Genomic DNA, 52,263 nt, shown 5'->3' with positions numbered 1-52,263 from the left:
GCTCGATCATGGGCGGCCGGAAAAAGTAAGCGGAAATTATCGATAGCGGCAGTATTGCAGGGGCGTTGTATACTGCGCCCGTGTAAATCGGGGCGAGATATTTGCCCCCTACGATGATGTCCGTTGGAAACACTATGCTGCTGTTGATCGATAACTACGACTCTTTTACCTATAACCTTTACCAGTACTTCTGCGAATTAGGCGCCGAGGTGCTGGTAAAGCGCAACGACGAGCTGCAACTGGCCGATATCGAACGGCTGGCGCCGCAGCATTTGGTGATCTCCCCTGGCCCCTGTACCCCGAACGAAGCCGGCATCTCGCTGGCCGCGATCCGTCATTTTGCCGGTAAATTGCCGATCCTCGGCGTTTGCCTGGGGCATCAGGCGCTGGGCCAGGCGTTTGGTGCAAAGGTGGTGCGCGCCCGTGAGGTGATGCACGGTAAAACCTCAGCGATCCGTCATCTCGACAGCGGCGTATTTCGCGGGCTGAACAACCCGTTGACCGTTACCCGCTACCACTCGTTGGTGCTGGAAGCCGCCACGCTGCCGGCCTGCTTTGAAGTCACCGCCTGGAGCGAGCGCGACGGCGTTCGTGATGAAATCATGGGTATCCGCCACCGTCAGTTGGCGCTGGAAGGGGTGCAGTTCCATCCGGAGAGCATCCTCAGCGAGCAGGGTCACCAACTGCTGGATAATTTCCTTAAAAGTTAATCAGTTAGTTTTTTTTTGCCGACGAAGACGATTTGCGTTTGCCCTTTATTGGTTTTTTATGCATATTTTGTGATTATATTTTCACTTGATGGCAGTGAAAATACCGAATCACTTTTAGGGCGGACCCCATAATGACCGAAAAATACCCAGTAAGCCGCAGCACTTTTGATCAGGTTATCTTGCCTGTTTATGCACCTGCCCAGTTTGTCCCGGTGAAGGGCAAAGGCAGCCGCGTATGGGACCAGCAGGGGAAAGAGTACATCGATTTCTCCGGCGGCATTGCGGTCACGGCGTTAGGGCACTGCCATCCAGCCTTGGTTGAAGCGCTGAAGCAGCAGGGTGAAACCTTGTGGCATACCAGCAACGTCTTCACCAACGAACCGGCGCTGCGGCTGGCCGGCAAACTGATTGATGCCACCTTCGCCGATCGGGTGTTTTTCGCCAACTCAGGCGCGGAAGCCAATGAAGCGGCCTTCAAGCTGGCGCGTCACTACGCCATTAGCCGCCACAGTCCGTATAAAACCAAAATCATCGCGTTTTATAACGCCTTTCACGGCCGTACGCTGTTCACCGTTTCGGTGGGCGGGCAGGCCAAATATTCTGATGGTTTTGGCCCAAAACCGGCGGATATCGTGCACGTGCCGTTCAACGATCTGGCAGCGGTAAAAGCGGTGATGGACGATCACACCTGTGCGGTGGTGATGGAGCCTATCCAGGGCGAAGGTGGGATCACCCCGGTGGACGCCGAATTCCTCAAAGGCGTGCGTGAATTGTGCGATAAGCACCAAGCACTGCTGGTGTTCGATGAAGTGCAAAGCGGTATGGGCCGCAGCGGCAAGCTGTTCGCCTATATGCATTATGGCGTGACGCCGGATATTCTCACCACCGCCAAAGCGCTGGGCGGCGGTTTCCCGGTCAGCGCCATGTTGACCACCGAAGAGATTGCCTCGGTGATGCAGGTGGGTACGCATGGCACCACTTACGGCGGTAATCCGCTGGCCTGTGCGGTGGCGGAAGCGGCGCTGGACGTGATCAATACCCCGGAAGTGCTGAATGGCATCGAACAACGTCATCATCTGTACGTGCAGGCTTTGCGGAATATCGGCGAGAAATACGGTATTTTCAGCGACATTCGCGGTATGGGCCTGCTGATTGGCGCAGAACTGACTCCACAGTATCAGGGTAAGGCGCGCGATTTCCTCACCGCCGCCGCCGCGCGTGGGCTGATGATCCTCAACGCCGGCCCTAATGTGATCCGCTTTGCGCCTTCTCTGGTTGTGGAGCTGAAAGACATCGACGATGGCATGGCGTTGTTTGAGCTGGCGGTGCAGGACGTGATTAACGCTTAATCTTATCTCGGGATGACAAGGGGCGCCGCAGGGCGCCCTTATTGATCGCGCAGTTTACGTTTCAGCCAGATGCCGTGATGCGGGCGCTGGCGCCAGGCCAGCGACGAAATGGTGTGCATGACGCTCAGGTGGGACAGAATGCGGCGCAGGTGGCGCTCCATTTCGGTAACCGGCATTTCCGGGTGCAAATCCGGTGGCTGCATGATGCTGTTGCCGCTGCTTGGCCCGTCATACTCCAGCCGCTGCTGGCAGCTTTGCAGCGCTATCTCGCAGGTTTGCAGATACTCCTGCGCCAGCTTGGGCGTCAGCATATAGTGTTCGCGCGCCAGAATGGTCATCGCATTCAGGTGTTCGACAATAAACTGACTGTGCGTTACCCACAGGCGCATATCCGCCAGATAGCTGGATTCAAACCCCGGCTCCTGCATTGCCTGATTCAATGAGGTGAACAGCGCGTTGTGCGCCTGGTTCACCTGCATGCGCGCATAGGCCAACGCGCTGGGATCGGGTTCCTGCTCTTCCAGCAGCAGGCGCAGTGCCTGTTGATCTTTCTCCAGCGCCTGATGGGCGTTCTTGCGCAGCAGGCCGCTTTGCCACTGTGGCCACAGCCATATGGTGCCGCCGAACACCAATACGCAGCCGATCAGGGTGTCTATAAGGCGAGGGATCAGGAAATGTGTGCCGTTCAGCGCCAACAGTTGCAGGGTATAGACCGCCGTCACCGTAAAGCCAATCACCGCCAGCCCGTAGTTTTTACGCGAAACCAGATAGGCCGCCAGCGTAATGACCAGCATCACGCTCAGGGTCGCGCCCTCGGGCATTTGCAACTGCAGCAACCCGGCGGCGATCACCAGCCCGGCCAACGTGCCGAGCGCACGGTGCTGGATGCGAACTCGGGTGGCATTGTAGCCGTTCTGGCTCACCAGCATGACGGTCAGCAGGATCCAATAAGGTTTTGGCAGATTGAAAACCATCCCCAGGCTGCTGCCTGCCGCCAACATCACTCCTAACCGTGCCGCATTGCGCAGGGCGTTGGATTTGAACGACAGGTAGCTGAACAGCGCCGGCCAGAACGGCAGGCGGCTTTGATTGGCCATCAGGTCGCGACGGTATAACGGATGCTGGGTGCGCAGCAGGCGAGCGATACGGCTGAAGTGGTAGTAACAGAACTGGCCCACCGGATTGTCGGGGTGCTGTGCGGCCACTTTTTCCAGTGCCGCCAGCTCGTTGACCATACTGAAGCGCTGAGAGTATTGATGATAGAGAATATCGTGCGCCACCGTGCGCAGCCGGCCGGCAATCACCTGCGCATTGCGGCGGATAATCGCCTCGGCCTGGCTCTGCTCCACCAGTTTTTGCACTTCTTCCGGCAGGTGCAGGCTGACGGTAATGTGTTCTTGTAAATCCAGCGCGACCTGAAAGGTTCGCTGCAGGCGTTTTTGCTCGAGATTATTGGCGTGCGGCAAAAAGTTGAGCTGTTGATACAGCAGGCTGATCAGGTCCATCACTTTTTGCTGGCGCACCAGCAGTGGCGGTAACGCGGTTTGCGGATCGGTATGTTGGGTTAACAGGGAATACTTGGCTTCGAAGTAGTCCGCCAGTTCCAGATAAAGCTGGCTCAACGATTCGCGCATCGGCTGTTCTTTCCACAGCTTGAACCAGAACCAGGTGAACAGGCCGTACCAGGCGGTACCCACCACATACAGTAAGGGGGCGTACCACAGCGGCACCGTGCCGGCCATGCTGAGAGAAAAGATGGCGGCGATCAACGCGGCGGGGAGCAGGCGGGCATGTAACGGGCTGATCTCGCCGCTGACGCCGAGCAGCAGAGCCAGGCCGAGCATCAACGCCGGCAGCGGCAATTGCCACAGCAACGCCTGCTGCAGCAACAGGCTGCTGAGTGCAAACAGTGAGCCGCCGACGATCAGGCGTTTGAAAAAACGTTTGTGGGGCGTGTCCAGCCCGGCGATGTTACAGCAGGCGGGAACCAGGGAGAACAGCAGGCCGAGTTGCAGGTGGCCGATCAGCAGGCCAAAGAGTACCGGCAGACACAGCACCAGCGTTTGCCGCAGTGCGTAATTGACTTCCGGGTGGTAAATCAGTCGACGCCACATGATCGGTCGGAGCATAAAAAAACGGCGCGAATCATCGCGCCGTTTTTTCAGTGATTAACGTGTGCCGTAAACGACAATGGTTTTGCCGTGGGCGGAGATCAGGTTTTGATCCTCCAGCATTTTCAGAATGCGGCCGACGGTTTCACGTGAACAACCGACGATCTGACCAATTTCCTGGCGGGTGATTTTGATCTGCATGCCGTCTGGGTGGGTCATGGCATCGGGCTGTTTCGCCAGGTTCAGCAGCGTTTGCGCGATACGACCGGTAACGTCCAGGAAGGCGAGGTTACCCACTTTCTCTGAGGTCACTTGCAGGCGGCTTGCCATCTGCGCTGACAGGCGCATCAGGATGTCCGGGTTGACCTGAATCAGTTGGCGGAATTTCTTGTAAGAAATCTCAGCCACTTCACAGGCGGTTTTCGCCCTGACCCAGGCGCTACGCTCCTGGCCTTCTTCAAACAATCCAAGCTCGCCGATGAAATCCCCCTGGTTAAGGTAGGACAGGATCATCTCTTTACCCTCTTCATCTTTAATCAGCACCGCGACGGAGCCTTTTACGATGTAGTAAAGCGTTTCGGCTTTTTCACCTTGGTGAATCAGCGTACTTTTGGATGGATATTTGTGGATATGGCAATGAGACAGGAACCATTCGAGTGTAGGGTCTGTTTGCGGTTTGCCGAGAACCATTCGCTGTTATCCTCTGTTGTTATCGCTGCCTTGTGTCACAGGGGTCAGAGTTCCCTGTAAAACGTGCTGTCGCCGTTGTTTTAAGGGTGGCTGGCAGCAGGTTTTGAGGCGTGTCATAAATATACGCTGTCGCTCTAGCATATTAACTTGCCGGGAGAGCTGCAAGCTACATTCTATTAACATACCGGTAAAGGAGCCTTTCTCTGGGAGTTTCCCTGAAATCAGTGTCCCGGAAAGATTTATTGCGGCTCTGTTTGTAGCACAGAGTGAGGCAGGTGTCTCGTGTTGTCTTGCTCGCACATGACTAGCATCAGGTTCCGTTGCCAGTTTCTATGCGAAAGCGTACTCTGATTTTAAGGAATTAATCGGAGTGACCAATATGCAGGCAAGAGTTAAGTGGGTGGAAGGGTTGACGTTTCTGGGGGAATCCGCGTCTGGCCATCAGGTGTTGATGGACGGCAACGCCGGCGATAAAGCCCCCAGCCCGATGGAAATGGTGCTGATGTCGGTGGGGGGATGCAGCGCTATCGACGTGGTGTCGATCCTGAAAAAAGGGCGTAATGACGTGCGTGATTGCGAGGTGAAATTGACCTCCGAACGGCGTGAAGAAGTGCCGCGCGTCTTTACCCATATCAACCTGCATTTTATCGTGACCGGCAAAGATCTGACCGACAATATCGTTGAACGTGCGGTGAACCTCTCCGCCGAGAAATACTGCTCGGTGTCGTTGATGCTGAACAAGGCTGCCAGCGTGACTCACAGCTTTGAAATCCGCGACGTAGCGTAACGCGTAAGAATAAAGGGGCGCGGCCAATTGCCGCGCTCCGAGCCATTACCCGATTTTTTTGCCTTCCAGCAGTTGCTGCACCAGCGGCGCCATGATCAGCTCCATCGCCAGCCCCATTTTGCCGCCCGGCACCACCAGCGTATTGATGTGCGAGATAAAAGAGCCTTGCAGCATCGCCAGCAGATAAGGGAAATCGATCTGATCCAGCCCGCGGAAGTGAATCACCACGAAGCTTTCATCCAGTGAAGGGATGGCTTTGGCGGCGAACGGGTTGGAGGTATCCACCGTCGGCACGCGCTGGAAGTTGATGTGGGTGCGCGAGAACTGCGGCGTGATGTAGTTGATATAGTCCTCCATCGAACGCACCACCGAATCCATCACCGCTTCACGTGAATGCCCGCGCTCGCCGGTATCGCGGATCAGTTTTTGGATCCACTCCAGGTTAACGATCGGTACCACGCCGACCAGCAGATCGACATGTTTGGCCACGTCGGTATGTTCGGTAACCACGCCGCCATGCAACCCTTCATAGAACAGCACGTCGGTCGGCGCCGGCAGCGCTTCCCAAGGCGTAAAGGTGCCGGGGACCTGGTTATAGGGCACCGCTTCGTCGTAGGTATGAAGGTACTTGCGTGACCGTCCGGTGCCGTTCTTGCCGTACTCGATAAAGCTCTGTTGCAGCAGACCGAAGTCGTTGGCCTCAGGCCCGAAATAGCTGATATGACGACCCAGATCGCGCGCTTTGCGGATCGCCGCGTCCATTTCCGGCCGGGTATAGCGGTGGAAGCTGTCGCCTTCCAGCTCCGCCGCGCGGATGTTCAACTGCTGGAATATCTTGCGGAACGCCACGCTGGTGGTGGTGGTGCCGGCGCCGCTGGAGCCGGTCACTGCGATAACGGGATGTTTGGCGGACATGGTGGTTGTCACTCCGTGTTAAATGCGCCGGCGTCAGAGTAGGGTTATTGGTCTGTTTGACGCCCTTTTCGCCAAGGGCAAAATTCCGCGCGCGGGTTTGCAATGGTTCATTGTTACCTGATTTTTTCCGTCAGTCATAGAACCGGCAGCCACTAATTTTCTTCCTGCCCGGCACGGAACTGCCCGCGCGGCATGATGTTGACGGTTTCATGCAGTTCTGACCATACCAGCAGGACCTCGCCGTTTTTCAATTGGCGGCGAACGTCTTCCACTTTCTGCTCCAGCGAACGTTCGTGTTCGCCGTAGTCGGTGCCTTCGCGCAGCACAAAGGATTCGATCAGGCTGTTCAGGGTCTCGGTTTCCAGTTCTTTCCAGGGGATAATCACGGTGCGGGTTCCAGATAAGGGGAAAGCCAGGATGGAATGCGGTATTCCAGCCACATGTGGGGTTTGTTCAAACTGCCGCCGACAAAGCCGACGTGGCCGCCAAACTCGGTCAGCTGATATTCAATGTTGCGCGGCAGGCCGGCGATGTCGGGGATCACTTCGTCGGTCATGAAGGGATCGTCTTTGGCATGGATGATCAGCAGCGGCGTCTGAATTGCGGGTAACAGCGGCAGCGCGCTGCAACGGCGGTAGTAATCGGTGGCGTCGCTAAAGCCGTGGACGCGTGAGGTTATGACATCGTCAAAGTCGCGGATACGGCGCAGCGCCAGGAGTTGCGGCAGCTTGAGCGGCAGGGTGTCGGGGTAGTGCAGCAGCTTGCGGGTGGCGTTTTGTTTCAACTGCCCGAGCAGATAGTGCTGATAAACGCGCGAGAACCCTTGATCCATTCGCAACGAACAAGGCTCCAGCATCAGCGGTGCGGACACGATCACCGCCGCCTGCAACAGGCTGTCTGCCCCTTGCTGCGCCAGGTAGCAGGCCAGCATGTTGCCGCCGAGCGAGACGCCAACCGCCGCCGTCGGCACTTCGCCGTGAGTGGCGCGAAGCCACCGCAGAAAAAAGCGTGCATCCTCCGTTTCGCCGGAGTGATAGATGCGCTGTTTGCGGTTCGGTACGCCGCTGCAACCGCGAAAATGCATAACCACCCCGAGCCAGCCTTTTTCACGCCAGGCGTTGAGCAGGCCATGGGCATAGGGGCTGTAGAAGTTGCCTTCCAGCCCATGGAACAGCACCACGCGCGGCTTGCCGGCGGCCTGCGCCGGATCTTCGCTCCAGGCGAGATCGACAAAATCGCCGTCGGGCAATTCCAGCCGCTGCCAGTGCGGTTTCAACCGCACGCGGCGGCGCACCAGCCGTGGCAGCAGCGTTTGCAAATGTGGGTTACTGGCGCCTGTCAAAGGGCGAAAGGATTCATGCATAACCTGAGTAAAAATCTTATTGGCGGCTATTGTCTGATCAATAGCCCACTGTTAGCTTCAATACCATGAGTTAACAATAATACTGCAAAAAACGCCCCGGGTGAGGAGCACCCGCTTCATGGAACCGAGTTTATTTCTTTCGCTGTTAGGCTTCCTGTGGGTTGCTGCGATCACGCCTGGTCCCAACAATATGTTACTGACCACCTCTGGCGCCAATTTTGGCTTTATGCGCTCACTGCTGCTGATGATGGGCATTATGCTCGGCATGCAAAGCATTTTGCTGCTGGTGGCATTCGGCGTCGGTAGCCTGATTTTGGTTTACCCTGCGCTGCACCTGATCCTGAAAGTCCTCGGTAGCCTGTACCTGTTATGGTTGGCGTGGAAAGTCGCTACCGCCGCCTATGAAAAGCTGGAAACCGACGTGGCGCCGCCGCAGCCTATACGGTTGTATCAGGGCTGGCTGTTGCAGTTCCTCAACCCCAAGGCCTGGCTGATGGCATTGGGTGCGGTGGCGAGCTTCAGTCTGGCGGGCGATAAATATAACGCTTCTATTATGGCTATTTCGCTGGGTATTTTCGTGGTGAATGTCGTAGCCGGGGTGATTTGGCTGGGGTTTGGTACGGTGATTGGCCGCTTGCTGCGCAGCAAAAAGGCCTGGATCCTCTTTAACCTTTCCATGGGGCTGTTAACCGCGGCCTGTGTGTTACTTATCTGGCATTAAGGAATTGCGGATGACGGAAAATTACTTCCACGTAGTGGCGTTTACCGGCGAAGGCTTACGCGGCAATCCGGCGGGCGTATGCCTGCTGAAGCAACCCTTGTCGACTGCCGAGATGCAGGCCATTGCCAATGAGTTGTGCCTGCCGGAAACCAGCTTTGTCTGGGACGATGGCGACATGTCGGCTATTCGCTGGTTCACCCCGCAGCGTGAGGTGGATCTCTGCGGCCACGGCACGCTGGCGGCGGCGCATGTGATGTTCAGCGCGGTGAATCCGGCGCTGCAGGATATCCGGTTTCGCTCGGCCGGCGGTGAGCTGTACGTTAAGCGTGATGCCGCCGACGGTGAACGGTTGATCCTGGATTTCCCTTCACGATTACCGCAAAAGGTGGCAGAGCCGGCCGGGCTGGCAGCGCTGCTCGGCGTGAAACCGCAGGATGTGTGGCAGGCCACCGCGTTGTTGGTGCTGCTGGAAAATGAAGCCCAGGTGCGGGCGTTGCAGCCGGACATTCCGGCGTTAATCGCACTGGCCGGCCGCGCGGTCATCGTCAGTGCCCCGGGTGAAAAGGTAGATTTTGTCTCGCGTTATTTTACCCTCGACGGCGGCGAAGACCCGGTGACCGGCTCCGCGCACTGCACGCTGGCCCCTTATTGGGCTGCACGCCTGGGGCGCCATAAGCTGCATGCCCGGCAGATTTCCGCCCGCGGCGGTGAGCTGTTTTGCGAATGGAAAGGCGATCGCACGCTGCTCGGCGGCTATGCACGGACGTTTTTACGGGGTGAGTTATCGTTTTGAATGTCATGGCATATTCCTCAAGGTAATAACGAGGTTTTTTTTATTCTTTTATCGCTTGTCGCCGCTCGGATAAAACTGTCAGCAACTGAACAGACTTTTATCAACGGAGCGGATCATGGCGAGCAAACTCTTTTCATTACGCGGCGTAACGTTGCTGGTGTTATCGCTCGGCGCGGCCAGTGCGCAGGCGGTCGACGTTACCGTGGCGTATCAAACCTCGGCGGAACCGGCCAAAGTGGCGCAGGCGGAAAACAGCTTTGCCAAACAGTCCGGTGCCACCGTTGACTGGCGCAAATTCGACAGCGGCTCCAGCGTGTTGCGCGCACTGGCTTCCGGCGACGTGCAGATCGGCAATATCGGCTCCAGCCCTCTGGCGGTAGCCGCCAGCCAGAAACTCCCTATCGAAGTGTTCCTGATCGCCTCGCAGCTCGGCAGTTCCGAAGCGCTGGTGGTGAAAAAGGACATTAAGGGCCCGCAGGATCTGATCGGTAAACGCATTGCGGTGCCGTTTATCTCTACCACCCACTACAGCCTGCTGGCTTCTCTCAAGCATTGGGGCATCAAGCCTGAACAGGTCAAGATCCTCAATCTGCAGCCGCCGGCCATTGCCGCCGCCTGGCAGCGCGGTGACATCGACGGCGCCTACGTCTGGGCGCCGGTGGTCAACGAGCTGGCCAAACAGGGCAAGGTACTGACCGATTCCGCACAGGTTGGGGAGTGGGGGGCGCCGACGCTCGACGTCTGGGTGGTGCGCAAGGACTTCGCCGAAAAACACCCGGAGGTGGTGACCGCCTTTGCCGCCAGCGCGTTGAATGCCCAGAAAGCCTATCTGGCACAGCCGGAGCAGTGGCTGAAGGACAAAAGCAATCTCGGTACGCTGTCCCGTCTGAGTGGCGTGCCCGAGGATCAGGTGCCGGTGCTGGTGAAGGGCAACACCTATCTGCCGGTGGCTGAGCAGATTACCCAACTTGGTCAGCCGGTGGACAAGGCGATTCGCGATACCGCCGAGTTCCTCAAACAGCAGGGCAAAATCCCGCAGGTCGACAGCGATTACAGCGCCTATGTGACCGACCGCTTTGTGAAACAGGTGCAGGCTGCGCCGCAGTCGTAGGGGAGCCGCATGCTAAACGTTAACCATCTTTCAGCAGACTACCAGGGGCGCGCTGCGCTGCGCGACGTCTCGTTCCAGATTGCCGCCGGGCAACTGGTGGTGGTGCTCGGCCCGTCGGGCTGCGGCAAAACCACGCTGCTGAATTTGATCGCCGGGTTTATCGAGCCTTCAGCTGGCAGCATCACGCTGGATGGAACGTCCGTTAACGGCCCAGGAGCCGAGCGGGGCGTGGTGTTCCAGCATGAGGGTTTACTTCCGTGGCGCAACGTGGTGGATAACGTCGAGTTTGGCCTGCAGTTGGCGGGTATCGGCAAACAGCAGCGCCGCGAGGTGGCGCAGCAGATGTTGCAACGCGTGGGGTTGGCGGGTTACGAACAGCACTTTATCTGGCAACTTTCCGGCGGCATGCGCCAGCGGGTGGGCATTGCCCGCGCGCTGGCCGCGGATCCGCGCTTGCTGCTGCTGGACGAGCCGTTTGGTGCGCTGGATGCTTTCACCCGCGAGCAGATGCAGGAACTGCTGCTGACCATTTGGCGTGATACCGGCAAGCAGGTATTGCTGATCACCCACGATATTGAAGAGGCGGTTTTCCTCGCCAGCGAACTGTTGCTGCTGTCGCCGGGGCCGGGGCAGGTGGTGGAGCGTCTTTCGCTGAACTTCGGCCAGCGCTACGCCAACGGCGAGGCATGTCGGTCGATCAAATCCGATCCTGAATTTATCGCGCAGCGCGAATATGTGCTGGGCAAAGTGTTCCAACAGCGCGAGGCATTGCTATGAGCCTGCATTCCGCCCTCAAAGGCGTTGCCCAATCGCAGGTTGCGGCGCCGCGTCGTTTTCGCATACCGCGCAACCTCTTGTTGAGCGGTACAACCTTGCTGGTGGCATTGGCTGTCTGGTGGGGCGTGACCGCACTGAACCTGATCAGCCCGCTATTTCTACCGGCGCCGCAGCAGGTGTTGCACCAGTTGCTGGTCATCGCCAGCCCACAGGGCTTTATGGACGCTACGCTGTGGCAACACCTGGCGGCCAGCCTGGGACGCATTCTGGTGGCGCTGCTGGCGGCGGTGATTATCGGCGTTCCGGTGGGTATCGCCATGGGGCTAAACGACACGGTGCGCGGCATTCTCGACCCGCTGATTGAGATTTACCGCCCGGTGCCGCCGCTGGCCTATCTGCCGCTGATGGTGATTTGGTTCGGCATCGGCGAAACCTCGAAAATTCTGCTTATTTACCTGGCGATCTTCGCCCCGGTTGCGCTGTCTGCCGTCGCCGGCGTACGCAGCGTGGCACAGGTACGGGTGCGCGCCGCTCGTGCTTTAGGCGCCAACCGCTGGCAGGTGCTGCGTTTTGTGGTGTTGCCGAGCGCGCTGCCGGAGATTTTGACCGGCATCCGCATTGGGCTGGGCGTCGGTTGGTCGACGCTGGTGGCTGCCGAACTGATCGCCGCTACGCGTGGTCTGGGATTTATGGTGCAATCCGCCGGTGAGTTTCTGGCCACCGACGTGGTGTTGGCCGGGATCGGCGTGATTGCGATTATTGCATTTGGGCTGGAGCTGGGGCTGCGCGCCTTGCAGCGCCGATTGACCCCGTGGCATGGAGTACAGCAATGAACGAACGTCTGAAGATTACCCCGCTGGGGCCCTACATCGGCGCGTTGGTGGAAAACGTCGTACTGGCGCGGCCGTTGGGCGACGGCCAGTTTGAGCAGCTTTACCATGCATTGCTCAAGCACCAGGTGCTGTTCTTCCGCAATCAGCCGATCACACCGCTGCAGCAGCGTGATTTGGCCGGTCGCTTCGGCGATCTGCACATCCATCCGGTTTACCCGCACGCCACCGACGTGGAAGAGATCATCGTGCTGGATACTCATGACGATAACCCGCCGGACAACGACAACTGGCATACCGACGTCACCTTTATCGAAAACCCGCCGCAGGGGGCGATACTGGCGGCGAAGACGTTGCCGTCTTTCGGTGGCGATACCTTGTGGGCCAGCGGCATCGCGGCCTATGAAGCGTTGTCTGAACCCTTCCGGCAACTGCTGGCCGGGTTGAAAGCGGAGCATGACTTCACCAAGTCATTCCCGGAGCATAAGCATTTGTCGAGCGAAGAGGAGCACCAGCGCTGGCAGGTGGCGAAGCAGAAAAACCCGCCGCTGCTGCATCCGGTGGTGCGCACCCATCCGGTAAGCGGGCGGCAGGCGCTGTTCGTCAACGAAGGTTTCACTACGCGGATTGTGGATCTGGCGCCGAAGGAGAGCGAGGCATTGCTGAACTTCCTGTTCGCCCACATCACCAAGCCGGAATTCCAGGTGCGCTGGCGCTGGCAGGAGGATGACATCGCGATCTGGGATAACCGCGTGACGCAGCATTACGCCAACGCGGATTACCTGCCGCAGCGGCGCATCATGCACCGTGCGACCATTTTAGGGGATAAACCTTTTTACAAGGCGTGAAGCCGTGGGCGCAGCGCGCTGCGCTCCTACAATTCAAACTCGTTTGTCAGCCGTTCCAACTGCTCCTGCGCATCCAGCCAGGTCATTTCCGTCTCTTCCAGAGCGGATTTGGTCTGGCTTTGTTTTTGCAGGCACTCGGTCAGATCGGCCTTGCGGCTGATGTCATACAGCGCAGAGTCCGCCAGTTTCTCTTCTACCGCCGCCAGTTCGGTGCCCAGTTTTTCCATCTGCTGCTCCAGCTTGGCGATTTGCTTGCGCAGCGGCTGAGTCTGGGTGCGGAATTCGGCTTCGCGACGTTTCTGATCTTTACGCGCCTGTGCGCTGTTGCCGTTGTTTTCTTTCTCCGGCGCATCCTGCTGGTTTTCCTGCCGTTGCAGGTCGCTCAGCCATTGCTGGTAGTCGTCCAGATCGCCTTCGAAAACTTCGACCTGGCCATCGTGCACCAGATAGAGGTCGTCGGTGGTGGAGCGCAGCAGATGGCGGTCGTGCGAGACCACCACCAGTGCGCCTTCGAAATCGATCAGCGCTTCGGTCAACGCCTGGCGCATGTCCAGATCCAGGTGGTTGGTCGGTTCGTCGAGCAGCAGCAGGTTAGGCCGCTGCCAGACGATCAGCGCCAGCACCAGCCGCGCCTTTTCGCCGCCGGAGAAACGCTCGGTGGCCTCGGTGACCTTGTCGCCCTGGAAGCCGAAACCGCCCAGGTAGTCGCGCAGTTGCTGTTCCAGCACCCGGGGAGCGATGCGGCTCAGGTGTTGCAACGGCGATTCGTCGGCGCGCAAGAACTCCAACTGATGCTGGGCGAAGTAGCCCAGTTTGATGCCCTTCGCCAGGCCAATCTCACCGCTCAGCGGTTCCAGCGAGCCGGCCAGCATTTTGATCAAGGTAGATTTACCGGCGCCATTACGGCCCAGCAGGCCAATGCGCGAACCGGGCACCAGGTTGAGCTTGATCGATTTCAGGATCACTTTTTCGCCGTAGCCGGCGCTGACCTTCTCCATGCGCAGCAACGGGTTCGGCAAGCTTTCCGGCTGGCGGAAGCTGAAGCTGAACGGGTTATCGACGTGGGCCGGGGCGATAAGCTCCATGCGTTCGAGCATTTTAATGCGGCTCTGCGCCTGTTTGGCTTTGGTGGCCTGCGCACGGAAGCGATCGATATAGCTTTGCAGGTGCGCTACTTTCTCCTGCTGGTGCTGATACAGAGACTGTTGCTGCGCCAGTTTGGTCGAGCGTTGACGCTCGAACGAGGAGTAGTTGCCGGTATATTCGTTGATGGTCTCTTGTTCGATATGCAGGATTTTATCGACGATCGGATCCAGGAAGTCGCGGTCATGGGAAATCAGCACCAGCGTGCCCGGATAGCCCTTCAGCCAGCGTTCCAGCCAAATCACCGCGTCCAGATCCAGGTGGTTGGTCGGTTCGTCGAGCAGCAGCAGATCGGAACGGCAGACCAGCGCCTGCGCCAGGTTCAAACGCATGCGCCAGCCGCCCGAGAAAGCGCGCACCGGGCTTTGCAGCTGTTCGTTGGAGAAGCCGAGACCGTGCAGCAGGCTGGCGGCGCGGGAGCGGATGGTCCAGGCGTCGATGGCGTCCAGTTTGCCGTGCAGCGTGGCGATGGCGTGGCCGTCGTTTTTCTCGTTCGCCAATTGCAATTCGGCTTCAAGCTGGCGGAATTCGCGGTCGCCGTCGATAACATACTCAATGGCCGGCACGTCCAGCGCCGGCGTTTCCTGGTTGACCCAGGCCAGCGCCCAGTTAGTGGGGAAGGTGTGAGTACCACCGTCCGCGGCGATTTCGCCTTTCAGCAACGCCAGCAGCGTGGATTTGCCGCAGCCGTTTTTACCCACCAGGCCGACTTTCTGACCTGGATTAACCGTCGCCGTGGCGTTGTCCAACAGGACGCGGGTGCCGCGTCGGATTTGTAGCGAGGAGAATACAATCATAAAGCGCCGTATGTTCAGAGTATGTTAAATTGAGAGGATTCTAAGTTAACAGGACACAGACTGTCCTATTATTAGTCTTTGCGAAGCATGGTAACGGAAAACCGCTATCCTGACGACGCTTTGGAGGGGAATGATGTCGCAGCCGCCCAAGGTCTTGCTGCTGTATGCCCATCCGGAATCCCATGACTCGGTCGCGAATCGGGTTTTGCTTCGACCGGCGCAGCAGTTGGAACATGTCACCGTGCACGATTTATACGCGCACTATCCTGACTTTTTTATTGATATTCACCACGAACAACAACTGCTGCGTGAACATCAGGTCATTGTTTTTCAACATCCACTCTATACCTACAGTTGCCCGGCATTGCTGAAAGAATGGTTGGATCGCGTGCTGTCGCGCGGTTTTGCCAGCGGTATGGGCGGCAATGCGTTGGCAGGCAAATACTGGCGTTCGGTGATCACCACCGGAGAACCTGAAGGCGCCTACCGCACCGGCGGTTATAACCGTTATCCGATGGAAGATATCCTGCGCCCGTTCGAACTGACCGCCGCCATGTGCCATATGCACTGGCTGACGCCGATGCTGGTGTATTGGGCGCGTCGGCAGAAGCCGGAAGTGCTGGAAAGCCACGCTACGGCCTATGGCGACTGGCTGCGTAACCCGTTGCCGCATGGAGGAAGGTGATCATGGAAGGCTCGACGTTACTGACCGCAATTTTACTGTTCTTGTTCGCCGCCGTGGTCACGGTGCCCATCGCCCGCCGTCTGGGGATTGGTGCGGTGCTGGGCTATTTGATCGCCGGCATTGCCATCGGCCCCTGGGGATTGGGCTTTATCCGCGATGTGGATGAGATCCTGCACTTTTCCGAGTTGGGCGTGGTGTTCTTGATGTTCATCATCGGGCTGGAACTGAACCCGACCAAACTTTGGGAACTGCGGCGTTCGATATTCGGCGTGGGTGCCGGGCAGGTATTGATCACCGCCGCGGTGTTGGGGGCACTGCTTTATCTGACCCATTTCGCCTGGCAGGCCGCCGTTATCGGCGGGATCGGGCTGGCGATGTCATCGACGGCGATGGCGTTGCAGCTGATGCGCGAGAAGGGCATGAACCGCAATGAAGGCGGCCAGTTAGGGTTCTCGGTGCTGCTGTTCCAGGATATGGCGGTGATCCCGGCGCTGGCGCTGATCCCTATCCTGGCCGGCGCCGGTGGCACCAGCGACGACTGGGCGGAAATCGCGATCAAGGTCGCGGCGTTCGGCGGCATGCTGATCGGCGGGCGTTTCCTGCTGCGGCCGTTGTTCCGCTATATCGCCTCTTCCGGGGTGCGCGAAATTTTCACCGCCGCCGCACTGTTGGTGGTCTTGGGGGCGGCGTTGTTTATGGATACGCTCGGCCTGTCGATGGCGCTTGGCACCTTTATCGCCGGTGTGCTGTTGGCGGAGAGCGAATATCGCCATGAGCTGGAGATTGCCATCGAGCCGTTCAAAGGGCTGCTGCTGGGGCTGTTTTTTATCTCGGTGGGGATGGCGCTGAATATCGGCGTGCTCTATACCCATCTGGTCGAAGTGCTGCTGGGTGTGGTGCTGTTGGTGGCGATCAAGTCAGGGGTGCTGTACTCGCTGTCGCGCATCTTTGGCCTGCGCAGTTCGGTGCGTTTGCAGTTCGCCGGCGTGCTCAGCCAGGGCGGAGAGTTTGCCTTCGTGCTGTTTTCCGCCGCGGGGGCGCAGAAGGTGTTGCAGTCTGACCAACTCGCCTTGCTGTTGGTGGTGGTGACCTTGTCGATGATGACCACGCCCCTGCTGATGCAGATTATCGATCGCATCCTGGCCCGCCGTTACAACGCCCGGGATGAAGACGAAGAAACGCCGTATGTGGAGGACGACGATCCGCAGGTGATCATTGTCGGTTTCGGCCGGTTCGGCCAGGTGATCGGCCGCCTGTTGATGGCCAACAAGATGCGTATTACCGTATTGGAGCGCGATGTCAGCGCGGTCGGCGTGCTGCGTCGCTACGGCTACAAAGTGTATTACGGCGATGCCACCGAACTCGAGCTGCTGCGTGCGGCCGGCGCGGCGAAGGCCAAGTCGATTGTAATCACCTGCAATGAGCCGGAAGACACCATGGAAATCGTGCGTTTGTGCCAACAGCACTTCCCGGAGTTGAGCATCCTGGCGCGTGCACGCGGCCGCGTGGAGGCGCACGAACTGCTGCAGGCCGGGGTCAAGCAGTTCAGCCGCGAAACCTTCTCCAGCGCACTGGAACTGGGACGCAAGGCGCTGATGGAATTGGGTATGCATCCTCATCAGGCCTATCGCGCACAGCAGCACTTTCGCCGGCTGGACATGCGCATGCTGCGTGAACTGATGCCGCCGCATCATGGCGATGTGGCGCAGATTTCCCGCGTGAAAGAGGCGCGGCGCGAGCTTGAAGAACTTTTCCATCGCGAAATGCAAAAAGAGAGTCGCCAGTTCGACGGCTGGGATGAATACGAATAATTTGGAGCACAGAAGATGTCCGCAACACGTAAAAGATTTATCGCCGGGGCGGTCTGCCCGAGCTGTAAGGCTATGGATACGCTGGCAGTTTGGCGCGAAGACCAGGTCGAAGTGGTGGAGTGCGTCAAGTGCGGCCATCACCAGCGGCAGACCGAACAACAGGTGGAAAAGCACGTCCGGCCGCAGGAGCAGGTCATCGGTATTTTCCATCCGGAGTAGCGTTATCGGGCGCGTTTTTTTATGCTGAAGGGTACAGCGGGGCAGATTTCCGATACAATCTGTCCGGTAAAGGCGCGGCACCCGATGATGGGCTGCGTCCAAGTGTCCAACGGTAGGAGATATCATGAAAGTAGCAAAAGACTTGGTGGTCAGCCTGGCTTACCAAGTACGTACAGAAGACGGTGTTTTGGTTGATGAGTCTCCGGTGAGCGCGCCGCTGGACTATCTGCACGGGCATGGTTCTCTGATTGCAGGTCTGGAAAAAGCACTCGAAGGCCACGAAGCAGGCGATCGTTTTGACGTTAATGTCGGCGCCAACGATGCGTACGGCAACTACGACGAAAACCTGGTGCAGCGCGTGCCGAAAGACGTCTTTATGGGCGTTGACGAGTTGGAAGTTGGCATGCGTTTCCTGGCTGACACCGATCAGGGCCCGGTTCCGGTCGAAATCACCGAAGTGGACGGCGATCACGTAGTGGTTGACGGTAACCACATGCTGGCGGGTCAGAACCTGAACTTCAACGTGGAAGTTGTCGCGATCCGCGAAGCTACCGCTGAAGAACTGGCGCACGGTCACGTACACGGCGAGCACGATCACCACCACGAGCACGGTGACGGTTGCTGCGGCGGTCATGGCCACGATCACGATCATGACCATGCGCATGACCATGACCATGATCAGGCTAAGAAAGGCGGTTGCGGTAACGGCGGTTGCGGCTGCCACTAATCGCGGCGCAGCAACAGCAAGAAAGGGCAGCCCTGGGGCTGCCCTTTTTTATGGGTTATCAATAATGCGGCGGTGGCGTCTCTTCCGACTGCGAGGCAATCATCGACGTTTGGGTCGAGCGCAGTTTATCGGTCAGCACGCGCAGGTGTTCCTGCAATTTCAGCATTTCAAGCTGGTGCTGCACCACGGTTTGGTTGAGCTCTTCAATGGTGACTTCCTGGAAGGCCTGACGGCTTTCCAATTCTTCAAGCCGCAGTAACAGGCTTTGGGTATCGGCGTTGTGCATGATGCTACCTCTGACGCGGTTTAATCCTGAATCTGGCACTATGTTAACAGCTGCCGCCGGCTTTGCGCTGCGCTATTTCGCCCCCCGCAGAGCGAGGAATAACCGCAGGCGGCCGCGCCCTGTATAAAGTGCTGAAAAATAGAGCGCTTATCGCGGCTGTTTTTGTTACCGTTATCGTATCGGGTGGAAGAATAATCTGATTTATCATGCGGGTAGCACATTAAAGGAAACTTCTCCTTAAACCTGGAGTCACACTTTGACTCGATTGGTTACCTGTGTGACTGTTTTGTTTTCTTTCAGGCAGCTATAGTAGCCCGGTTATCTTACTTAATGACTGTTTGGGGCACAGCTTCAGACACTGGAGAAATGGATGAAATCTTTGTTTAAAGTCACGCTTCTGGCAACCACCATGGCTTTTGCTCTGAATGCGACTCAGGTTATGGCTGCTGATGCGGCTAAACCGGCCGAAGCCGCTAAACCAGCGGACGCTGCAGCGGCACCAAGCACCGGCAAGTTCAAGAACGATGACGAGCAAGCGGCTTACGCACTGGGCGCATCCCTGGGCCGTTACATGGACAACTCGCTGAAAGAGCAAGAAAAGTTGGGTATCAAACTGGACAAAGATCAGTTGATCTCAGGCGTTCAGGATGCTTTTGCCAACAAGAGCAAGTTGAACGATGCGGACATCGAAAAAACTCTGCAGAGCTTTGAAGCGCGCGTGAAGGCTTCTGCTCAGGCGAAGATGGAACAAGACGCTAAAGACAACGAAACGAAAGGCGCCAAGTACCGTGAGACCTTCGCCAAAGAAAAAGGCGTGAAGAAAACCGAATCTGGCCTGCTGTACAAGGTAGAGAAACCGGGTGCGGGTGAAGCGCCTAAAGACAGCGACACCGTGGTAGTGAACTACAAAGGCACCCTGACCGACGGCACCGAGTTTGACAATTCCTATACCCGTGGTGAGCCGCTGTCATTCCGTCTGGACGGCGTGATCCCAGGCTGGACTGAAGGCCTGAAACACCTCAAGAAAGGCGGCAAAATCAAGCTGGTAATTCCACCGGCACTGGCCTACGGTAAAACCGGCGTTCCGGGCATTCCGGCTAACTCCACTCTGGTATTCGACGTTGAGCTGCTGGATGTGAAAGCTGCGCCGAAAGCAGACGCCAAGGCTGAAAAACCGGCTGACGCAGCGGCGGATGCCAAAGCGCAATAAGCCTGTCTGATTGCCATCACCGCCGCGAATCTTCTTCGCGGCGGTGTTCATTTCAGCGTCTCTGATTAATGCCGGATGAGGCGTAACTTTTACTTTCCCTCCCACTGATTGCTTGACGCCTGCCGGGCATCGGGCTTAACGTCAATACCACGCGCAAACGCAAGGACTTTACTCTGGCAGTTTTGCTAGACTAATAATCCGGACTTATGAGTCATGCGCCTGCCCCTTAGGGCGTGTACCTAAAACTGTTCCCGGCCGCGTGTTGGCTTGCGGACGCCCGTCGTGCTGTTTCATGCTGATACCAGCCTGCCTGCCCTGTGGATCCTCAAGGGTATGCCGCCTGTGGAAGAGGGAGCCTGCACGAGCCGTTTTAGCTGCGCCCCCTGGCACAGGCGATCTTTGAGGGTGGTATTTTCGATGTCAAATTCGCTTTTATCCAGCGAAGTCAGCGAACTTGATTTGCTGAATGAACGTCCGTTTAGCCAGACGGATCATGAAATCCTGAAGTCTTATGAAGCCGTGGTCGATGGGCTAGCTATGCTGATCGGCGGTCACTGCGAGATCGTGCTGCACGCGCTGGAAGATTTGAAATGCTCGGCGGTGCGTATTGCCAACGGCGAGCATACCGGGCGGCAGATAGGTTCGCCGATCACCGACCTGGCGCTGCGGATGCTGCATGATATGGCCGGCGATGACAGCAGTGTGTCGAAGGCCTATTTCACACGCGCCAAGAGCGGCGTGCTGATGAAGTCGGTCACTATCGCCATCCGTAATCGCGAGCAGCGGGTGATCGGCCTGTTGTGCATCAACATGAACCTCGATGTGCCGTTCTCCCAGGTAATGCAGACTTTCATGCCGCCGGAAACCCAGGAAGTGGCTCCCTCAGTCAACTTTGCCTCTTCCGTGGACGATCTGGTGGCGCAGACGCTGGAGTTCACCATCGAGGAGGTCAATGCCGATCGCAATGTCTCCAACAATGCCAAAAATCGCCAGGTGGTGCTGAATCTTTACGAAAAAGGCATTTTTGATATCAAAGATGCGATTAATCAGGTGGCGGATCGCCTGAATATTTCCAAGCACACCGTGTATCTGTATATCCGCCAGTTCAAAAGCGGTGACCTGCTGGGAACCGAGCGCTGATGCTGGATTACTGTCTTTTGGTCACCGGCCCGGCGTATGGCACCCAGCAGGCCAGCAGCGCCTATCAGTTCGCACAAGCTCTGCTGGCGAAAGGGCATCGGCTCTCCAGCGTGTTTTTCTACCGTGAAGGGGTGCTGAATGCCAACCAACTGACATCCCCTGCCAGCGATGAGTTCGATCTGGTGCGCGGCTGGGCGCAGCTGGCGCAGCAGCACGGTATTGCGCTCAACGTTTGTGTGGCCGCTGCGTTGCGGCGCGGCGTGACCGATGAACAGGAAGCTGCACAGCAGGGGCTGGAAACGGCTAATCTGCAACCTGGCTTTACCCTTAGCGGGTTGGGTTCGTTGGCTGAGGCGGCGCTAAGTTGTGACCGTCTGGTGCAGTTCTGAGAGAATTTATGAAACGAGTCGCTTTTGTTTTTACCCAAGGCCCGCACGGCGGCACCGGCGGCAGGGAAGGGCTGGATGCGCTGTTGGCGACTTCGGCGCTGAGCGAAGATCTGGGCGTGTTTTTTATCGGTGATGGCGTATTGCAGCTATTGCCGGGGCAGCAGCCGGAAAAAATTCTGGCGCGTAACTATATCGCCACCTTTGGCGTGCTGCCGCTGTATGACGTCGAGCAGTGTTATCTGTGCCAGGCATCTTTGCAGGAGCGCGGTCTGAGTCAGGTGACCGACTGGGTGCTGGAGGCCGAGGTGCTGGCACCGGATGTGCTGCGTCAACAGTTGGCCGGTTATGACGCGGTGATGACTTTTTAGGACATTCGGATGCTGTATACCCTTAGCCACTCTCCCACTCAATGCGATTTGCCAGCATTGTTGCGCTTGACCACACAAGGCGACGACCTGCTGCTGATACAGGATGGCGTACTGGCCGGGTTGGCTGGCAGCGCGCACCTTGAATTATTGCTTAATGCCCCCATATCACTTTATGCGCTGCAGGACGACCTGGAAGCCAGAGGCCTGACTGGTCATTTTTCACACAAAATCACTGTCATCGGCTATAATCACTTCGTTGAATTAACCGAAAAACATCGAAGCCAAATGGCTTGGTGATGAGAGTGATGTTGTATATTTCTTGACACCTCTACCGCTCAGCCATAAAATTCTGCGGCCTCGTACTTTGCCAGTAGTGCATACGAGGGGATTTATCACATGTTTACGAAGCAACAAACGAAGCAAAACCAGGAGCTTTTTTAATGGCAACAATTAATCAGCTGGTTCGCAAACCACGCTCTGTGAAGGCTGCTAAAAGCAACGTTCCAGCGCTGGAAGCTTGCCCGCAGAAACGTGGCGTATGTACCCGCGTATATACCACCACCCCGAAAAAACCAAACTCCGCGCTGCGTAAAGTATGCCGTGTGCGTTTGACTAACGGTTTCGAAGTGACTTCCTACATCGGTGGTGAAGGTCACAACCTGCAGGAACACTCCGTGATCCTGATCCGTGGCGGTCGTGTTAAAGACTTGCCAGGTGTGCGTTACCACACCGTCCGTGGTGCACTTGACTGCTCCGGTGTTAAAGACCGTAAGCAAGCTCGTTCCAAGTACGGCGTGAAGAAGCCAAAGGCTTAATGGTTCTCCGTTAAGTAAGGCCAAACATTTTCACTTTAATGTCAAAATAAACTCGTAGAGTTTTGGACAATCCTGAATTAACAACGGAGTATTTCCATGCCACGTCGTCGCGTAATAGGCCAACGTAAAATCCTGCCAGATCCTAAGTTCGGATCCGAGCTGTTGGCCAAATTTGTAAATATCCTGATGGTAGACGGTAAAAAATCTACTGCAGAAGCTATCGTGTATACCGCGCTGGAGACCCTGGCTCAGCGTTCTGGTAAAAATCACCTGGAAGCTTTCGAAGTAGCTCTCGACAACGTTCGCCCGACTGTAGAAGTTAAGTCGCGCCGCGTTGGTGGTTCTACTTATCAGGTACCAGTTGAAGTCCGCCCGGTCCGTCGTAATGCTCTGGCAATGCGTTGGATCGTTGATGCTGCTCGTAAACGCGGTGATAAATCCATGGCTCTGCGCTTGGCGAACGAACTTTCTGATGCAGTTGAGAACAAAGGTTCTGCTGTTAAGAAACGTGAAGACGTTCACCGTATGGCAGAAGCCAACAAGGCGTTCGCCCACTACCGCTGGTAATTGCCACGCAGTAGTTATGCTAACCAAGCGGGCGCTTCAAGAAGCCAACCCGCTTGGGTTAACCGAACTTGAACGCCTAAGGCAATAGAGGAATCAAATGGCTCGTACAACACCCATTGAGCGCTATCGTAACATCGGTATCAGCGCTCACATCGACGCCGGTAAGACGACCACTACCGAACGTATTCTGTTCTACACCGGTGTAAACCACAAAATCGGTGAAGTTCATGACGGCGCTGCCACCATGGACTGGATGGAGCAGGAGCAGGAGCGTGGTATTACCATCACTTCTGCAGCGACTACCGCTTTCTGGTCTGGTATGGCCAAGCAGTTTGAGCCGCACCGTGTAAACATCATCGACACCCCAGGACACGTTGACTTCACCATCGAAGTAGAACGTTCCATGCGTGTTCTTGATGGCGCTGTAATGGTTTACTGTGCTGTTGGTGGTGTTCAGCCACAGTCTGAAACTGTATGGCGTCAGGCTAACAAATATAAAGTTCCACGCATCGCGTTCGTTAACAAAATGGACCGCATGGGTGCTAACTTCCTGAAAGTTGTTGGTCAGATCAAATCCCGTCTGGGCGCGAATCCAGTTCCATTGCAACTGGCCATCGGCGCAGAAGAGAAATTCACCGGTATCGTTGACCTGGTGAAAATGAAAGCAGTCAACTGGAACGATGCTGACCAGGGCGTGACCTTCGAATACGAAGAGATCCCTGCGGACATGCAAGCGCTGGCCGAAGAATGGCACCAGAACCTGGTTGAATCTGCAGCTGAAGCTTCAGACGAGCTGATGGAAAAATACCTGGGCGGCGAAGAGCTGACCGAGGAAGAAATCAAGAAAGCTCTGCGTCAGCGCGTGCTGAACAACGAGATTATTCTGGTTACCTGTGGTTCTGCCTTTAAAAACAAAGGCGTGCAGGCAATGCTGGATGCGGTTATCGAATACCTGCCGGCACCAACTGACGTACCTGCAATCAACGGTATCCTCGACGACGGTAAAGATACGCCGGCTGAGCGTCATGCTAATGATGATGAGCCATTTGCTGCACTGGCGTTCAAAATTGCTACCGACCCATTCGTGGGTAACCTGACATTCTTCCGCGTGTACTCCGGTATCGTTAACTCCGGTGACACCGTGTTGAACTCAGTGAAGGCTGCACGTGAGCGTCTGGGCCGTATCGTTCAGATGCACGCTAACAAGCGTGAAGAGATCAAAGAAGTTCGTGCAGGCGACATCGCTGCAGCGATCGGTCTGAAAGACGTGACTACCGGTGACACTCTGTGTGATCCAAACCACGTGATCATTCTGGAGCGTATGGAGTTCCCTGAGCCGGTAATCTCCGTTGCAGTTGAACCAAAAACCAAAGCTGACCAGGAAAAAATGGGTCTGGCTCTGGGCCGTCTGGCGAAGGAAGATCCATCATTCCGCGTGTGGACTGACGAAGAATCAGGTCAGACTATCATCGCAGGTATGGGTGAACTTCACCTGGACATCCTGGTTGACCGTATGCGTCGTGAATTTAACGTTGAAGCGAACGTGGGTAAACCACAAGTTGCTTACCGTGAAGCCATTCGCGCGAAAGTTACCGACATCGAAGGTAAACACGCCAAGCAGTCTGGTGGTCGTGGTCAGTATGGTCATGTTGTTATCGACATGTACCCACTGGAGCCGGGCTCAAATCCGAAAGGCTACGAGTTCATCAATGACATTAAAGGTGGTGTGATCCCAACGGAATACATCCCTGCCATTGATAAAGGCCTCCAGGAGCAGCTTAAGTCTGGTCCACTGGCCGGTTACCCGGTTGTTGACCTCGGTGTGCGTCTGCATTTCGGTTCTTTCCACGATGTTGACTCCTCCGAATTGGCGTTTAAACTGGCTGCGTCTATCGCCTTTAAAGATGGCTTTAAGAAAGCGAAACCTGTTTTGCTTGAGCCGATTATGAAGGTTGAAGTTGAAACGCCGGAAGAGAACACCGGTGACGTTATCGGTGACCTTAGCCGTCGCCGTGGTCAACTGAAAGGTCAGGAATCCAACGCTACTGGCGTTCAGATTCACGCTGAAGTTCCGTTGTCCGAGATGTTCGGATACGCAACTCAACTGCGTTCTCTGACCAAAGGCCGTGCTTCTTACTCCATGGAGTTCTTGAAGTACGATGATGCGCCGAACAACGTCGCTCAGGCCGTTATCGAAGCCCGTGGTAAATAAGCTTTCGGGTTTAACACATTGATCAGTGCTCTCTCCATGAGGGGAGAGCATAAGAGTAAGGAATATAGCCGTGTCTAAAGAAAAATTTGAACGTTCCAAACCGCACGTTAACGTTGGTACTATCGGCCACGTTGACCACGGTAAAACTACCCTGACTGCAGCAATCACCACCGTTCTGGCTAAAACCTACGGCGGTTCTGCACGTGCTTTCGACCAGATCGATAACGCGCCAGAAGAAAAAGCTCGTGGTATCACCATCAACACTTCTCACGTTGAATATGACACCCCAAGCCGTCACTACGCGCACGTTGACTGCCCAGGGCACGCCGACTACGTTAAAAACATGATCACCGGTGCTGCTCAGATGGACGGCGCAATCCTGGTTGTTGCTGCGACTGACGGCCCAATGCCTCAGACCCGTGAGCACATCCTGCTGGGTCGTCAGGTTGGCGTTCCTTTCATCATCGTATTCATGAACAAATGCGACATGGTTGATGATGAAGAGCTGCTGGAACTGGTAGAAATGGAAGTTCGTGAACTTCTGTCTGCTTACGACTTCCCTGGTGATGACCTGCCGGTTGTTCGTGGTTCAGCGCTGAAAGCACTGGAAGGCGAACCAGAGTGGGAAGCTAAAATCATCGAGCTGGCCGGTTACCTGGATTCTTACATCCCAGAACCAGAGCGTGCTATCGACAAGCCGTTCCTGCTGCCAATCGAAGACGTCTTCTCTATCTCCGGTCGTGGTACCGTTGTTACCGGTCGTGTTGAGCGCGGTATCGTTAAAGTTGGCGAAGAAGTTGAAATCGTGGGTATCAAAGACACCGTTAAGTCTACCTGTACCGGCGTTGAAATGTTCCGCAAACTGCTGGACGAAGGCCGTGCTGGTGAGAACGTGGGTGTTCTGCTGCGTGGTATCAAGCGCGAAGATATCGAACGTGGTCAGGTCCTGGCTAAACCAGGTTCAATCAAGCCACACACCAAATTTGACTCAGAAGTGTACATCCTGAGCAAAGAAGAAGGTGGTCGTCATACTCCATTCTTCAAAGGCTACCGTCCACAGTTCTACTTCCGTACAACTGACGTGACCGGTACCATCGAACTGCCAGAAGGCGTAGAGATGGTAATGCCAGGTGACAACGTGAACATGGTTGTTACCCTGATCCACCCAATCGCGATGGACGACGGCCTGCGTTTCGCAATCCGTGAAGGCGGCCGTACTGTTGGCGCTGGTGTTGTTGCTAAAGTTATCGCTTAATCGCTGATAATTTTTCGACACAAAAAGAGGGCACTTCGGTGCCCTTTTTTTATGCAATTCGCTCAAATCTTAATTGAAATAAAAAGCATTCCTATTTAGAATTATGGAATTGGTTAAGAAGTGAGTCTCTCTATGTATGTATGCCTATGTAATGCCGTGACTGACAAAGCAATCCGTAAAGCCGTGCGTCAGCACAACCCTCATACCATGAAGCAATTGCGTGAATTAGTGCCGATTGGTACCGATTGCGGGAAGTGCATTCGACAGGCAAGGCAGATTATGGTGGAGGAACGCGGAACCATTATTCTTATGCACGAAGTTGCCTAACTAAAGGTAAGGTTATTTTTTTGACTCTTGGCTTCCAGCTTCTACACTTTCAGAACTGGCCAGGAGGAGTTACCTATGAAAGGCGATAAAAAGATCATTGCTCACCTCAACAAACTGCTCGGCAACGAGCTGGTTGCCATCAATCAATATTTCCTACACGCCCGAATGTTCAAAAACTGGGGCTTAATGCGCCTGAATGACAAGGAATATCACGAGTCGATCGATGAAATGAAGCATGCCGATCGCTATATCGAGCGCATTTTATTCCTTGAAGGTCTGCCGAATTTACAAGATCTTGGCAAACTGAACATTGGCGAAGATATCGAAGAAATGCTGCGCTCAGACCTGGCCCTGGAGTTGGATGGCGCCAAGAATCTGCGTGAAGCCATCGCCTATGCCGACTCGATCCATGACTACGTCAGCCGCGATTTGATGATAGAGATCCTGGCAGATGAAGAAGGGCATATCGACTGGCTGGAAACTGAGCTGGATTTGATTGCGCGTCTGGGCATTCAAAATTACGCACAAGCCCAGGTACTCGAACGCAAAGACTAGTCTCCTTATAATTCCCACTCCCCGTCGGTGGCTATTTTACAGGCACTGTAGGGGAGTAGTGGCAACATCTTTCCTACCCCACCTAATTAATTCCCCTCTCCAGGCTCCGTTTTTTGCAAGCGGCTTCGCAAATCGGTAAAAAATGTCGATATCCTGAGCATATTTCCATCTACGGCTTGCTTCCCGTTCTGTTTTGCGTATAATGCGCGGGCTTACCTAATCTTGGTAAGCCTGATTTTAGCGAATCAGTCGATAGGCAGGACTTTCTGCTCATCGAACAATACTCCCGATATGGGGGTTATATGTTGACGATTACACTCCCCCATCAATCGAAATGGGTGTGAGGAGTAATTATTTACGTTTATAAATAATTGGAGCTCTGGTCTCATGCAGAACCAAAGAATCCGTATCCGCCTGAAAGCGTTTGATCATCGTCTTATCGATCAATCAACCGCGGAAATCGTCGAGACTGCCAAGCGCACTGGTGCGCAAGTCCGTGGTCCGATCCCGCTGCCAACTCGCAAAGAGCGCTTTACCGTTCTGATCTCTCCGCACGTTAACAAAGACGCGCGTGATCAGTACGAGATTCGCACTCACAAGCGTCTGGTTGACATCGTTGAGCCAACCGAGAAAACCGTTGATGCTCTGATGCGTCTGGATCTGGCTGCCGGTGTAGACGTGCAGATCAGCCTGGGTTAATCAGGTCATTGAGCGATTGAGAGGTTGAAACAATGATTGGTTTAGTCGGTAAAAAAGTGGGTATGACTCGTATCTTCACTGAAGATGGCGTTTCTATCCCAGTAACCGTGATTGAAATTGAAGCGAACCGCGTGACTCAGGTTAAAGACCTGGCTAACGACGGATACCGTGCCGTTCAAGTCACCACTGGTAGCAAAAAAGCTAACCGTGTGACCAAACCGGAAGCGGGTCATTTCGCTAAAGCTGGCGTTGAAGCTGGCCGTGGTCTGTGGGAATTCCGCCTTGCAGAAGGTGAAGAGTTCACTGCAGGTCAAAACATCAGCGTAGAAATCTTCGCTGACGTTAAAAAAGTCGATGTTACCGGTACTTCTAAAGGTAAAGGTTTTGCCGGCACTGTAAAGCGCTGGAACTTCCGTACCCAAGACGCTACCCACGGTAACTCCTTGTCTCACCGCGTTCCGGGTTCTATCGGTCAGAACCAGACTCCGGGCAAAGTGTTCAAAGGCAAGAAAATGGCTGGCCACCTGGGTGACGAGCGTGTAACCGTTCAAAGCCTGGACGTAGTACGTGTTGACGCTGAGCGCAACCTGCTGCTGGTTAAGGGTGCTGTACCGGGCGCAACCGGTGGCAACCTGATCGTTAAACCAGCTGTGAAGGCGTAAGGGGATAGCAATGGAATTAGTATTGAAAGACGCGCAAAGCGCGCTGACTGTTTCCGAAACTACCTTCGGTCGTGATTTCAACGAAGCGCTGGTACACCAGGTTGTTGTTGCTTATGCAGCAGGTGCCCGTCAAGGTACCCGTGCTCAGAAGACCCGTGCTGAAGTGACTGGTTCCGGTAAAAAACCGTGGCGCCAGAAAGGTACCGGCCGTGCGCGTTCAGGTTCTGTAAAGAGCCCGATCTGGCGTTCAGGCGGCGTGACCTTTGCTGCTAAACCGCAGGACCACAGTCAGAAAGTAAACAAAAAGATGTACCGCGGCGCGCTGAAAAGCATCCTGTCCGAGCTGGTACGTCAAGATCGTCTGATCGTTGTCGAGAAGTTCTCTGTAGAAGCGCCTAAAACTAAGCTGCTGGCACAGAAACTGAAAGATATGGCTCTGGAAGATGTGCTGATCGTGACCGGTGAACTGGATGAGAATCTGTTCCTGGCTGCTCGTAACCTGTACAAGGTTGACGTGCGCGATGTAGCAGGTATCGACCCGGTTAGCCTGATCGCCTTCGACAAAGTGGTTATGACTGCTGATGCTGTGAAGCAAGTTGAGGAGATGCTGGCATGATCCGTGAAGAACGTTTGCTGAAAGTGCTGCGTGCACCGCACGTATCTGAAAAAGCATCCGCTGCGATGGAAAAAAGCAACACCATCGTACTCAAAGTTGCCAAAGACGCGACCAAAGCAGAAATCAAAGCTGCAGTGCAGAAACTGTTTGAAGTCGAAGTCGAAGACGTGAACACCCTGGTAGTTAAAGGGAAAGTGAAACGTCACGGTCAGCGTGTTGGTCGTCGTAGCGACTGGAAAAAAGCTTACGTCACCCTGAAAGAAGGCCAGAACCTGGACTTCATCGGCGGCGCAGAGTAAGTCGGAGGAGTAAGAACAATGGCAATTGTTAAATGTAAACCTACATCTCCGGGTCGTCGCCACGTTGTTAAAGTGGTTAACCCTGAGCTGCACAAGGGTAAACCTTATGCCCCGCTGCTTGAGAAACTGAGCAAAAGCGGTGGTCGTAACAACAATGGCCGTATCACCACCCGTCATATCGGTGGTGGCCACAAGCAACATTATCGTCTGGTTGACTTCAAACGCAACAAAGATGGTATTCCTGCTGTGGTTGAGCGTCTGGAGTACGATCCGAACCGTTCCGCGAACATCGCGCTGGTTCTGTACAAAGACGGCGAACGCCGTTACATCCTGGCGCCGAAAGGCCTGAAAGCTGGTGACCAGATTCAATCTGGCGTTGATGCTGCAATCAAAGCGGGTAACACCCTGCCAATGCGCAACATCCCGGTTGGTTCAACGGTCCACAACGTAGAAATGAAACCAGGTAAAGGCGGCCAGCTGGCTCGTTCTGCTGGTGCCTACGTTCAAATCGTTGCTCGTGACGGTTCCTACGTAACTCTGCGTCTGCGCTCAGGCGAAATGCGTAAAGTTCCAGTTGATTGCCGCGCCACCTTGGGTGAAGTCGGTAACGCTGAACATATGCTTCGCGTTCTGGGTAAAGCAGGTGCTGCACGTTGGCGTGGTGTTCGTCCTACCGTCCGCGGTACGGCGATGAACCCGGTAGATCACCCGCACGGTGGTGGTGAGGGTAAAAACTTTGGTAAACACCCAGTAACTCCATGGGGCGTTCAGACCAAAGGTAAGAAAACCCGCAGCAACAAGCGTACTGATAAGTTCATCGTACGTCGCCGTAGCAAAAAATAATTAGAGGATAAGCCATGCCACGTTCTCTCAAGAAAGGTCCTTTTATTGACCTGCACTTGCTGAAGAAGGTAGAGAAAGCGGTGGAAAGCGGTGACAAGAAGCCTTTGCGCACTTGGTCCCGTCGTTCAACGATCTTTCCTAACATGATCGGTTTGACCATCGCTGTCCATAATGGTCGTCAGCACGTACCAGTGTTTGTTTCCGACGAAATGGTCGGTCACAAACTGGGTGAATTCGCGCCGACTCGCACTTATCGCGGCCATGCGGCTGATAAAAAAGCTAAAAAGCGCTAAGGTAGGAGGAAGAGATGGAAACTATCGCTAAACATCGCCACGCTCGTTCTTCTGCTCAGAAGGTTCGCCTTGTTGCAGACCTGATCCGCGGTAAGAAAGTGTCGCAAGCTCTGGAAACTCTGACCTACACCGACAAGAAAGCTGCCGGTCTGGTTAAGAAAGTGCTGGAGTCTGCCATTGCTAACGCAGAACACAACGATGGCGCTGACATCGATGATCTGAAAGTCACGAAAATCTTCGTAGACGAAGGCCCAAGCATGAAGCGCATTATGCCGCGTGCAAAAGGTCGTGCAGATCGCATCCTGAAGCGCACCAGCCACATTACTGTGGTTGTGTCCGATCGCTGAGACTCTGGAGACTAGCAATGGGTCAGAAAGTACATCCTAATGGTATTCGCCTGGGTATTGTCAAACCTTGGAACTCTACTTGGTATGCGAATACCAAAGAATTCGCTGACAACCTGGACAGCGACTTTAAAGTTCGTCAATTCCTGATTAAGGAACTGGCGAAAGCTTCCGTTTCTCGCATCGTTATCGAACGTCCTGCGAAGAGCATCCGTGTGACTATTCACACTGCTCGTCCAGGCATCGTTATCGGCAAGAAAGGTGAAGATGTCGAAAAACTGCGTAAGGTCGTAGCGGATATCGCTGGCGTTCCTGCGCAGATTAACATCGCCGAAGTCCGTAAACCGGAACTTGACGCTAAATTGGTTGCTGACAGCATCACTTCCCAGCTGGAACGTCGCGTTATGTTCCGTCGTGCTATGAAGCGTGCTGTACAGAACGCAATGCGTCTTGGCGCTAAAGGTATCAAAGTTGAAGTAAGCGGCCGCCTTGGCGGTGCTGAAATCGCGCGTACCGAATGGTACCGTGAAGGTCGTGTTCCGTTGCACACACTGCGTGCGGATATCGATTACAACACATCTGAAGCGCACACCACTTATGGTGTAATCGGCGTTAAGGTATGGATCTTCAAAGGTGAGATCCTGGGTGGTATGGCTGCAGTTGAACAACCGGAACCGGCTGCTCAACCTAAAAAGCAGCAGCGTAAAGGCCGCAAGTAAGGAGAGTCGCTGATGTTACAACCAAAGCGTACAAAATTCCGTAAGATGCACAAAGGCCGCAACCGTGGTCTGGCGCAGGGTACGGATGTTAGCTTCGGCACTTTCGGTCTGAAAGCTGTTGGCCGTGGCCGTCTGACTGCTCGTCAAATCGAAGCAGCTCGTCGTGCAATGACTCGTGCAGTTAAGCGTCAAGGTAAAATCTGGATCCGTGTATTCCCGGACAAACCAATTACCGAGAAGCCGCTCGAAGTGCGTATGGGTAAAGGTAAGGGTAACGTGGAATATTGGGTTGCCCTGATCCAACCTGGTAAAGTCCTGTACGAAATGGACGGTGTACCAGAAGAGGTCGCCCGTGAGGCATTCAAGCTGGCTGCAGCTAAATTGCCGATCAAAACCACCTTTGTAACTAAGACGGTGATGTAATGAAAGCACAAGAGCTGCGTGAAAAAAGCGTTGAAGAGCTGAACACTGAGCTGCTCAACCTGCTGCGTGAGCAATTTAACTTGCGCATGCAGGCGGCAAGTGGCCAGCTGCAACAAACTCACCTGTTGAAACAAGTGCGTCGTAACGTCGCACGCGTTAAGACTTTACTGACTGAAAAGGCGGGTGTGTAAATGACTGATATTAACCGTACTCTGCAGGGTCGTGTTATTAGTGACAAAATGGAGAAATCCCTGGTTGTTGCTATCGAGCGCACGGTGAAGCACCCGATCTACGGGAAATTCATCAAGCGTACGACCAAGCTGCACGTACATGACGAGAACAACGAATGTGGTATTGGTGACGTGGTAGAAATCCGCGAATGCCGTCCACTGTCTAAGACTAAGTCTTGGACGTTGGTTCGCGTTGTAGAGAAAGCGATTCTGTAATAGAGTAGCAGCCTCTAACTTAATAAACGGCTCAGAAAATGAGCCGTTTATTTTTTCTACCCATACTCTGGAAGCGGTGTTATAATGCTGCGCCCTCGGTTATGGGGCTTTTCAACGATCTAGTAATAGGTCCTAAAGTTGTAGTTGACATTAGCGGAGCACTAACATGATCCAAGAACAGACTATGCTGACCGTGGCCGACAACTCCGGTGCACGTCGCGTAATGTGTATCAAGGTTCTAGGTGGCTCGCACCGTCGCTACGCAGGCATCGGCGATGTCATCAAAATTACCATCAAGGAAGCAATTCCTCGCGGTAAGGTGAAGAAAGGCGATGTGCTGAAGGCGGTAGTGGTGCGCACCAAGAAGGGTGTACGTCGCCCGGACGGTTCTGTCATTCGCTTCGATGGTAATGCATGCGTTATTTTAAACAATAACAGCGAGCAACCTATCGGTACGCGTATTTTTGGGCCGGTAACTCGTGAACTGCGTAATGAGAAGTTCATGAAAATTATCTCTCTGGCACCAGAAGTACTCTAAGGAGCGAAACATGGCAGCGAAAATCCGTCGTGATGACGAAATTATCGTGCTTACCGGGAAAGACAAAGGTAAACGCGGTAAAGTAAAAAATGTCCTGTCTGCTGGTAAGGTCATTGTTGAAGGTATCAACCTGGTCAAGAAACATCAGAAGCCGGTTCCGGCCCTGAACCAACCAGGTGGCATTGTTGAAAAAGAAGCTGCAATTCAGGTTTCTAACATTGCTCTCTTCAACGCGGCTACCGGTAAGGCTGACCGTGTAGGCTTTAGATTCGAAGACGGGAAAAAAGTCCGTTTCTTCAAGTCTAACAGCGAAACTATCAAGTAATTTGGAGTAATACGATGGCGAAACTGCATGATTACTACAAAGACGAGGTAGTCAAACAACTGATGTCTCAGTTTGATTACAACTCTGTCATGCAAGTCCCTCGGGTCGAGAAGATCACCCTGAATATGGGTGTTGGTGAAGCGATCGCTGACAAGAAACTGCTGGATAATGCAGCAGCTGATTTGGCAGCAATCTCCGGTCAAAAGCCGTTCATCACCAAAGCACGCAAATCTGTTGCAGGCTTCAAAATCCGCCAGGGCTATCCGATCGGCTGTAAAGTAACTCTGCGTGGCGAACGCATGTGGGAGTTCTTTGAGCGACTGATTTCCATTGCTGTTCCACGTATCCGTGACTTCCGTGGCTTGTCCGCTAAGTCATTCGATGGCCGTGGTAACTACAGCATGGGTGTGCGTGAGCAAATCATCTTCCCAGAAATCGACTATGACAAAGTCGACCGCGTTCGTGGTTTGGATATTACCATTACCACTACTGCGAAATCTGATGATGAAGGCCGCGCGCTGTTGGCTGCTTTTAACTTCCCGTTCCGTAAGTAAGGCAGGGTTACTGATGGCTAAGCAATCAATGAAAGCACGCGAAGTCGTTCGCGTGAAACTGGCTGACAAGTACCGCGCTAAACGCGAGGAATTGAAAGCTATCATTTCTAGTGTGAACTCTTCCGACGAAGATCGTTGGGATGCTGTTCTCAAGCTGCAAACTCTGCCGCGTGATTCCAGCCCGTCTCGTCAGCGTAAACGCTGCCGCCAAACTGGCCGTCCACATGGTTATGTGGGCAAATTCGGGTTGAGCCGTATCAAGTTACGTGAAGCCGCCATGCGCGGTGAAGTACCAGGCTTGAAAAAGGCTAGCTGGTAATTACCAATTGAATCACGGGAGTAAAGACAGATGAGCATGCAAGATCCGATCGCGGATATGCTGACCCGTATCCGTAACGGTCAAGCCGCGAACAAAGTTGCGGTCACCATGCCTTCCTCCAAGCTGAAAGTGGCAATTGCCAACCTGCTGAAGGAAGAAGGTTTTATTGAAGATTTCAAAATTGAAGGCGACACCAAGCCTGTTCTGGAACTGGTACTGAAGTACTTCCAGGGCAAGGCAGTGGTAGAAAGCATTCAACGAATCAGCCGTCCAGGTCTGCGCATCTATAAGAAAAAAGATGCACTGCCAAAAGTTATGGCTGGTTTGGGTATTGCTGTTATTTCTACCTCTAAAGGTGTTATGACCGATCGTGCAGCTCGCCAAGCTGGTCTTGGTGGCGAGATTATCTGCTACGTAGCTTAATTCGGGAGGAAAGAATGTCTCGTGTTGCAAAAGCACCCGTCGTCATTCCTGCCGGCGTAGAGGTAAAACTCAACGGTCAGGTTATTTCGATTAAGGGTAAGAACGGCGAGCTGACTCGTACTGTCCACAACGCCGTTGAAGTGAAGCAAGAAGGTGATGCACTGACTTTCGCCCCGCGCGAAGGTTTTGCTAACGCTTGGGCCCAAGCGGGTACAACGCGCGCTCTGCTGAACGCAATGGTCGTTGGTGTTACCGAAGGCTTCACCAAGAAGCTTCAACTGGTAGGTGTTGGTTATCGTGCTGCTGTTAAAGGCAACGTGGTGAATTTAGCCTTAGGCTTCTCTCACCCGGTCGATCACCAGCTGCCAGCAGGTATTACTGCTGAATGCCCAAGCCAAACTGAAATCGTGCTGAAAGGCGCTGATAAACAAGTTATTGGCCAGGTTGCTGCAGATCTGCGTGCCTACCGCCGTCCTGAGCCTTATAAAGGCAAGGGTGTCCGTTACGCCGACGAAGTCGTGCGTACCAAAGAGGCTAAGAAGAAGTAAGGTAACACTATGGATAAGAAATCTGCTCGTATCCGTCGTGCGACCCGCGCACGCCGTAAGATCAAAGAACTGGGTGCAACCCGCCTGGTGGTACATCGTACCCCGCGTCACATTTACGCACAGGTAATTGCTCCAAATGGTTCTGAAGTACTGGTAGCTGCTTCTACTTTAGAAAAAGCTATCACAGAGCAATTGAAGTATTCCGGTAACAAAGACGCAGCAGCGGCCGTAGGTAAAACTCTGGCTGAGCGCGCGTTGGAAAAAGGGATCTCTAAAGTATCCTTTGACCGTTCCGGTTTCCAATATCATGGTCGAGTCCAGGCACTGGCAGATGCTGCCCGTGAAGCTGGCCTTCAGTTCTAAGGAAGAGGTTTAAGATGGCTCACATCGAAAAACAAGCTGGCGAACTGCAGGAAAAGCTGATCGCGGTAAACCGCGTATCTAAAACCGTAAAAGGTGGCCGTATTTTCAGCTTTACCGCACTGACAGTAGTTGGTGATGGTAACGGTCGCGTTGGTTTTGGCTACGGCAAAGCACGCGAAGTTCCGGCAGCGATCCAGAAAGCGATGGAAAAAGCCCGTCGCGCTATGATTAATGTTGCTTTGAATAGCGGCACTCTGCAGCACCCTGTTAAAGGTGCTCATACGGGTTCCCGTGTATTCATGCAACCAGCTTCCGAAGGTACCGGTATTATCGCCGGTGGTGCAATGCGCGCCGTCCTGGAAGTTGCAGGGGTTCATAACGTATTGGCTAAAGCATATGGTTCTACTAACCCGATCAACGTGGTTCGTGCAACTATCGCTGCTTTGGAAGATATGAAATCCCCAGAAATGGTCGCTGCCAAGCGTGGTAAGTCCGTCGAAGAAATTCTAGGGAAATAACCATGGCAAAGACTATTAAAGTAACTCAAACAAAAAGCAGCATCGGCCGTTTGCCAAAGCACAAGGCAACTCTGCTCGGTTTAGGTCTGCGTCGTATTGGTCACACCGTAGAGCGCGAGGATACTCCTGCTGTACGCGGTATGATCAACTTGGTTTCCTACATGGTTAAAGTTGAGGAGTAACAGATGCGTTTAAATACTCTGTCTCCGGCTGAAGGTGCCAAGCATGCGCCGAAGCGTGTAGGTCGTGGTATTGGTTCTGGCCTGGGTAAAACCGCTGGTCGTGGTCACAAAGGTCAGAACTCTCGTTCTGGTGGTGGCGTACGTCGTGGTTTTGAAGGTGGTCAGATGCCTTTATATCGTCGTTTGCCGAAATTCGGCTTCACCTCTCGCAAAGCTATGATCACGGCAGAAGTTCGTCTGTCTGAGCTGGCTCTTGTTGAAGGCGACGTAATCGACCTGAACGCGCTGAAAGCCGCTAACGTTGTTGGTATCCAGATCGAGTTCGTGAAAGTTATGCTTTCTGGCGAAGTCGCTCGTCCGGTTACCCTGCGTGGTCTGCGTGTCACCAAAGGCGCTCGTGCTGCTATCGAAGCTGCTGGCGGTAAAATTGAGGAATAAGTAGCAGATGGCTAAGCAACCAGGATTAGATTTTCAAAGTGCTAAAGGCGGGCTCGGCGAGCTGAAGCGCAGACTTTTGTTTGTCATCGGCGCGCTGATTGTCTTCCGTATCGGCTCTTTTATTCCGATTCCTGGTATCGATGCCACTGTGCTTGCCAAATTGCTCGAGCAGCAGAGAGGCACCATCATTGAAATGTTTAACATGTTCTCTGGTGGTGCCCTCAGCCGTGCTTCTATCTTTGCTCTGGGGATCATGCCGTATATTTCGGCCTCGATCATTATCCAGCTGTTAACGGTGGTTCATCCAGCGTTGGCAGAAATCAAGAAAGAAGGGGAGGCTGGCCGTCGCAAGATTAGCCAGTACACCCGTTACGGTACGCTGGTGTTGGCCATATTCCAGTCTATCGGTATTGCTACCGGTTTACCGAATATGCCTGGTATGCAGGGTCTGGTGTTAAATCCAGGCTTTGCGTTCTACTTTACTGCTGTAGTTAGTTTGGTCACTGGGACAATGTTCCTGATGTGGCTGGGCGAACAGATTACTGAGCGCGGTATCGGTAACGGTATTTCGATCATTATCTTCGCAGGTATTGTAGCGGGACTTCCGCCGGCAGTGGCCCATACCATTGAGCAAGCTCGGCAAGGCGACCTGCACTTCCTCCTGTTGCTGTTGGTTGCAGTATTAGTGTTTGCAGTAACCTTCTTCGTTGTTTTCATTGAACGTGGTCAACGTCGTATCGTCGTTAACTATGCGAAGCGTCAACAAGGTCGTCGTGTTTATGCAGCACAGAGCACACACTTACCGTTGAAAGTGAACATGGCAGGGGTTATCCCGGCAATCTTCGCTTCCAGCATTATTCTGTTCCCTGCCACGATTGCATCATGGTTTGGGGGCGGTACCGGTTGGAACTGGCTGACAACGATTTCGCTGTATTTGCAGCCAGGGCAACCGCTTTATGTGTTACTCTATGCGTCTGCAATCATCTTCTTCTGTTTCTTTTACACGGCGTTGGTTTTCAACCCGCGTGAAACAGCAGATAACCTGAAGAAGTCCGGTGCCTTCGTACCAGGAATTCGTCCGGGAGAGCAAACGGCGAAGTACATCGATAAAGTAATGACGCGTTTAACCCTGGTGGGCGCGATGTACATTACTTTCATCTGCCTGATCCCGGAGTTCATGCGTGATGCAATGAAAGTACCATTCTACTTTGGTGGTACCTCGCTACTGATCGTGGTTGTCGTCATCATGGACTTTATGGCTCAAGTGCAAACTCTGATGATGTCAAGTCAGTACGAGTCTGCATTGAAGAAAGCAAACCTGAAAGGCTATAACCGCTAATCAGGCGCGTTTGAGAAGTTACGGAGAGTAAAAATGAAAGTTCGTGCTTCCGTCAAGAAATTATGTCGTAACTGCAAAATCGTTAAGCGTAACGGTGTCGTTCGTGTGATTTGCAGCGCCGAGCCGAAGCATAAACAGCGTCAAGGCTGATTATCTCGCATATTTTTCTTGCAAAGTTGGGTTGAGCTGGCTAGATTAGCCAGCCAATCTTTTGTATGTAGCTGCAACATTATTTGAGTATCCTGAAAACGGGCTTTTCAGAATGGTGTTGCCGTATAAAATAGTAGGAGTGCATAGTGGCCCGTATAGCAGGCATTAACATTCCTGATCATAAACATACCGTAATCGCCTTAACGTCGATCTTCGGAATCGGTAAAACCCGCTCACAGTCTATCTGTGCGTCTACGGGTATTGCTGAAAATGTTAAGATCAGTGAGCTGTCTGAAGAGCAAATTGAACAGCTGCGTGAAGCAGTCGCCAAATTCACTGTAGAAGGTGATTTGCGTCGTGAAGTTACCCTGAGCATCAAGCGTCTGATGGATCTTGGTACTTACCGTGGTTTGCGTCATCGTCGTGGTCTGCCAGTTCGCGGTCAGCGTACGAAGACCAACGCACGTACCCGTAAGGGTCCGCGTAAACCGATCAAGAAATAATCAGGGTGATTGAATAATGGCAAAGGCACCTGTTCGTACACGTAAGCGTGTAAGAAAACAAGTCTCTGACGGCGTGGCTCATGTCCATGCTTCTTTCAACAACACCATTGTTACTATTACCGATCGTCAGGGTAATGCATTGGGTTGGGCAACTGCCGGTGGTTCTGGTTTCCGTGGTTCTCGTAAGTCAACTCCGTTTGCAGCTCAGGTTGCAGCAGAACGTTGTGCTGACGCAGTAAAAGAATACGGTATCAAGAACCTGGAAGTTATGGTTAAGGGACCGGGTCCGGGTCGCGAATCAACTATTCGTGCTCTGAACGCCGCTGGTTTCCGCATCACTAATATTACTGATGTGACTCCTATCCCTCACAACGGTTGTCGTCCGCCGAAAAAGCGCCGCGTATAACGCTGCTTTTAGGTTAGTTGGAGAAAGAAAATGGCAAGATATTTGGGTCCTAAGCTCAAGCTTAGCCGCCGTGAGGGCACAGACCTGTTCCTGAAGTCTGGCGTTCGCGCGATCGATACCAAGTGTAAAATTGAGCAACCGCCTGGTCAACACGGTGCGCGTAAACCGCGTCTGTCTGACTACGGTGTACAGTTACGTGAAAAGCAAAAAGTTCGCCGTATGTACGGTGTTCTGGAGCGTCAATTCCGTAACTATTATAAAGAAGCAGCACGCCTGAAGGGCAACACCGGTGCAAACCTGTTGCAACTGCTGGAAGGTCGTTTGGACAACGTTGTTTACCGTATGGGCTTCGGCGCTACTCGTGCAGAGTCACGTCAGTTGGTTAGCCACAAAGCAATTATGGTAAACGGTCGCGTTGTTAACATCGCTTCTTATCAGGTATCTCCGAATGACGTAGTCAGCATCCGCGAGAAGGCTAAAAAGCAATCTCGTGTTAAAGCTTCTCTGGAGCTGGCTGAGCAGCGTGAAAAGCCGACTTGGCTGGAAGTTGATGCTGCTAAGATGGAAGGCGTGTTCAAGCGTATGCCTGAACGTACCGATCTGTCTGCGGACATTAACGAACACCTGATCGTCGAGCTTTACTCCAAGTAAAGCTTAGTACCAAAGAGAGGACACAATGCAGGGTTCTGTGACAGAGTTTCTAAAACCGCGCCTGGTAGATATCGAGCAAGTCAGTTCGACGCACGCCAAGGTGACCCTTGAGCCTTTAGAGCGTGGCTTTGGCCATACTCTTGGCAACGCACTGCGCCGTATTCTGCTTTCATCTATGCCGGGTTGCGCGGTGACCGAGGTTGAGATTGATGGTGTACTGCATGAGTACAGCACCAAAGAAGGCGTACAGGAAGATATCCTGGAGATCCTGCTCAACCTGAAAGGGCTGGCGGTGAGAGTTCAAGGCAAAGACGAAGTTATTCTTACCCTGAATAAATCTGGCATTGGCCCTGTGACCGCTGCCGACATTACCCATGATGGTGATGTCGAAATCGTCAAGCCTCAGCATGTGATCTGCCACCTGACCGATGAGAACGCTGCTATCAGCATGCGTATCAAAGTTCAGCGCGGTCGTGGTTACGTGCCGGCTTCTGCCCGAATTCATTCGGAAGAAGATGAGCGCCCGATCGGTCGTCTGTTGGTTGACGCCTGCTATAGCCCTGTAGAGCGTATTGCCTACAATGTTGAAGCAGCGCGTGTAGAACAGCGTACTGACCTGGACAAGCTGGTTATCGAAATGGAAACCAATGGCACGATCGATCCTGAAGAGGCGATCCGCCGTGCGGCAACCATCCTGGCTGAACAACTTGAAGCTTTTGTTGACTTACGTGATGTTCGTCAACCAGAAGTTAAAGAAGAGAAACCAGAATTCGATCCGATCCTGCTGCGCCCTGTTGACGATCTGGAATTGACTGTCCGCTCTGCTAACTGCCTTAAGGCAGAAGCTATCCACTACATCGGTGATCTGGTACAGCGTACCGAGGTTGAGTTGCTGAAAACGCCGAACCTGGGTAAAAAATCTCTTACTGAGATTAAAGACGTGCTGGCCTCACGTGGTCTGTCTCTGGGCATGCGCCTGGAAAACTGGCCACCGGCAAGCATTGCTGACGAGTAACCGGATCACAGGTTAAGGTTTTACTGAGAAGGATAAGGTCATGCGCCATCGTAAGAGTGGTCGTCAACTGAACCGTAACAGCAGCCACCGCCAGGCTATGTTCCGTAACATGGCCGGCTCTTTGGTTCGTCATGAGATCATCAAGACGACCTTGCCAAAAGCGAAAGAGCTGCGTCGCGTTGTTGAGCCGCTGATTACTCTTGCCAAGACCGACAGCGTAGCTAATCGTCGTCTGGCATTCGCCCGTACTCGTGATAACGAGATCGTGGCAAAACTGTTTAACGAGCTGGGCCCGCGTTTCGCGAGCCGTGCCGGTGGTTACACTCGCATTCTGAAGTGTGGCTTCCGCGCAGGCGACAACGCGCCGATGGCATACATCGAGCTGGTTGATCGTGCTGAGTCTCAAGCAGAAGTGGCAACTGCAGAGTAATCTGTAGACGCGTAAAAAAACCGGGCTTGCCCGGTTTTTTTACGTCCAGAGCTAGCCGAATGTGCTCTCTTCCCCCGCAAGACTTAAGATCCCCGCCTCTATCCGCTATGCTAACGCTATTAGTCAGGTCAACTGAGAGATCATGTTATGTGGTTACTCGATGAATGGGCGGAGCGTCATATTAGTGAGGCGCAAGCTAAAGGTGAACTGGACAATTTACCGGGCCAAGGACAGCCGCTTAAGTTGGATGATGACAGCGCTGTGCCTGCTGAACTGCGTTCAGGGTTTCGCTTGCTAAAAAATGCCGGCTATTTGCCTGTGGAACTTGAAGATCGTAAAGAAGCACTCACTGTAGCCCGTTTACTGCAGAATATTAACAGCGAGCATCCAGACTATGTCAGCCTCAGCAGACGTATGGCCTTGCTGGAATATCGCTTGCGGCAGGCAGGAATGAGCACTGATTTTTTACACGGTGAATATGAGCGGACATTGAACGAGAAATTCGCACTGGAGCAGAGTGATGTTTAAGATCGGTCAACTGGCAAAGCTTGCTGACGTAACGCCCGATACTGTGCGCTATTACGAAAAGCAGGGAATGATGGATCATAACGTTCGTACCGAGGGCGGTTATCGGCTGTACAGCGATCAGGATCTGCAGCGGTTACGGTTTATCCGTTATGCCAAGCAGCTCGGCTTTACATTGGAAACCATCGCCGAACTGCTGTCGATCCGCGTTGATCCTGAACATCATACTTGCCAGGAGTCTAAATCGATCGTTGACGCGAGGCTCAGCGAAGTAGAGAACAAGCTTACTGAGTTGATGCGGATGCGTGCATCGTTAAAGCGGCTGAGCGATGCTTGCTGTGGTAGCGCTCATACCAGTAGCTATTGTTCAATTTTGGAAGCGCTGGAGCAGGGTGCCAGTGATGAAAAGGTAAAAAAAGGCACATAAAAGAGCTCGCGGGCCTTTAATTTTTATACGCGCGGCAGTACTATCGGCACGTTTTATAACCCTAGTTTCAACAGGAGCATTACTGTGACTAAATACCGTCATACCAAAGGTCAGATACAGGACAACGCTATTGAGGCATTGTTGCACGATCCATTATTCCGCCAACGGATAGAGAAAAATACCAAAGGAAAGGGCAGCTATCGGCGTAAAGATAAACACGCAAAAGGCGGTAACTGGGAGGCCAGTGGCAAACTATCAAACGATAATTTACCACTGGCCTTCTGGTTTTAAGACATTAAAAAAGCCATCTGAATATGATGGCTTTTTATTGGCGCTGGAAAGCGTAATTACAGTTTTGGCTGCTGTTGTTGGCTCAGCAAATCACGGATTTCAGTCAGCAGTTTTTCTTCCGCAGTCGGTGCCGGAGGTGCTGCCGGCTCTTCCGCCTGCTTGCGGCGCACTTTGTTCATTAATTTAATGGCCAGGAAAATAGCGAAGGCAACGATAACGAAGTCAAAAACGGACTGGATAAATGAACCATAGTTCATTACCACAGCGGGAACAGCACCTTGGGCTTCACGTAATACCAGGTGGAATTGTTTGAAGTCGACGCCGCCGATCAGTAAACCCAGCGGGGGCATGATGATATCTGCAACGAAGGACGAAACGATTTTACCGAAAGCAGCACCGATAATCACACCCACTGCCAGATCAACCACATTGCCACGCATAGCGAATTCGCGGAATTCTTTTAACATACTCATAGCACACCCCTCAAAGAAATTAACAACACAAGTTTAACAAAGCAATTTCCCTTTGCCACAATAAGGAGAGAAAAGTGTTTTATCTCTTCCCACGGCAGCGAATATCAACCTGATTATAGACTATCGGTTAATAAATTTGTTCTAAAGGAAGAATGGGCTTGGCTGGAACAAACGTTCAACGTCGGGAACGAACTTTTTGTCGGTAATAAACATAATGACATGATCCCCTTGCTCAATCTTGCTGCGACCATTGGCAATAATAACGTCGTCACCCCGTACAATGGCGCCAATGGTGGTACCTGGCGGCAATTTAATATCTTCAACGATACGGCCAACCACTTTTGAAGTGCTTTCATCACCGTGGGCAATCGCTTCTATAGCTTCAGCCACGCCGCGACGCAGCGATGAAACGCTTACGATATCCGCTTTGCGCACGTGGCCCAACAATGCAGAAATCGTCGCTTGCTGTGGGGATATAGCAATATCGATTACGCTGCCTTGCACCAGATCGACGTAGGCGCGACGCTGAATCAGCACCATTACTTTTTTAGCACCCATGCGTTTGGCTAGCATAGCGGACATTATGTTGGCCTCGTCATCATTGGTTATGGCAATAAAGACGTCTACCTGATCAACGTGTTCTTCAGCTAACAGTTCCTGATCCGAGGCATCACCATAAAACACGATGGTGTCATGCAACTGCTCGGCCAACTCTGTGGCACGCTGCTGATTACGTTCAATCAGTTTCACGTTATAAGATTTTTCCAACCGCTGTGCCAGGCCTGCACCTACATTGCCGCCGCCGACGATCATTATACGTTTATAAGGTTTCTCGAGCCGCTGCAATTCACTCATTACCGCACGGATGTGCTGCGATGCGGCAACGAAAAATACTTCATCTCCTGCTTCGATTATGGTGGATCCCTGAGGACGAATAGGCCGATCCTGGCGGAAGATCGCGGCGACGCGGGTATCAATGTGCGGCATATGCTCGCGCATTGCGGACAACGCGTTACCTACCAGCGGGCCGCCGTAGTAGGCTTTTACCGCAGCAATGCTGACCTTCCCTTCGGCAAAATTGACAACCTGCAGTGCGCCTGGGTACTCAATCAATTTATAGATGTAATCGATAACCAGTTGTTCCGGTGAAATCAGGTGATCAATAGGTACGGCTTCCGGCTGAAAAAGTTTCTCCGATTCGCGGATATATTCCGGCGCGCGGATACGTGCGATACGGTTAGGCGTATTAAACAGCGAATAGGCAATCTGACAGGCAATCATGTTGGTCTCGTCAGAATTGGTAACGGCGACCAGCATGTCGGCGTCTTCCGCACCTGCTTCTCGTAACACTCGCGGATGGGAGCCGTATCCCTGAACGACCCGCAGGTCAAATTTATCCTGTAACTGACGCAGGCGACCGGAATCGGTATCCACGACGGTGATATCGTTATTTTCACCCACCAGGTTTTCTGCCAGTGTTCCGCCAACCTGACCTGCACCAAGAATAATTATTTTCATTTGGTTCTCTGCTTCACACTGAAACCGCTGAATATTATCTGATAGGGCACAACAGGCGCGCCCTGAGCACTGAACAGCTACATTTTAATCAGCTTAGCGTAAAAGAAGCCATCCCCATCTTCTGGATGCGGAAGATTCTGTCTACCAGGTTGCTGTTCGTCACCCGTTTCAACCAACCGGGCATCGGGATGACGCTGGAGGAAGGCGGTAATCTGCTCAGCATTCTCCGTTGGCAGGATAGAACAGGTGGCATACACCATCACACCACCGCTTTTAAGGTGTGGCCAAATGGCGTCAATAATCTCTGCCTGGAGTTTGGCCAGCTCAGCGATGTCACTGTCGCGGCGTAGCCATTTGATATCTGGATGGCGGCGGATCACGCCGGTGGCAGAGCAGGGGGCATCCAGCAAAATGCGATCGAATTGCTTGTCGCCACACCATTGTTGCGGAGTGCGGCCATCACCCAATTTCACTTCGGCATGTAAACGCAGGCGCTGCAGATTTTCTTTGACCCGGCCCAGGCGTTGCTCATCGATATCGACCGCCATCACGTGGGCTTTGGGGGCAGCCTCCAGGATGTGGGTGGTTTTACCACCCGGAGCTGCGCACAGATCGAGGATCTGTTCCCCGTTCTGTGGATCCAGCAGATCAACACAGCCCTGCGCGGAGGCGTCTTGCACAGTGACCCAGCCATCGGCAAAGCCAGGCAGATCGGTAACGGCGCAGGGTACCAGCAGACGCAGCGCATCAGGGTATTCTGCATGCGGCTCGGCGGCAATACCAGCCTGTTCCATCAACCGCAAATAGTCTTCGCGGGTGTGATGAAGGCGGTTGACGCGCAGCCACATCGGCGGCTTCTGGTTATTGGCATCAATAATTTGTTCCCACTGAGCGGGATAAGCTTGCTGAATGCGTTTTAAAAGCCAACTTGGGTGCAGATAGCGGCTGTCGTTATTGGCGGCGCGTTGCAGTAATTCCTCTTGCTGGCGTTGGAACTGGCGCAATACGCCATTGATCAGACCTTTAAGCTGTGGTCGTTTCAACGCCACCGCGCCTTCCACGGTTTCTGCCAGTACCGCGTGAGCAGGGATACGGGTATACAGCAGCTGGTACAGCCCGACCATCAGCAAATAGTGCAGCGTGCGCTGCTTGCCGGTCATCGGCTTTGCCATTAGTTGCTGAATGCACCATTCGAGCTGCGGCAGCACGCGCAGAGTGCCGAAGCACAGTTCCTGCAAGAGTGCGCGGTCCTTGTCAGAAATGGTTTTTTGCAGTGACGGCAGGACAGTGCTGAGTGACTGACCTTGATCCAGCACCTGACCGATGGCTTTGGCTGCGTGGCTTCGGAGATTGTAGTTGTTTTTCATAGGCTAAAGCTGATAACGATCGGCGTTAAGAAAGAAACAGCCCGGCTATTATCTGCCGGGCAGTGGGGCAGTTTATAACCGGTTACCCGGTGTAAACCATTCGCGGCGTGAATTCAGCAGATCCTGCGCCGACATCGGTTTTTTGCCCGCCGGTTGCAGTTGCGTCAGGTTAAGAATACCGTCCGCGGTAGCTATCTGAATACCGTGCTTGTCGGCATGAATGATGGTGCCGGGTTCTGCGCCAGGCGTGTCTGCCAACACCGTTGCCTGCCACACTTTCACCGGCTGATCGTCTATGGTGAAATAGCTGACCGGCCATGGGTTAAAGGCGCGGATGCAACGTTCAAGCTGAACGGCGGACAGGCTCCAGTCCAGGCGTGCTTCTTCTTTGCTCAGCTTCTCGGCGTAGGTCACCAGCGCTTCATCTTGCACTTCACGTTGTGCCGTACCTTCGGCCATTTGCAGCAGCGTGGTCAGCATGCCTTGCGGGCCGAGTTTTGCCAGCTTGTCGTACAGGGTGGCGCTGGTGTCATCGGCTTCGATCGGACATGCGATCTTGTGCATCATATCGCCGGTGTCCAGGCCCACGTCCATCTGCATGATGGTGACGCCGGTTTCGTTGTCGCCAGCCCAGAGTGAACGTTGAATGGGGGCTGCGCCACGCCAACGCGGCAACAGCGAACCGTGCACGTTGATGCAACCGAGGCGCGGCATATCCAGCACCGCTTTAGGCAAGATTAGGCCATACGCCACTACCACCATTACGTCGGCGTTGAGATCGGCAACCAGATGCTGGTTCTCTTCCGGGCGCAATGATTTGGGTTGAAATACCGGCAGTTGGTGCTGTTCTGCCAGTACCTTAACCGGGCTGGGCGTCAGTTTGTTACCGCGGCCTGCGGGACGATCAGGTTGGGTAAATACCCCGACAATCTGGTGCCCAGATGACAACAGCGCGTCAAGGTGACGCGCTGCGAAGTCTGGAGTACCGGCGAAAATAATCCGTAAAGTGTCAGACACGTTGATTTCCTGATCGGTTAGGCGCGTGCGTTCAGCTTGGCCATTTTTTCCAGTTTCTGACGGATACGCTGGCGCTTCAGCGGCGACAAATAATCGACGAACAGCTTGCCCATCAGGTGGTCCATTTCGTGCTGAATACAGATGGCCAACAGGTCATCAGCTTCGAGCTCAAAAGGTTTACCGTCACGGTCCAGCGCTCTGATTTTCACGTTGGCGGCGCGCGGAACTAATGCACGCTGCTCAGGAATGGAAAGGCAGCCTTCCTCAATCCCGGTTTCACCGCTTTTTTCCAGCAGTTCCGGGTTGATCAGCACGAGGCGCTCATCGCGGTTCTCAGAAACGTCAATGACGATAATCCGCTGATGGATATCCACCTGTGTCGCAGCCAGGCCAATACCTTCCTCTGCGTACATGGTTTCAAACATATCATCCACGATGCGCTGGATAGTTGCATTGACTTCTTTTACCGGGGCCGCAACTTTGCGTAGCCGCTCGTCTGGGTAATGTAATACCTGCAATACTGACATATATCTTGAGATCTGTTTCCGAGTGATAAACGAGGTTTAGCTTCTATTCTAGACATTTCCCGGCCTGATTGACAGCATTGTGCACCAATTGCTCGAATTGGTAATAACGCCGTTTTCTGCGAGGGAACAGACGATGCAGGCAGAGGAAATTGGCTTACGGATGCATGGGGTTACAGGGGTGGGGGCCGCACAGGCTAGCCAGATGATAAGACAAATGGTCGCGGTCGGGGGCGATCCTTATCGTTTGTTACGGTCATTGGGGCTAAATGAGCGGCAGCAGGCGCAGTTTCGCCAGGTGGACTCACGTTATCTGGCCGCCACGCTCACCTGGCTCGAGCAGCCCGATAACGTGCTGTTGACCTATGGTGAGGCCGGTTACCCCGAACAATTGCTTCCTGTCGACGATGCCCCGCTGATACTGCTGGTGAAGGGTAACCCAGAGGTCTTGCTACAACCGCAAATCGCCATGGTCGGCAGCCGTCAGTTCAGTCATTACGGTGAGCACTGGGGCAGTTATTTTTCCACCGGGCTGGTGCACTGCGGTTTTACCATCACCAGCGGGTTGGCCATTGGCATCGATGGCATCTGTCATCGCGCGGCGCTGGCGGCTGAAGGAAAGACGGTGGCCGTGCTGGGCAGCGGTCTGGCTAATATCTATCCGCGCCGGCATCGCCGTTTGGCCGAACAAATTGTCGAGCACGGCGGGGCGGTAATCTCTGAATATCTGGTTACCGACCTGCCAATGGCCGATCACTTTCCGCGCCGAAACCGCATTATCAGCGGTTTAAGCTTGGGTGTAGTGGTGATTGAAGCCTCCCTACGTAGCGGGACGTTGATAACGGCCCGTTATGCGCTGGAACAAGGGCGTGAGGTCTTTGCGCTGCCTGGCGCTTTGGGGAATCCGATGAGCGAAGGAACGCACTGGTTGATCCAACAGGGGGCTTATCTGGTCACGGGGCCGAAAGAGATAGCCGAACAGCTGGGAAGCGGCCTGCATTGGCTATCGTTGAACGAAAATACAACTATTTGTGCGTCTGAAGCCGAAGTTGAATTGCCATTTGCTGATGTGTTGGCTAACGTAGGAGATGAGGTGACACCTGTTGACGTCGTCGCTGAACGTGCCGGCCAACCTGTGCCAGAGGTGGTAATCAAGTTACTCGATCTGGAGTTAGCAGGGTGGATCGCAGCTGTACCCGGCGGCTATGTCCGAATAAGGAGGGCAGGCCATGTTCGACGTACTCATGTACTTGTTTGAAACTTATATCCACAATGAACCAGAGATGCGCGTCGATCAGGATCAACTGACCGATGATCTCGCTCAGGCGGGGTTTCATCGGGATGATATCTACAACGCGTTGAATTGGCTTGAAAAACTCGCTGACCTGCAGGAAGGCGAAAACGCGCCATATTTTATGGATGCCGATCCGCTGGCAATGCGGATCTACACCGAAGAAGAAGGCGTGCGTTTGGATGCCAGTTGCCGTGGTTTCCTCCTGTTCCTTGAGCAGATTCAAGTATTGAACCTCGAAACCCGTGAAATGGTTATCGATCGTGTTATGGCTTTAGATAACACGGAATTCGATCTCGAAGATCTGAAATGGGTGGTGCTGATGGTGTTGTTTAATATCCCAGGATATGAAAGCGCCTATCAGCAAATGGAAGAACTGTTGTTTGAAGTAAACGAAGGTTATCTGCACTGAGCCGGTAACACGCATAGAAGATGTTATGACAAAAACAGCGATTTTTGCCGCCAGGCAAAATGAACCCTGTCCGGAATGCGGGGCCGAGTTGGTGATCCGCAGTGGTCGCCACGGCCCCTTTCTCGGCTGTTCCCGTTATCCTGAATGCCAATATATCCGGCCGCTTAAAGCGCAGACCGATGGCCATATTGTCAAGGTATTGGAAGGGCAGGAATGCCCGAAATGCCAGGCAACGCTGGTGCTACGCCAAGGTCGTTATGGCATGTTTGTCGGCTGCGGTAACTACCCGGAGTGCGATCACACTGAAGTGATCGATAAGCCGGATGAAACCAGTATCAGCTGTCCGCAGTGCGGGCAGGGGAAACTGTTGCAGCGTAAATCACGCTACGGCAAGGTTTTCCATTCCTGCGATCGCTACCCTGAATGCCAGTTTGTTCTCAATTTTAAACCTGTCGCCGGAGAGTGCGAATACTGCCACTACCCGCTGTTGATGGAAAAACGCACGGCAAAAGGGCCAACCCTGTGCTGTGCCAGCAAACTTTGCGGAAAATCCGTAGTCACCACAGAATAATGACATCATGAGCTCTGAATTCACTTCTATCTTAACGCCAATAATTGACGCATTGCGTAACCAGCAGGTCATTGCTTACCCTACCGAGGCGGTATTTGGCCTGGGGTGCGATCCTGATAGTGGGCAGGCGGTCAATGCCTTATTGGCATTGAAACAGCGCCCCTGGGAAAAAGGGCTGATCCTGATTGCGGCCGATTATTCGCAGCTAACATCCTATATCGACGATGGCGCCCTTAGCGAACAGCAGCGCGCTGCGATGTTTGCCACTTGGCCAGGTCCGGTGACCTGGGTTATTCCCGCACGGCCTGAAACGCCGCGGCTGCTGACCGGGCGTTTCAATTCATTGGCGGTGCGCGTCAGCGATCATCCATTGGTGCAACAACTGTGCCGGCAGTTTGGCAAACCGTTGGTGTCGACCAGCGCTAATCTCAGCGGACAAGAGCCTTGCCGCAGCGCCGATGAGGTTATGCAACAGTTTGGCTCCGCGTTTCCGGTGTTAGCCGGCACTGTTGGTGGCCGTCTTAATCCTTCCGAAATCAGAGATGTCCTGACCGGTGAGTTGATCCGTCAGGGCTAGAGGTGATATGCATGGAGAAGTTTGCGGTATTCGGCAACCCTATCGGCCACAGTAAATCGCCGCGTATTCATGCGTTATTTGCCGCCCAGACCGGGCTAGAACATCCTTACGGCAGGGTGTTGGCGCCGCTTGACGGTTTTGAAACCACTCTGCAGGCCTTTATCCAGGCGGGGGGGCTAGGGGCTAACGTCACGGTCCCCTTTAAAGAGCACGCCTATAAGGTTGCTACGGAGCTGAGCGAGCGTGCTTCGCTGGCAGGTGCGGTAAATACGCTGAAGGTATTGCCGGAAGGCCGACTGTTGGGTGATAACACCGACGGGATCGGCTTACTGACCGATCTTGAACGCCAGAAGTTGATCCAGCCGAAGGATCGCATCTTGCTGGTGGGAGCTGGTGGCGCGGCGCGCGGCGTGATCCTGCCGCTATTATCCTTTGGCTGTGAGGTAGTGATCGTCAACCGTACTTTCAGTCGGGCGCAGCTGCTGGCGCAGGTCTTCCAGCATCTGGGCAAAATATCCGCATTGCCAATGGATAAACTCGCTGAATGGCAGTTTGATTTAGTGATTAACGCCACGGCGTCTGGCATCAGTGGGGAAATCCCGGCATTGCCGGTTGGGACGGTTAACGAGCGTACCCGCTGTTATGACATGTTTTATCAACAGGGATTAACGCCGTTTTTGGCTTGGGCACTACAACAGGGCGCGAAAGAGTATGCCGACGGTTTAGGGATGCTGGTGGGGCAGGCCGCCCATTCGTTTCTGTTATGGCATGGCGTTATGCCGGAAATCGAACCGGTGCTGCGCCAACTGCGCAGCGAATTGGCGGCATAGCCTGTTTCCCGTTCCCTATATAAGGGAACGGGACTTTCAGATGTCTTCCGACAAATATTCGTCTTTCCAGCGTACGTAGTTATTTGAAGAGTAAAGCAGCCCTTCTAATTCAGCGGTGTTAAGCGGACGGATTTGGCGCGCTGGGCTACCCATATAAAGGTAACCACTTGCCAGACGTTTGCCCGGAGCTACCAGGCTGCCGGCACCAATCATCACATCATCTTCTATTACTGCTCCATCCAGCAGGATCGATCCCATCCCTACCAGTACTCGATTGCCGATCGTGCAGCCGTGCAACATCGCTTTATGGCCTACGGTTACGTCTTCACCAATCAACAATGGGTAACCTTCGGGATTATGATCGGACTTATGGGTAACATGCAGCACGCTGCCATCCTGAATATTACTGCGCGCACCGATCTTTACCGCGTTCACATCACCGCGGATGGCAACCAACGGCCAGATACTGACGTCATCGGCCAGTTCAACATTACCGATCACTACGCTGGAAGGGTCGATCATCACGCGCTGACCCAGTTGAGGAGAGTAATGAAGATAAGAACGTACTGCATCGGACATAGGAATAGCCTCAGATCGGGATCATATTTACCGGCAATACTAGACGTTGGCGGTGGAATTACAACCAATGGAAGTGACGGATCCTGTGGAAAATGGCCCCGATCGCGCAAGATCCACCCGAAAGGGCTGAAAAGTGTGCAAACGGTAAGGAAAGATCAAAAAAGGGGTTGTGCAAAAAACTCGGATCCCTATAATGCGCCTCCATCGACACGGAACATGTGAACAACTTCACAGAGTCTCCGGGGTTCGAAGAGAAAAAATCCTGAAAATTAGGGTTGACTCTGAAAGAGGAAAGCGTATTATA

General features: G+C 53.7%; 74 protein-coding genes (1 of these 74 only partly in view). 61 read left to right on the top strand and 13 right to left on the bottom strand.

Annotated features, from left to right (window positions below):
• The 3 genes from ACTJJ1_RS20665 to argD all read left to right on the top strand — a co-directional run.
• On the top strand, window positions 1-29 hold the final stretch of the coding sequence (locus tag ACTJJ1_RS20665) for a helicase HerA-like domain-containing protein (protein ID WP_006328494.1). 1,498 nt of this gene lie to the left of the window's left edge; the window shows 29 of its 1,527 coding nt (coding positions 1,499-1,527); its start codon lies off the left edge, out of view; the stop codon is at window positions 27-29.
• A gap of 105 nt (window positions 30-134) precedes the next feature.
• Window positions 135-710, top strand: coding sequence for an aminodeoxychorismate synthase component II (locus ACTJJ1_RS20660; protein WP_006328493.1), 576 nt, complete (start codon window positions 135-137; stop codon window positions 708-710).
• A 131-nt stretch (window positions 711-841) separates the two neighbouring features.
• Complete coding sequence (gene argD / locus ACTJJ1_RS20655; RefSeq protein ID WP_004951256.1) at window positions 842-2,059, top strand: bifunctional acetylornithine/succinyldiaminopimelate transaminase; 1,218 nt, start codon at window positions 842-844, stop codon at window positions 2,057-2,059.
• A 38-nt stretch (window positions 2,060-2,097) separates the two neighbouring features.
• On the opposite strand, the gene ACTJJ1_RS20650 is transcribed toward argD, so the two are convergent.
• Complete coding sequence (locus ACTJJ1_RS20650) at window positions 2,098-4,173, bottom strand: YccS/YhfK family putative transporter (protein WP_041417215.1); 2,076 nt, start codon at window positions 4,171-4,173, stop codon at window positions 2,098-2,100.
• Window positions 4,174-4,227: 54 nt separating this feature from the next.
• Window positions 4,228-4,860 carry a cAMP-activated global transcriptional regulator CRP gene (crp, locus tag ACTJJ1_RS20645; protein ID WP_004090925.1) on the bottom strand — a complete coding sequence of 211 codons (633 nt, stop codon included), beginning with the start codon at window positions 4,858-4,860 and terminating at the stop codon, window positions 4,228-4,230.
• A 379-nt stretch (window positions 4,861-5,239) separates the two neighbouring features.
• On the opposite strand from crp, the gene ACTJJ1_RS20640 reads away from it, so the two are divergent.
• Complete coding sequence (locus ACTJJ1_RS20640; protein ID WP_004951254.1) at window positions 5,240-5,647, top strand: OsmC family protein; 408 nt, start codon at window positions 5,240-5,242, stop codon at window positions 5,645-5,647.
• 45 nt (window positions 5,648-5,692) lie between these two features.
• Here ACTJJ1_RS20640 and ACTJJ1_RS20635 read toward each other — a convergent pair whose 3' ends face one another.
• From ACTJJ1_RS20635 to ACTJJ1_RS20625, 3 genes are all read right to left on the bottom strand, one after another.
• Window positions 5,693-6,562 (bottom strand): phosphoribulokinase, encoded by an 870-nt coding sequence (locus tag ACTJJ1_RS20635; RefSeq protein WP_004951251.1) that lies wholly within the window; start codon window positions 6,560-6,562, stop codon window positions 5,693-5,695.
• Window positions 6,563-6,714: 152 nt separating this feature from the next.
• Window positions 6,715-6,948, bottom strand: coding sequence for a YheU family protein (locus ACTJJ1_RS20630; RefSeq protein WP_006328487.1), 234 nt, complete (start codon window positions 6,946-6,948; stop codon window positions 6,715-6,717).
• The gene (locus tag ACTJJ1_RS20625; protein ID WP_202290986.1) at window positions 6,945-7,925 is read right to left on the bottom strand and encodes a hydrolase; all 981 of its coding nucleotides are present in this window, start codon (window positions 7,923-7,925) and stop codon (window positions 6,945-6,947) included. The genes ACTJJ1_RS20630 and ACTJJ1_RS20625 overlap by 4 nt, the downstream gene beginning before the upstream one ends.
• Window positions 7,926-8,043: 118 nt before the next feature.
• Here ACTJJ1_RS20625 and ACTJJ1_RS20620 point away from each other — a divergent pair, with 118 nt between their 5' ends.
• From ACTJJ1_RS20620 to tauD, 6 genes are all read left to right on the top strand, one after another.
• Window positions 8,044-8,646 carry a LysE family translocator gene (locus ACTJJ1_RS20620; RefSeq protein WP_006328485.1) on the top strand — a complete coding sequence of 201 codons (603 nt, stop codon included), beginning with the start codon at window positions 8,044-8,046 and terminating at the stop codon, window positions 8,644-8,646.
• 10 nt (window positions 8,647-8,656) lie between these two features.
• A complete protein-coding gene (locus tag ACTJJ1_RS20615) occupies window positions 8,657-9,439 on the top strand; it encodes a PhzF family phenazine biosynthesis protein (protein ID WP_004951243.1) in 783 nt (260 codons plus the stop codon).
• A 115-nt stretch (window positions 9,440-9,554) separates the two neighbouring features.
• Entirely contained in the window at window positions 9,555-10,550 is a 996-nt protein-coding gene (gene tauA, locus ACTJJ1_RS20610) for a taurine ABC transporter substrate-binding protein (RefSeq protein ID WP_004951241.1), read from the top strand.
• A gap of 9 nt (window positions 10,551-10,559) precedes the next feature.
• Window positions 10,560-11,327: a taurine ABC transporter ATP-binding subunit gene (gene tauB / locus ACTJJ1_RS20605; RefSeq protein ID WP_440835090.1), complete on the top strand. Its 768-nt coding sequence runs from the start codon at window positions 10,560-10,562 to the stop codon at window positions 11,325-11,327.
• Window positions 11,324-12,160 carry a taurine ABC transporter permease TauC gene (gene tauC / locus ACTJJ1_RS20600; protein WP_004951236.1) on the top strand — a complete coding sequence of 279 codons (837 nt, stop codon included), beginning with the start codon at window positions 11,324-11,326 and terminating at the stop codon, window positions 12,158-12,160. The genes tauB and tauC overlap by 4 nt, the downstream gene beginning before the upstream one ends.
• Window positions 12,157-13,005, top strand: coding sequence for a taurine dioxygenase (gene tauD, locus ACTJJ1_RS20595; RefSeq protein ID WP_004951234.1), 849 nt, complete (start codon window positions 12,157-12,159; stop codon window positions 13,003-13,005). The genes tauC and tauD overlap by 4 nt, the downstream gene beginning before the upstream one ends.
• 26 nt (window positions 13,006-13,031) lie before the next feature.
• Here the strand turns inward: tauD and ACTJJ1_RS20590 are convergent, their stop codons facing one another.
• Window positions 13,032-14,945 carry an ABC transporter ATP-binding protein gene (locus tag ACTJJ1_RS20590; protein ID WP_440835087.1) on the bottom strand — a complete coding sequence of 638 codons (1,914 nt, stop codon included), beginning with the start codon at window positions 14,943-14,945 and terminating at the stop codon, window positions 13,032-13,034.
• A gap of 133 nt (window positions 14,946-15,078) precedes the next feature.
• Between ACTJJ1_RS20590 and kefG the strand changes: the two genes are divergently transcribed.
• From kefG to slyD, 4 genes are all read left to right on the top strand, one after another.
• Window positions 15,079-15,630, top strand: a complete 552-nt coding sequence (gene kefG, locus ACTJJ1_RS20585) for a glutathione-regulated potassium-efflux system ancillary protein KefG (protein WP_004951227.1) — start codon at window positions 15,079-15,081, stop codon at window positions 15,628-15,630.
• Between the two features lie 2 nt (window positions 15,631-15,632).
• Window positions 15,633-17,441 carry a glutathione-regulated potassium-efflux system protein KefB gene (kefB, locus tag ACTJJ1_RS20580; protein ID WP_004951226.1) on the top strand — a complete coding sequence of 603 codons (1,809 nt, stop codon included), beginning with the start codon at window positions 15,633-15,635 and terminating at the stop codon, window positions 17,439-17,441.
• 15 nt (window positions 17,442-17,456) lie between these two features.
• A complete protein-coding gene (locus ACTJJ1_RS20575; protein WP_004951224.1) occupies window positions 17,457-17,660 on the top strand; it encodes a YheV family putative zinc ribbon protein in 204 nt (67 codons plus the stop codon).
• Between the two features lie 124 nt (window positions 17,661-17,784).
• Window positions 17,785-18,387 (top strand): peptidylprolyl isomerase, encoded by a 603-nt coding sequence (gene slyD / locus ACTJJ1_RS20570; protein WP_440835084.1) that lies wholly within the window; start codon window positions 17,785-17,787, stop codon window positions 18,385-18,387.
• A gap of 58 nt (window positions 18,388-18,445) precedes the next feature.
• Here the strand turns inward: slyD and ACTJJ1_RS20565 are convergent, their stop codons facing one another.
• Window positions 18,446-18,673: a SlyX family protein gene (locus tag ACTJJ1_RS20565; RefSeq protein WP_004951219.1), complete on the bottom strand. Its 228-nt coding sequence runs from the start codon at window positions 18,671-18,673 to the stop codon at window positions 18,446-18,448.
• Window positions 18,674-19,043: 370 nt separating this feature from the next.
• Between ACTJJ1_RS20565 and fkpA the strand changes: the two genes are divergently transcribed.
• The 42 genes from fkpA (at window position 19,044) to ACTJJ1_RS20355 (ending at window position 42,800) form a co-directional block, all read left to right on the top strand.
• Window positions 19,044-19,883 carry an FKBP-type peptidyl-prolyl cis-trans isomerase gene (gene fkpA / locus ACTJJ1_RS20560; RefSeq protein WP_004951215.1) on the top strand — a complete coding sequence of 280 codons (840 nt, stop codon included), beginning with the start codon at window positions 19,044-19,046 and terminating at the stop codon, window positions 19,881-19,883.
• Between the two features lie 417 nt (window positions 19,884-20,300).
• On the top strand, window positions 20,301-21,023 hold the full coding sequence (locus tag ACTJJ1_RS20555) for a helix-turn-helix transcriptional regulator (RefSeq protein ID WP_004951212.1): 723 nt from the start codon (window positions 20,301-20,303) through the stop codon (window positions 21,021-21,023).
• Window positions 21,023-21,412 carry a sulfurtransferase complex subunit TusD gene (gene tusD, locus ACTJJ1_RS20550; RefSeq protein ID WP_004951209.1) on the top strand — a complete coding sequence of 130 codons (390 nt, stop codon included), beginning with the start codon at window positions 21,023-21,025 and terminating at the stop codon, window positions 21,410-21,412. The genes ACTJJ1_RS20555 and tusD overlap by 1 nt, the downstream gene beginning before the upstream one ends.
• 8 nt (window positions 21,413-21,420) lie before the next feature.
• Window positions 21,421-21,780: a sulfurtransferase complex subunit TusC gene (gene tusC, locus ACTJJ1_RS20545; protein ID WP_004951206.1), complete on the top strand. Its 360-nt coding sequence runs from the start codon at window positions 21,421-21,423 to the stop codon at window positions 21,778-21,780.
• Between the two features lie 9 nt (window positions 21,781-21,789).
• The gene (tusB, locus tag ACTJJ1_RS20540; RefSeq protein ID WP_004951202.1) at window positions 21,790-22,077 is read left to right on the top strand and encodes a sulfurtransferase complex subunit TusB; all 288 of its coding nucleotides are present in this window, start codon (window positions 21,790-21,792) and stop codon (window positions 22,075-22,077) included.
• Between the two features lie 143 nt (window positions 22,078-22,220).
• Window positions 22,221-22,595, top strand: a complete 375-nt coding sequence (gene rpsL, locus ACTJJ1_RS20535; RefSeq protein ID WP_004930426.1) for a 30S ribosomal protein S12 — start codon at window positions 22,221-22,223, stop codon at window positions 22,593-22,595.
• 96 nt (window positions 22,596-22,691) lie between these two features.
• The gene (rpsG, locus tag ACTJJ1_RS20530) at window positions 22,692-23,162 is read left to right on the top strand and encodes a 30S ribosomal protein S7 (protein WP_004951199.1); all 471 of its coding nucleotides are present in this window, start codon (window positions 22,692-22,694) and stop codon (window positions 23,160-23,162) included.
• Window positions 23,163-23,259: 97 nt separating this feature from the next.
• Window positions 23,260-25,374, top strand: coding sequence for an elongation factor G (gene fusA / locus ACTJJ1_RS20525; protein ID WP_004951196.1), 2,115 nt, complete (start codon window positions 23,260-23,262; stop codon window positions 25,372-25,374).
• A gap of 70 nt (window positions 25,375-25,444) precedes the next feature.
• Window positions 25,445-26,629: an elongation factor Tu gene (gene tuf, locus ACTJJ1_RS20520; RefSeq protein ID WP_004951192.1), complete on the top strand. Its 1,185-nt coding sequence runs from the start codon at window positions 25,445-25,447 to the stop codon at window positions 26,627-26,629.
• Window positions 26,630-26,761: 132 nt separating this feature from the next.
• Window positions 26,762-26,956 (top strand): bacterioferritin-associated ferredoxin, encoded by a 195-nt coding sequence (gene bfd / locus ACTJJ1_RS20515; protein WP_004951190.1) that lies wholly within the window; start codon window positions 26,762-26,764, stop codon window positions 26,954-26,956.
• Window positions 26,957-27,031: 75 nt separating this feature from the next.
• Window positions 27,032-27,511 (top strand): bacterioferritin, encoded by a 480-nt coding sequence (bfr, locus tag ACTJJ1_RS20510; protein ID WP_004951186.1) that lies wholly within the window; start codon window positions 27,032-27,034, stop codon window positions 27,509-27,511.
• A 387-nt stretch (window positions 27,512-27,898) separates the two neighbouring features.
• Window positions 27,899-28,210, top strand: a complete 312-nt coding sequence (gene rpsJ / locus ACTJJ1_RS20505; RefSeq protein WP_001181005.1) for a 30S ribosomal protein S10 — start codon at window positions 27,899-27,901, stop codon at window positions 28,208-28,210.
• Window positions 28,211-28,242: 32 nt separating this feature from the next.
• Window positions 28,243-28,872, top strand: coding sequence for a 50S ribosomal protein L3 (rplC, locus tag ACTJJ1_RS20500; protein WP_004951181.1), 630 nt, complete (start codon window positions 28,243-28,245; stop codon window positions 28,870-28,872).
• Window positions 28,873-28,882: 10 nt separating this feature from the next.
• Window positions 28,883-29,488 (top strand): 50S ribosomal protein L4, encoded by a 606-nt coding sequence (gene rplD, locus ACTJJ1_RS20495; protein WP_004929779.1) that lies wholly within the window; start codon window positions 28,883-28,885, stop codon window positions 29,486-29,488.
• Window positions 29,485-29,787, top strand: a complete 303-nt coding sequence (gene rplW, locus ACTJJ1_RS20490) for a 50S ribosomal protein L23 (protein ID WP_004951179.1) — start codon at window positions 29,485-29,487, stop codon at window positions 29,785-29,787. The genes rplD and rplW overlap by 4 nt, the downstream gene beginning before the upstream one ends.
• 18 nt (window positions 29,788-29,805) lie before the next feature.
• Window positions 29,806-30,630 (top strand): 50S ribosomal protein L2, encoded by an 825-nt coding sequence (gene rplB, locus ACTJJ1_RS20485; RefSeq protein WP_004951177.1) that lies wholly within the window; start codon window positions 29,806-29,808, stop codon window positions 30,628-30,630.
• A gap of 14 nt (window positions 30,631-30,644) precedes the next feature.
• Window positions 30,645-30,923 (top strand): 30S ribosomal protein S19, encoded by a 279-nt coding sequence (gene rpsS / locus ACTJJ1_RS20480; protein ID WP_004929772.1) that lies wholly within the window; start codon window positions 30,645-30,647, stop codon window positions 30,921-30,923.
• Window positions 30,924-30,937: 14 nt separating this feature from the next.
• Window positions 30,938-31,270 (top strand): 50S ribosomal protein L22, encoded by a 333-nt coding sequence (rplV, locus tag ACTJJ1_RS20475; protein WP_004951174.1) that lies wholly within the window; start codon window positions 30,938-30,940, stop codon window positions 31,268-31,270.
• A 17-nt stretch (window positions 31,271-31,287) separates the two neighbouring features.
• Window positions 31,288-31,986, top strand: coding sequence for a 30S ribosomal protein S3 (rpsC, locus tag ACTJJ1_RS20470; RefSeq protein ID WP_004951172.1), 699 nt, complete (start codon window positions 31,288-31,290; stop codon window positions 31,984-31,986).
• 12 nt (window positions 31,987-31,998) lie between these two features.
• Entirely contained in the window at window positions 31,999-32,409 is a 411-nt protein-coding gene (gene rplP / locus ACTJJ1_RS20465) for a 50S ribosomal protein L16 (protein ID WP_004951171.1), read from the top strand.
• Window positions 32,409-32,600, top strand: a complete 192-nt coding sequence (rpmC, locus tag ACTJJ1_RS20460) for a 50S ribosomal protein L29 (protein ID WP_004951169.1) — start codon at window positions 32,409-32,411, stop codon at window positions 32,598-32,600. Before rplP ends, rpmC begins: the two co-directional genes overlap by 1 nt.
• Window positions 32,601-32,855 (top strand): 30S ribosomal protein S17, encoded by a 255-nt coding sequence (gene rpsQ, locus ACTJJ1_RS20455; RefSeq protein WP_004951166.1) that lies wholly within the window; start codon window positions 32,601-32,603, stop codon window positions 32,853-32,855.
• Window positions 32,856-33,021: 166 nt separating this feature from the next.
• On the top strand, window positions 33,022-33,393 hold the full coding sequence (gene rplN, locus ACTJJ1_RS20450) for a 50S ribosomal protein L14 (RefSeq protein ID WP_004951161.1): 372 nt from the start codon (window positions 33,022-33,024) through the stop codon (window positions 33,391-33,393).
• A 10-nt stretch (window positions 33,394-33,403) separates the two neighbouring features.
• Entirely contained in the window at window positions 33,404-33,718 is a 315-nt protein-coding gene (gene rplX / locus ACTJJ1_RS20445) for a 50S ribosomal protein L24 (protein WP_004951158.1), read from the top strand.
• 14 nt (window positions 33,719-33,732) lie between these two features.
• On the top strand, window positions 33,733-34,272 hold the full coding sequence (rplE, locus tag ACTJJ1_RS20440) for a 50S ribosomal protein L5 (protein WP_004951155.1): 540 nt from the start codon (window positions 33,733-33,735) through the stop codon (window positions 34,270-34,272).
• A gap of 13 nt (window positions 34,273-34,285) precedes the next feature.
• The gene (gene rpsN / locus ACTJJ1_RS20435) at window positions 34,286-34,591 is read left to right on the top strand and encodes a 30S ribosomal protein S14 (RefSeq protein WP_004951154.1); all 306 of its coding nucleotides are present in this window, start codon (window positions 34,286-34,288) and stop codon (window positions 34,589-34,591) included.
• 30 nt (window positions 34,592-34,621) lie between these two features.
• The gene (gene rpsH / locus ACTJJ1_RS20430) at window positions 34,622-35,014 is read left to right on the top strand and encodes a 30S ribosomal protein S8 (RefSeq protein WP_004951149.1); all 393 of its coding nucleotides are present in this window, start codon (window positions 34,622-34,624) and stop codon (window positions 35,012-35,014) included.
• Window positions 35,015-35,028: 14 nt separating this feature from the next.
• Complete coding sequence (gene rplF / locus ACTJJ1_RS20425) at window positions 35,029-35,562, top strand: 50S ribosomal protein L6 (protein ID WP_004951145.1); 534 nt, start codon at window positions 35,029-35,031, stop codon at window positions 35,560-35,562.
• 9 nt (window positions 35,563-35,571) lie between these two features.
• Window positions 35,572-35,925 (top strand): 50S ribosomal protein L18, encoded by a 354-nt coding sequence (gene rplR, locus ACTJJ1_RS20420; RefSeq protein ID WP_004951143.1) that lies wholly within the window; start codon window positions 35,572-35,574, stop codon window positions 35,923-35,925.
• Window positions 35,926-35,939: 14 nt separating this feature from the next.
• Entirely contained in the window at window positions 35,940-36,443 is a 504-nt protein-coding gene (gene rpsE, locus ACTJJ1_RS20415) for a 30S ribosomal protein S5 (RefSeq protein WP_004951140.1), read from the top strand.
• 2 nt (window positions 36,444-36,445) lie between these two features.
• Window positions 36,446-36,625, top strand: a complete 180-nt coding sequence (gene rpmD, locus ACTJJ1_RS20410; RefSeq protein WP_004951137.1) for a 50S ribosomal protein L30 — start codon at window positions 36,446-36,448, stop codon at window positions 36,623-36,625.
• A 3-nt stretch (window positions 36,626-36,628) separates the two neighbouring features.
• Complete coding sequence (gene rplO / locus ACTJJ1_RS20405; protein WP_004951135.1) at window positions 36,629-37,063, top strand: 50S ribosomal protein L15; 435 nt, start codon at window positions 36,629-36,631, stop codon at window positions 37,061-37,063.
• Between the two features lie 7 nt (window positions 37,064-37,070).
• Window positions 37,071-38,402, top strand: coding sequence for a preprotein translocase subunit SecY (gene secY, locus ACTJJ1_RS20400; protein WP_004929740.1), 1,332 nt, complete (start codon window positions 37,071-37,073; stop codon window positions 38,400-38,402).
• A gap of 33 nt (window positions 38,403-38,435) precedes the next feature.
• A complete protein-coding gene (gene rpmJ, locus ACTJJ1_RS20395; RefSeq protein WP_002227352.1) occupies window positions 38,436-38,552 on the top strand; it encodes a 50S ribosomal protein L36 in 117 nt (38 codons plus the stop codon).
• A 146-nt stretch (window positions 38,553-38,698) separates the two neighbouring features.
• Complete coding sequence (rpsM, locus tag ACTJJ1_RS20390; protein WP_004951130.1) at window positions 38,699-39,055, top strand: 30S ribosomal protein S13; 357 nt, start codon at window positions 38,699-38,701, stop codon at window positions 39,053-39,055.
• A 16-nt stretch (window positions 39,056-39,071) separates the two neighbouring features.
• On the top strand, window positions 39,072-39,461 hold the full coding sequence (rpsK, locus tag ACTJJ1_RS20385; RefSeq protein ID WP_004951128.1) for a 30S ribosomal protein S11: 390 nt from the start codon (window positions 39,072-39,074) through the stop codon (window positions 39,459-39,461).
• Between the two features lie 30 nt (window positions 39,462-39,491).
• The gene (gene rpsD / locus ACTJJ1_RS20380) at window positions 39,492-40,112 is read left to right on the top strand and encodes a 30S ribosomal protein S4 (protein WP_004951125.1); all 621 of its coding nucleotides are present in this window, start codon (window positions 39,492-39,494) and stop codon (window positions 40,110-40,112) included.
• A gap of 25 nt (window positions 40,113-40,137) precedes the next feature.
• The gene (locus ACTJJ1_RS20375) at window positions 40,138-41,127 is read left to right on the top strand and encodes a DNA-directed RNA polymerase subunit alpha (protein ID WP_002919219.1); all 990 of its coding nucleotides are present in this window, start codon (window positions 40,138-40,140) and stop codon (window positions 41,125-41,127) included.
• A 40-nt stretch (window positions 41,128-41,167) separates the two neighbouring features.
• The gene (gene rplQ, locus ACTJJ1_RS20370; protein WP_004929726.1) at window positions 41,168-41,557 is read left to right on the top strand and encodes a 50S ribosomal protein L17; all 390 of its coding nucleotides are present in this window, start codon (window positions 41,168-41,170) and stop codon (window positions 41,555-41,557) included.
• A gap of 147 nt (window positions 41,558-41,704) precedes the next feature.
• Entirely contained in the window at window positions 41,705-42,085 is a 381-nt protein-coding gene (locus ACTJJ1_RS20365; protein WP_440835071.1) for a DUF1992 domain-containing protein, read from the top strand.
• A complete protein-coding gene (gene zntR, locus ACTJJ1_RS20360; protein ID WP_013814790.1) occupies window positions 42,078-42,509 on the top strand; it encodes a Zn(2+)-responsive transcriptional regulator in 432 nt (143 codons plus the stop codon). Before ACTJJ1_RS20365 ends, zntR begins: the two co-directional genes overlap by 8 nt.
• 84 nt (window positions 42,510-42,593) lie before the next feature.
• Window positions 42,594-42,800 (top strand): alternative ribosome-rescue factor A, encoded by a 207-nt coding sequence (locus ACTJJ1_RS20355; RefSeq protein ID WP_004951119.1) that lies wholly within the window; start codon window positions 42,594-42,596, stop codon window positions 42,798-42,800.
• Window positions 42,801-42,856: 56 nt separating this feature from the next.
• On the opposite strand, the gene mscL is transcribed toward ACTJJ1_RS20355, so the two are convergent.
• The 5 genes from mscL to def all read right to left on the bottom strand — a co-directional run bounded on the left by mscL (window position 42,857) and on the right by def (window position 47,702).
• Window positions 42,857-43,273, bottom strand: coding sequence for a large-conductance mechanosensitive channel protein MscL (gene mscL, locus ACTJJ1_RS20350; RefSeq protein WP_004951117.1), 417 nt, complete (start codon window positions 43,271-43,273; stop codon window positions 42,857-42,859).
• A 141-nt stretch (window positions 43,274-43,414) separates the two neighbouring features.
• Complete coding sequence (trkA, locus tag ACTJJ1_RS20345; protein ID WP_004951116.1) at window positions 43,415-44,791, bottom strand: Trk system potassium transporter TrkA; 1,377 nt, start codon at window positions 44,789-44,791, stop codon at window positions 43,415-43,417.
• Window positions 44,792-44,868: 77 nt separating this feature from the next.
• Window positions 44,869-46,158: a 16S rRNA (cytosine(967)-C(5))-methyltransferase RsmB gene (rsmB, locus tag ACTJJ1_RS20340; protein WP_004951113.1), complete on the bottom strand. Its 1,290-nt coding sequence runs from the start codon at window positions 46,156-46,158 to the stop codon at window positions 44,869-44,871.
• Window positions 46,159-46,230: 72 nt separating this feature from the next.
• On the bottom strand, window positions 46,231-47,175 hold the full coding sequence (gene fmt, locus ACTJJ1_RS20335) for a methionyl-tRNA formyltransferase (RefSeq protein ID WP_020439909.1): 945 nt from the start codon (window positions 47,173-47,175) through the stop codon (window positions 46,231-46,233).
• Between the two features lie 17 nt (window positions 47,176-47,192).
• Window positions 47,193-47,702: a peptide deformylase gene (gene def, locus ACTJJ1_RS20330; RefSeq protein WP_004951110.1), complete on the bottom strand. Its 510-nt coding sequence runs from the start codon at window positions 47,700-47,702 to the stop codon at window positions 47,193-47,195.
• Window positions 47,703-47,835: 133 nt separating this feature from the next.
• Between def and dprA the strand changes: the two genes are divergently transcribed.
• Genes dprA through aroE form a run of 5 tightly spaced genes read left to right on the top strand, consistent with a single transcriptional unit; the run spans window position 47,836 to window position 51,380 of the window.
• Window positions 47,836-48,957, top strand: a complete 1,122-nt coding sequence (dprA, locus tag ACTJJ1_RS20325) for a DNA-protecting protein DprA (protein ID WP_440835066.1) — start codon at window positions 47,836-47,838, stop codon at window positions 48,955-48,957.
• The gene (gene smg, locus ACTJJ1_RS20320; RefSeq protein WP_012147203.1) at window positions 48,929-49,402 is read left to right on the top strand and encodes a DUF494 family protein Smg; all 474 of its coding nucleotides are present in this window, start codon (window positions 48,929-48,931) and stop codon (window positions 49,400-49,402) included. Before dprA ends, smg begins: the two co-directional genes overlap by 29 nt.
• Window positions 49,403-49,427: 25 nt before the next feature.
• Window positions 49,428-49,973 (top strand): DNA topoisomerase family protein, encoded by a 546-nt coding sequence (locus tag ACTJJ1_RS20315; RefSeq protein ID WP_409443972.1) that lies wholly within the window; start codon window positions 49,428-49,430, stop codon window positions 49,971-49,973.
• Window positions 49,974-49,980: 7 nt separating this feature from the next.
• Window positions 49,981-50,550, top strand: a complete 570-nt coding sequence (gene tsaC, locus ACTJJ1_RS20310; RefSeq protein ID WP_440835063.1) for an L-threonylcarbamoyladenylate synthase type 1 TsaC — start codon at window positions 49,981-49,983, stop codon at window positions 50,548-50,550.
• A gap of 11 nt (window positions 50,551-50,561) precedes the next feature.
• Window positions 50,562-51,380 (top strand): shikimate dehydrogenase, encoded by an 819-nt coding sequence (gene aroE, locus ACTJJ1_RS20305; protein WP_004951094.1) that lies wholly within the window; start codon window positions 50,562-50,564, stop codon window positions 51,378-51,380.
• A 36-nt stretch (window positions 51,381-51,416) separates the two neighbouring features.
• On the opposite strand, the gene ACTJJ1_RS20300 is transcribed toward aroE, so the two are convergent.
• Window positions 51,417-51,959: a gamma carbonic anhydrase family protein gene (locus ACTJJ1_RS20300; protein ID WP_004951090.1), complete on the bottom strand. Its 543-nt coding sequence runs from the start codon at window positions 51,957-51,959 to the stop codon at window positions 51,417-51,419.
• Window positions 51,960-52,263: the final 304 nt, after the last annotated feature.

The organism is Serratia sp. 22264 (assembly GCF_052045345.1).
GTDB classification, from domain to species: domain Bacteria; phylum Pseudomonadota; class Gammaproteobacteria; order Enterobacterales; family Enterobacteriaceae; genus Serratia; species Serratia plymuthica.
Note: the sequence above shows the minus strand (reverse complement) of the source record. Positions and strands in the feature narration are given on the sequence as shown.

Bases quoted from the DNA above. Each gene is read 5' to 3' on its own strand.
- rpsN (WP_004951154.1), top strand. From the start codon at position 34,286: ATGGCTAAGCAATCAATGAAAGCACGCGAAGTCGTTCGCGTGAAACTG.
- rplQ (WP_004929726.1), top strand. From the start codon at position 41,168: ATGCGCCATCGTAAGAGTGGTCGTCAACTGAACCGTAACAGCAGCCAC.
- def (WP_004951110.1), bottom strand. From the start codon at position 47,702: ATGTCAGTATTGCAGGTATTACATTACCCAGACGAGCGGCTACGCAAA.
- ACTJJ1_RS20375 (WP_002919219.1), top strand. From the start codon at position 40,138: ATGCAGGGTTCTGTGACAGAGTTTCTAAAACCGCGCCTGGTAGATATC.
- rplE (WP_004951155.1), top strand. From the start codon at position 33,733: ATGGCGAAACTGCATGATTACTACAAAGACGAGGTAGTCAAACAACTG.
- rplN (WP_004951161.1), top strand. From the start codon at position 33,022: ATGATCCAAGAACAGACTATGCTGACCGTGGCCGACAACTCCGGTGCA.
- rplB (WP_004951177.1), top strand. From the start codon at position 29,806: ATGGCAATTGTTAAATGTAAACCTACATCTCCGGGTCGTCGCCACGTT.
- slyD (WP_440835084.1), top strand. From the start codon at position 17,785: ATGAAAGTAGCAAAAGACTTGGTGGTCAGCCTGGCTTACCAAGTACGT.
- rpsC (WP_004951172.1), top strand. From the start codon at position 31,288: ATGGGTCAGAAAGTACATCCTAATGGTATTCGCCTGGGTATTGTCAAA.
- fusA (WP_004951196.1), top strand. From the start codon at position 23,260: ATGGCTCGTACAACACCCATTGAGCGCTATCGTAACATCGGTATCAGC.
- rplC (WP_004951181.1), top strand. From the start codon at position 28,243: ATGATTGGTTTAGTCGGTAAAAAAGTGGGTATGACTCGTATCTTCACT.
- bfr (WP_004951186.1), top strand. From the start codon at position 27,032: ATGAAAGGCGATAAAAAGATCATTGCTCACCTCAACAAACTGCTCGGC.
- rpsL (WP_004930426.1), top strand. From the start codon at position 22,221: ATGGCAACAATTAATCAGCTGGTTCGCAAACCACGCTCTGTGAAGGCT.
- kefB (WP_004951226.1), top strand. From the start codon at position 15,633: ATGGAAGGCTCGACGTTACTGACCGCAATTTTACTGTTCTTGTTCGCC.
- mscL (WP_004951117.1), bottom strand. From the start codon at position 43,273: ATGAGTATGTTAAAAGAATTCCGCGAATTCGCTATGCGTGGCAATGTG.
- tusC (WP_004951206.1), top strand. From the start codon at position 21,421: ATGAAACGAGTCGCTTTTGTTTTTACCCAAGGCCCGCACGGCGGCACC.
- rplW (WP_004951179.1), top strand. From the start codon at position 29,485: ATGATCCGTGAAGAACGTTTGCTGAAAGTGCTGCGTGCACCGCACGTA.
- ACTJJ1_RS20660 (WP_006328493.1), top strand. From the start codon at position 135: ATGCTGCTGTTGATCGATAACTACGACTCTTTTACCTATAACCTTTAC.
- ACTJJ1_RS20575 (WP_004951224.1), top strand. From the start codon at position 17,457: ATGTCCGCAACACGTAAAAGATTTATCGCCGGGGCGGTCTGCCCGAGC.
- rpmJ (WP_002227352.1), top strand. From the start codon at position 38,436: ATGAAAGTTCGTGCTTCCGTCAAGAAATTATGTCGTAACTGCAAAATC.
- rpsG (WP_004951199.1), top strand. From the start codon at position 22,692: ATGCCACGTCGTCGCGTAATAGGCCAACGTAAAATCCTGCCAGATCCT.
- rpmD (WP_004951137.1), top strand. From the start codon at position 36,446: ATGGCAAAGACTATTAAAGTAACTCAAACAAAAAGCAGCATCGGCCGT.
- rsmB (WP_004951113.1), bottom strand. From the start codon at position 46,158: ATGAAAAACAACTACAATCTCCGAAGCCACGCAGCCAAAGCCATCGGT.
- secY (WP_004929740.1), top strand. From the start codon at position 37,071: ATGGCTAAGCAACCAGGATTAGATTTTCAAAGTGCTAAAGGCGGGCTC.
- ACTJJ1_RS20625 (WP_202290986.1), bottom strand. From the start codon at position 7,925: ATGCATGAATCCTTTCGCCCTTTGACAGGCGCCAGTAACCCACATTTG.
- rplV (WP_004951174.1), top strand. From the start codon at position 30,938: ATGGAAACTATCGCTAAACATCGCCACGCTCGTTCTTCTGCTCAGAAG.
- ACTJJ1_RS20300 (WP_004951090.1), bottom strand. From the start codon at position 51,959: ATGTCCGATGCAGTACGTTCTTATCTTCATTACTCTCCTCAACTGGGT.
- zntR (WP_013814790.1), top strand. From the start codon at position 42,078: ATGTTTAAGATCGGTCAACTGGCAAAGCTTGCTGACGTAACGCCCGAT.
- ACTJJ1_RS20365 (WP_440835071.1), top strand. From the start codon at position 41,705: ATGTGGTTACTCGATGAATGGGCGGAGCGTCATATTAGTGAGGCGCAA.
- rpmC (WP_004951169.1), top strand. From the start codon at position 32,409: ATGAAAGCACAAGAGCTGCGTGAAAAAAGCGTTGAAGAGCTGAACACT.
- trkA (WP_004951116.1), bottom strand. From the start codon at position 44,791: ATGAAAATAATTATTCTTGGTGCAGGTCAGGTTGGCGGAACACTGGCA.
- rpsS (WP_004929772.1), top strand. From the start codon at position 30,645: ATGCCACGTTCTCTCAAGAAAGGTCCTTTTATTGACCTGCACTTGCTG.
- ACTJJ1_RS20615 (WP_004951243.1), top strand. From the start codon at position 8,657: ATGACGGAAAATTACTTCCACGTAGTGGCGTTTACCGGCGAAGGCTTA.
- crp (WP_004090925.1), bottom strand. From the start codon at position 4,860: ATGGTTCTCGGCAAACCGCAAACAGACCCTACACTCGAATGGTTCCTG.
- fkpA (WP_004951215.1), top strand. From the start codon at position 19,044: ATGAAATCTTTGTTTAAAGTCACGCTTCTGGCAACCACCATGGCTTTT.
- dprA (WP_440835066.1), top strand. From the start codon at position 47,836: ATGCAGGCAGAGGAAATTGGCTTACGGATGCATGGGGTTACAGGGGTG.
- rplX (WP_004951158.1), top strand. From the start codon at position 33,404: ATGGCAGCGAAAATCCGTCGTGATGACGAAATTATCGTGCTTACCGGG.
- tauB (WP_440835090.1), top strand. From the start codon at position 10,560: ATGCTAAACGTTAACCATCTTTCAGCAGACTACCAGGGGCGCGCTGCG.
- ACTJJ1_RS20620 (WP_006328485.1), top strand. From the start codon at position 8,044: ATGGAACCGAGTTTATTTCTTTCGCTGTTAGGCTTCCTGTGGGTTGCT.
- rplR (WP_004951143.1), top strand. From the start codon at position 35,572: ATGGATAAGAAATCTGCTCGTATCCGTCGTGCGACCCGCGCACGCCGT.
- argD (WP_004951256.1), top strand. From the start codon at position 842: ATGACCGAAAAATACCCAGTAAGCCGCAGCACTTTTGATCAGGTTATC.
- ACTJJ1_RS20640 (WP_004951254.1), top strand. From the start codon at position 5,240: ATGCAGGCAAGAGTTAAGTGGGTGGAAGGGTTGACGTTTCTGGGGGAA.
- tauC (WP_004951236.1), top strand. From the start codon at position 11,324: ATGAGCCTGCATTCCGCCCTCAAAGGCGTTGCCCAATCGCAGGTTGCG.
- ACTJJ1_RS20555 (WP_004951212.1), top strand. From the start codon at position 20,301: ATGTCAAATTCGCTTTTATCCAGCGAAGTCAGCGAACTTGATTTGCTG.
- tauA (WP_004951241.1), top strand. From the start codon at position 9,555: ATGGCGAGCAAACTCTTTTCATTACGCGGCGTAACGTTGCTGGTGTTA.
- ACTJJ1_RS20565 (WP_004951219.1), bottom strand. From the start codon at position 18,673: ATGCACAACGCCGATACCCAAAGCCTGTTACTGCGGCTTGAAGAATTG.
- tsaC (WP_440835063.1), top strand. From the start codon at position 49,981: ATGAGCTCTGAATTCACTTCTATCTTAACGCCAATAATTGACGCATTG.
- ACTJJ1_RS20315 (WP_409443972.1), top strand. From the start codon at position 49,428: ATGACAAAAACAGCGATTTTTGCCGCCAGGCAAAATGAACCCTGTCCG.
- tusD (WP_004951209.1), top strand. From the start codon at position 21,023: ATGCTGGATTACTGTCTTTTGGTCACCGGCCCGGCGTATGGCACCCAG.
- rpsJ (WP_001181005.1), top strand. From the start codon at position 27,899: ATGCAGAACCAAAGAATCCGTATCCGCCTGAAAGCGTTTGATCATCGT.
- ACTJJ1_RS20590 (WP_440835087.1), bottom strand. From the start codon at position 14,945: ATGATTGTATTCTCCTCGCTACAAATCCGACGCGGCACCCGCGTCCTG.
- tauD (WP_004951234.1), top strand. From the start codon at position 12,157: ATGAACGAACGTCTGAAGATTACCCCGCTGGGGCCCTACATCGGCGCG.
- rplO (WP_004951135.1), top strand. From the start codon at position 36,629: ATGCGTTTAAATACTCTGTCTCCGGCTGAAGGTGCCAAGCATGCGCCG.
- rpsE (WP_004951140.1), top strand. From the start codon at position 35,940: ATGGCTCACATCGAAAAACAAGCTGGCGAACTGCAGGAAAAGCTGATC.
- bfd (WP_004951190.1), top strand. From the start codon at position 26,762: ATGTATGTATGCCTATGTAATGCCGTGACTGACAAAGCAATCCGTAAA.
- tusB (WP_004951202.1), top strand. From the start codon at position 21,790: ATGCTGTATACCCTTAGCCACTCTCCCACTCAATGCGATTTGCCAGCA.
- aroE (WP_004951094.1), top strand. From the start codon at position 50,562: ATGGAGAAGTTTGCGGTATTCGGCAACCCTATCGGCCACAGTAAATCG.
- ACTJJ1_RS20650 (WP_041417215.1), bottom strand. From the start codon at position 4,173: ATGTGGCGTCGACTGATTTACCACCCGGAAGTCAATTACGCACTGCGG.
- rplP (WP_004951171.1), top strand. From the start codon at position 31,999: ATGTTACAACCAAAGCGTACAAAATTCCGTAAGATGCACAAAGGCCGC.
- smg (WP_012147203.1), top strand. From the start codon at position 48,929: ATGTTCGACGTACTCATGTACTTGTTTGAAACTTATATCCACAATGAA.
- kefG (WP_004951227.1), top strand. From the start codon at position 15,079: ATGTCGCAGCCGCCCAAGGTCTTGCTGCTGTATGCCCATCCGGAATCC.
- rpsD (WP_004951125.1), top strand. From the start codon at position 39,492: ATGGCAAGATATTTGGGTCCTAAGCTCAAGCTTAGCCGCCGTGAGGGC.
- rplF (WP_004951145.1), top strand. From the start codon at position 35,029: ATGTCTCGTGTTGCAAAAGCACCCGTCGTCATTCCTGCCGGCGTAGAG.
- rplD (WP_004929779.1), top strand. From the start codon at position 28,883: ATGGAATTAGTATTGAAAGACGCGCAAAGCGCGCTGACTGTTTCCGAA.
- rpsQ (WP_004951166.1), top strand. From the start codon at position 32,601: ATGACTGATATTAACCGTACTCTGCAGGGTCGTGTTATTAGTGACAAA.
- rpsH (WP_004951149.1), top strand. From the start codon at position 34,622: ATGAGCATGCAAGATCCGATCGCGGATATGCTGACCCGTATCCGTAAC.
- rpsK (WP_004951128.1), top strand. From the start codon at position 39,072: ATGGCAAAGGCACCTGTTCGTACACGTAAGCGTGTAAGAAAACAAGTC.
- ACTJJ1_RS20635 (WP_004951251.1), bottom strand. From the start codon at position 6,562: ATGTCCGCCAAACATCCCGTTATCGCAGTGACCGGCTCCAGCGGCGCC.